The organism is Mesorhizobium sp. M0778 (genome assembly GCF_040320105.1).
Lineage (GTDB): Bacteria > Pseudomonadota > Alphaproteobacteria > Rhizobiales > Rhizobiaceae > Mesorhizobium.
The window spans coordinates 170,667-225,916 of the sequence record NZ_JAMYPA010000002.1 but is presented as its reverse complement, the minus strand read 5'-3'; the positions used below and the strand labels follow the sequence as shown (position 1 = coordinate 225,916).

The 55,250-nt window shown below is 62.9% G+C and carries 54 protein-coding genes, 2 tRNA genes and 1 pseudogene (2 of these 57 cut by a window edge); 23 read left to right on the top strand and 34 right to left on the bottom strand.

Features of this window, described 5'->3' with window-relative positions; translation table 11 throughout:
• The 3 genes from NKI22_RS04855 to NKI22_RS04845 form a co-directional block, all read left to right on the top strand.
• Positions 1-61 carry the 3' portion of a VOC family protein gene (locus NKI22_RS04855; protein ID WP_352495391.1) on the top strand. The gene continues 329 nt to the left of window position 1, outside the view, so only the last 61 of its 390 coding nucleotides appear in the window; its start codon lies off the left edge, out of view; its stop codon occupies positions 59-61.
• 30 nt (positions 62-91) lie between these two features.
• The gene (gene xth / locus NKI22_RS04850) at positions 92-886 is read left to right on the top strand and encodes an exodeoxyribonuclease III (protein ID WP_023720052.1); all 795 of its coding nucleotides are present in this window, start codon (positions 92-94) and stop codon (positions 884-886) included.
• Positions 887-963: 77 nt separating this feature from the next.
• Positions 964-1,278: a hypothetical protein gene (locus NKI22_RS04845; protein ID WP_023720051.1), complete on the top strand. Its 315-nt coding sequence runs from the start codon at positions 964-966 to the stop codon at positions 1,276-1,278.
• 24 nt (positions 1,279-1,302) lie between these two features.
• Here NKI22_RS04845 and NKI22_RS04840 read toward each other — a convergent pair whose 3' ends face one another.
• The 9 genes from NKI22_RS04840 to NKI22_RS04800 form a co-directional block, all read right to left on the bottom strand.
• Positions 1,303-2,139: a tetratricopeptide repeat protein gene (locus NKI22_RS04840; RefSeq protein ID WP_023678939.1), complete on the bottom strand. Its 837-nt coding sequence runs from the start codon at positions 2,137-2,139 to the stop codon at positions 1,303-1,305.
• Positions 2,126-3,850, bottom strand: coding sequence for a dihydroxy-acid dehydratase (ilvD, locus tag NKI22_RS04835; RefSeq protein WP_352495392.1), 1,725 nt, complete (start codon positions 3,848-3,850; stop codon positions 2,126-2,128). Before ilvD ends, NKI22_RS04840 begins: the two co-directional genes overlap by 14 nt.
• 278 nt (positions 3,851-4,128) lie before the next feature.
• Positions 4,129-5,349 (bottom strand): OmpP1/FadL family transporter, encoded by a 1,221-nt coding sequence (locus tag NKI22_RS04830; RefSeq protein WP_352938411.1) that lies wholly within the window; start codon positions 5,347-5,349, stop codon positions 4,129-4,131.
• Between the two features lie 402 nt (positions 5,350-5,751).
• The gene (locus NKI22_RS04825; protein WP_352938414.1) at positions 5,752-8,535 is read right to left on the bottom strand and encodes a valine--tRNA ligase; all 2,784 of its coding nucleotides are present in this window, start codon (positions 8,533-8,535) and stop codon (positions 5,752-5,754) included.
• A gap of 436 nt (positions 8,536-8,971) precedes the next feature.
• Positions 8,972-9,835: a DUF2497 domain-containing protein gene (locus NKI22_RS04820; protein WP_352938417.1), complete on the bottom strand. Its 864-nt coding sequence runs from the start codon at positions 9,833-9,835 to the stop codon at positions 8,972-8,974.
• Between the two features lie 198 nt (positions 9,836-10,033).
• A complete protein-coding gene (locus NKI22_RS04815; protein ID WP_023720047.1) occupies positions 10,034-11,425 on the bottom strand; it encodes a TolC family outer membrane protein in 1,392 nt (463 codons plus the stop codon).
• A 186-nt stretch (positions 11,426-11,611) separates the two neighbouring features.
• Entirely contained in the window at positions 11,612-12,280 is a 669-nt protein-coding gene (locus NKI22_RS04810) for a protein-L-isoaspartate O-methyltransferase family protein (protein ID WP_352958253.1), read from the bottom strand.
• A gap of 89 nt (positions 12,281-12,369) precedes the next feature.
• Positions 12,370-12,443 (bottom strand) — tRNA-Cys (locus NKI22_RS04805).
• Between the two features lie 479 nt (positions 12,444-12,922).
• Positions 12,923-13,183: a hypothetical protein gene (locus NKI22_RS04800; RefSeq protein ID WP_254818304.1), complete on the bottom strand. Its 261-nt coding sequence runs from the start codon at positions 13,181-13,183 to the stop codon at positions 12,923-12,925.
• A gap of 220 nt (positions 13,184-13,403) precedes the next feature.
• On the opposite strand from NKI22_RS04800, the gene NKI22_RS04795 reads away from it, so the two are divergent.
• A tRNA-Asn gene (locus NKI22_RS04795) sits at positions 13,404-13,478 on the top strand.
• A 333-nt stretch (positions 13,479-13,811) separates the two neighbouring features.
• Positions 13,812-14,453 carry a peroxiredoxin-like family protein gene (locus tag NKI22_RS04790; protein WP_023720043.1) on the top strand — a complete coding sequence of 214 codons (642 nt, stop codon included), beginning with the start codon at positions 13,812-13,814 and terminating at the stop codon, positions 14,451-14,453.
• A gap of 1,651 nt (positions 14,454-16,104) precedes the next feature.
• On the opposite strand, the gene NKI22_RS04785 is transcribed toward NKI22_RS04790, so the two are convergent.
• The 5 genes and pseudogenes from NKI22_RS04785 to NKI22_RS04765 form a co-directional block, all read right to left on the bottom strand.
• On the bottom strand, positions 16,105-16,395 hold the full coding sequence (locus NKI22_RS04785; RefSeq protein ID WP_023720041.1) for a DUF982 domain-containing protein: 291 nt from the start codon (positions 16,393-16,395) through the stop codon (positions 16,105-16,107).
• Positions 16,396-16,604: 209 nt separating this feature from the next.
• Complete coding sequence (locus tag NKI22_RS04780) at positions 16,605-16,859, bottom strand: DUF982 domain-containing protein (RefSeq protein WP_023720040.1); 255 nt, start codon at positions 16,857-16,859, stop codon at positions 16,605-16,607.
• Between the two features lie 49 nt (positions 16,860-16,908).
• The gene (locus NKI22_RS04775; protein ID WP_280940424.1) at positions 16,909-17,040 is read right to left on the bottom strand and encodes a hypothetical protein; all 132 of its coding nucleotides are present in this window, start codon (positions 17,038-17,040) and stop codon (positions 16,909-16,911) included.
• A 927-nt stretch (positions 17,041-17,967) separates the two neighbouring features.
• Positions 17,968-18,242 (bottom strand): annotated as a pseudogene (locus NKI22_RS04770) (AtaL-like protein); the annotation flags it as partial.
• Positions 18,243-18,277: 35 nt separating this feature from the next.
• Positions 18,278-19,141 carry an SDR family oxidoreductase gene (locus NKI22_RS04765; protein WP_352814597.1) on the bottom strand — a complete coding sequence of 288 codons (864 nt, stop codon included), beginning with the start codon at positions 19,139-19,141 and terminating at the stop codon, positions 18,278-18,280.
• Positions 19,142-19,244: 103 nt separating this feature from the next.
• Between NKI22_RS04765 and NKI22_RS04760 the strand changes: the two genes are divergently transcribed.
• On the top strand, positions 19,245-20,135 hold the full coding sequence (locus NKI22_RS04760) for a LysR family transcriptional regulator (protein WP_023720038.1): 891 nt from the start codon (positions 19,245-19,247) through the stop codon (positions 20,133-20,135).
• A gap of 595 nt (positions 20,136-20,730) precedes the next feature.
• Here NKI22_RS04760 and NKI22_RS04755 read toward each other — a convergent pair.
• On the bottom strand, positions 20,731-21,156 hold the full coding sequence (locus NKI22_RS04755; protein WP_023720037.1) for a hypothetical protein: 426 nt from the start codon (positions 21,154-21,156) through the stop codon (positions 20,731-20,733).
• Between the two features lie 371 nt (positions 21,157-21,527).
• On the opposite strand from NKI22_RS04755, the gene NKI22_RS04750 reads away from it, so the two are divergent.
• From NKI22_RS04750 to NKI22_RS04735, 4 genes are all read left to right on the top strand, one after another.
• On the top strand, positions 21,528-21,782 hold the full coding sequence (locus tag NKI22_RS04750; RefSeq protein WP_023720036.1) for a hypothetical protein: 255 nt from the start codon (positions 21,528-21,530) through the stop codon (positions 21,780-21,782).
• Positions 21,783-22,067: 285 nt separating this feature from the next.
• Positions 22,068-22,553, top strand: coding sequence for a (2Fe-2S)-binding protein (locus NKI22_RS04745; RefSeq protein ID WP_031194306.1), 486 nt, complete (start codon positions 22,068-22,070; stop codon positions 22,551-22,553).
• The gene (locus tag NKI22_RS04740) at positions 22,550-23,539 is read left to right on the top strand and encodes an FAD binding domain-containing protein (protein ID WP_352958251.1); all 990 of its coding nucleotides are present in this window, start codon (positions 22,550-22,552) and stop codon (positions 23,537-23,539) included. The genes NKI22_RS04745 and NKI22_RS04740 overlap by 4 nt, the downstream gene beginning before the upstream one ends.
• The gene (locus NKI22_RS04735) at positions 23,536-25,758 is read left to right on the top strand and encodes a xanthine dehydrogenase family protein molybdopterin-binding subunit (RefSeq protein WP_352814600.1); all 2,223 of its coding nucleotides are present in this window, start codon (positions 23,536-23,538) and stop codon (positions 25,756-25,758) included. Before NKI22_RS04740 ends, NKI22_RS04735 begins: the two co-directional genes overlap by 4 nt.
• Positions 25,759-25,871: 113 nt before the next feature.
• Here NKI22_RS04735 and NKI22_RS04730 read toward each other — a convergent pair whose 3' ends face one another.
• The gene (locus NKI22_RS04730; RefSeq protein WP_352814602.1) at positions 25,872-27,059 is read right to left on the bottom strand and encodes an amidohydrolase; all 1,188 of its coding nucleotides are present in this window, start codon (positions 27,057-27,059) and stop codon (positions 25,872-25,874) included.
• 90 nt (positions 27,060-27,149) lie between these two features.
• Between NKI22_RS04730 and NKI22_RS04725 the strand changes: the two genes are divergently transcribed.
• On the top strand, positions 27,150-27,980 hold the full coding sequence (locus tag NKI22_RS04725; RefSeq protein WP_352484227.1) for an AraC family transcriptional regulator: 831 nt from the start codon (positions 27,150-27,152) through the stop codon (positions 27,978-27,980).
• 70 nt (positions 27,981-28,050) lie between these two features.
• Positions 28,051-28,482, top strand: coding sequence for a cupin domain-containing protein (locus tag NKI22_RS04720; RefSeq protein WP_023720030.1), 432 nt, complete (start codon positions 28,051-28,053; stop codon positions 28,480-28,482).
• 55 nt (positions 28,483-28,537) lie between these two features.
• On the opposite strand, the gene NKI22_RS04715 is transcribed toward NKI22_RS04720, so the two are convergent.
• The 4 genes from NKI22_RS04715 to NKI22_RS04700 all read right to left on the bottom strand — a co-directional run bounded on the left by NKI22_RS04715 (position 28,538) and on the right by NKI22_RS04700 (position 31,211).
• The gene (locus NKI22_RS04715) at positions 28,538-28,984 is read right to left on the bottom strand and encodes a nuclear transport factor 2 family protein (protein WP_023720029.1); all 447 of its coding nucleotides are present in this window, start codon (positions 28,982-28,984) and stop codon (positions 28,538-28,540) included.
• Positions 28,985-29,113: 129 nt separating this feature from the next.
• Positions 29,114-29,668 carry a nuclear transport factor 2 family protein gene (locus NKI22_RS04710; RefSeq protein WP_352643195.1) on the bottom strand — a complete coding sequence of 185 codons (555 nt, stop codon included), beginning with the start codon at positions 29,666-29,668 and terminating at the stop codon, positions 29,114-29,116.
• Entirely contained in the window at positions 29,665-30,648 is a 984-nt protein-coding gene (locus NKI22_RS04705; RefSeq protein WP_023720027.1) for an alpha/beta hydrolase, read from the bottom strand. Before NKI22_RS04705 ends, NKI22_RS04710 begins: the two co-directional genes overlap by 4 nt.
• A 59-nt stretch (positions 30,649-30,707) precedes the next feature.
• Positions 30,708-31,211, bottom strand: a complete 504-nt coding sequence (locus NKI22_RS04700; protein ID WP_023720026.1) for a nuclear transport factor 2 family protein — start codon at positions 31,209-31,211, stop codon at positions 30,708-30,710.
• Between the two features lie 127 nt (positions 31,212-31,338).
• Between NKI22_RS04700 and NKI22_RS04695 the strand changes: the two genes are divergently transcribed.
• Complete coding sequence (locus NKI22_RS04695) at positions 31,339-32,247, top strand: LysR family transcriptional regulator (RefSeq protein ID WP_352484223.1); 909 nt, start codon at positions 31,339-31,341, stop codon at positions 32,245-32,247.
• A 27-nt stretch (positions 32,248-32,274) separates the two neighbouring features.
• Here NKI22_RS04695 and NKI22_RS04690 read toward each other — a convergent pair whose 3' ends face one another.
• Together NKI22_RS04690 and NKI22_RS04685 are read right to left on the bottom strand one after the other, a co-directional pair.
• Entirely contained in the window at positions 32,275-32,730 is a 456-nt protein-coding gene (locus NKI22_RS04690; RefSeq protein ID WP_023720025.1) for a carboxymuconolactone decarboxylase family protein, read from the bottom strand.
• 119 nt (positions 32,731-32,849) lie between these two features.
• On the bottom strand, positions 32,850-33,293 hold the full coding sequence (locus NKI22_RS04685; RefSeq protein ID WP_023720024.1) for an SRPBCC family protein: 444 nt from the start codon (positions 33,291-33,293) through the stop codon (positions 32,850-32,852).
• A 226-nt stretch (positions 33,294-33,519) separates the two neighbouring features.
• Between NKI22_RS04685 and NKI22_RS04680 the strand changes: the two genes are divergently transcribed.
• Together NKI22_RS04680 and NKI22_RS04675 are read left to right on the top strand one after the other, a co-directional pair.
• Positions 33,520-34,284: a copper homeostasis protein CutC gene (locus tag NKI22_RS04680; protein ID WP_023720023.1), complete on the top strand. Its 765-nt coding sequence runs from the start codon at positions 33,520-33,522 to the stop codon at positions 34,282-34,284.
• A 23-nt stretch (positions 34,285-34,307) separates the two neighbouring features.
• On the top strand, positions 34,308-34,805 hold the full coding sequence (locus tag NKI22_RS04675) for a GNAT family N-acetyltransferase (protein WP_023720022.1): 498 nt from the start codon (positions 34,308-34,310) through the stop codon (positions 34,803-34,805).
• 17 nt (positions 34,806-34,822) lie between these two features.
• On the opposite strand, the gene NKI22_RS04670 is transcribed toward NKI22_RS04675, so the two are convergent.
• Positions 34,823-35,845 (bottom strand): acyltransferase family protein, encoded by a 1,023-nt coding sequence (locus tag NKI22_RS04670; RefSeq protein ID WP_023720021.1) that lies wholly within the window; start codon positions 35,843-35,845, stop codon positions 34,823-34,825.
• Between the two features lie 479 nt (positions 35,846-36,324).
• Between NKI22_RS04670 and NKI22_RS04660 the strand changes: the two genes are divergently transcribed.
• The 4 genes from NKI22_RS04660 (at position 36,325) to NKI22_RS04645 (ending at position 39,945) form a co-directional block, all read left to right on the top strand.
• The gene (locus NKI22_RS04660; RefSeq protein ID WP_352484221.1) at positions 36,325-37,311 is read left to right on the top strand and encodes a methyltransferase; all 987 of its coding nucleotides are present in this window, start codon (positions 36,325-36,327) and stop codon (positions 37,309-37,311) included.
• Between the two features lie 193 nt (positions 37,312-37,504).
• On the top strand, positions 37,505-38,215 hold the full coding sequence (locus tag NKI22_RS04655) for a fumarylacetoacetate hydrolase family protein (protein ID WP_023720019.1): 711 nt from the start codon (positions 37,505-37,507) through the stop codon (positions 38,213-38,215).
• 4 nt (positions 38,216-38,219) lie between these two features.
• Positions 38,220-38,870, top strand: a complete 651-nt coding sequence (maiA, locus tag NKI22_RS04650; protein ID WP_352484220.1) for a maleylacetoacetate isomerase — start codon at positions 38,220-38,222, stop codon at positions 38,868-38,870.
• A gap of 34 nt (positions 38,871-38,904) precedes the next feature.
• Positions 38,905-39,945 (top strand): zinc-dependent alcohol dehydrogenase family protein, encoded by a 1,041-nt coding sequence (locus NKI22_RS04645; protein WP_023720018.1) that lies wholly within the window; start codon positions 38,905-38,907, stop codon positions 39,943-39,945.
• 20 nt (positions 39,946-39,965) lie between these two features.
• Here the strand turns inward: NKI22_RS04645 and NKI22_RS04640 are convergent, their stop codons facing one another.
• The gene (locus NKI22_RS04640) at positions 39,966-40,859 is read right to left on the bottom strand and encodes a LysR family transcriptional regulator (RefSeq protein WP_352495984.1); all 894 of its coding nucleotides are present in this window, start codon (positions 40,857-40,859) and stop codon (positions 39,966-39,968) included.
• 208 nt (positions 40,860-41,067) lie between these two features.
• Between NKI22_RS04640 and NKI22_RS04635 the strand changes: the two genes are divergently transcribed.
• A complete protein-coding gene (locus tag NKI22_RS04635) occupies positions 41,068-42,483 on the top strand; it encodes an MFS transporter (RefSeq protein WP_031194301.1) in 1,416 nt (471 codons plus the stop codon).
• On the opposite strand, the gene NKI22_RS04630 is transcribed toward NKI22_RS04635, so the two are convergent.
• Both NKI22_RS04630 and NKI22_RS04625 read right to left on the bottom strand, forming a co-directional pair.
• A complete protein-coding gene (locus tag NKI22_RS04630; RefSeq protein WP_023720016.1) occupies positions 42,452-43,309 on the bottom strand; it encodes an alpha/beta fold hydrolase in 858 nt (285 codons plus the stop codon). The genes NKI22_RS04635 and NKI22_RS04630 overlap by 32 nt on opposite strands.
• A gap of 181 nt (positions 43,310-43,490) precedes the next feature.
• Entirely contained in the window at positions 43,491-44,384 is an 894-nt protein-coding gene (locus NKI22_RS04625; protein WP_352643872.1) for a DMT family transporter, read from the bottom strand.
• Between the two features lie 104 nt (positions 44,385-44,488).
• Here NKI22_RS04625 and NKI22_RS04620 point away from each other — a divergent pair, with 104 nt between their 5' ends.
• Positions 44,489-45,892: an aminotransferase-like domain-containing protein gene (locus NKI22_RS04620; protein WP_352484216.1), complete on the top strand. Its 1,404-nt coding sequence runs from the start codon at positions 44,489-44,491 to the stop codon at positions 45,890-45,892.
• A 245-nt stretch (positions 45,893-46,137) separates the two neighbouring features.
• On the opposite strand, the gene NKI22_RS04615 is transcribed toward NKI22_RS04620, so the two are convergent.
• The 3 genes from NKI22_RS04615 to NKI22_RS04605 form a co-directional block, all read right to left on the bottom strand.
• A complete protein-coding gene (locus NKI22_RS04615) occupies positions 46,138-46,635 on the bottom strand; it encodes a MaoC family dehydratase (protein WP_023720013.1) in 498 nt (165 codons plus the stop codon).
• Between the two features lie 138 nt (positions 46,636-46,773).
• Positions 46,774-47,202, bottom strand: coding sequence for a phasin family protein (locus NKI22_RS04610; RefSeq protein ID WP_023720012.1), 429 nt, complete (start codon positions 47,200-47,202; stop codon positions 46,774-46,776).
• Positions 47,203-47,286: 84 nt separating this feature from the next.
• Positions 47,287-48,591, bottom strand: coding sequence for a DUF445 domain-containing protein (locus NKI22_RS04605; RefSeq protein WP_023720011.1), 1,305 nt, complete (start codon positions 48,589-48,591; stop codon positions 47,287-47,289).
• A gap of 191 nt (positions 48,592-48,782) precedes the next feature.
• On the opposite strand from NKI22_RS04605, the gene rirA reads away from it, so the two are divergent.
• A complete protein-coding gene (rirA, locus tag NKI22_RS04600; protein WP_023720010.1) occupies positions 48,783-49,244 on the top strand; it encodes an iron-responsive transcriptional regulator RirA in 462 nt (153 codons plus the stop codon).
• 13 nt (positions 49,245-49,257) lie between these two features.
• Here rirA and NKI22_RS04595 read toward each other — a convergent pair whose 3' ends face one another.
• From NKI22_RS04595 to hemP, 5 genes are read right to left on the bottom strand one after another with little or no spacing between them, the layout of a single operon-like run.
• Positions 49,258-50,046: a heme ABC transporter ATP-binding protein gene (locus NKI22_RS04595; RefSeq protein WP_023720009.1), complete on the bottom strand. Its 789-nt coding sequence runs from the start codon at positions 50,044-50,046 to the stop codon at positions 49,258-49,260.
• A gap of 10 nt (positions 50,047-50,056) precedes the next feature.
• A complete protein-coding gene (locus NKI22_RS04590) occupies positions 50,057-51,160 on the bottom strand; it encodes a FecCD family ABC transporter permease (protein WP_023720008.1) in 1,104 nt (367 codons plus the stop codon).
• A gap of 5 nt (positions 51,161-51,165) precedes the next feature.
• Complete coding sequence (locus NKI22_RS04585) at positions 51,166-52,068, bottom strand: heme/hemin ABC transporter substrate-binding protein (RefSeq protein ID WP_023720007.1); 903 nt, start codon at positions 52,066-52,068, stop codon at positions 51,166-51,168.
• Between the two features lie 11 nt (positions 52,069-52,079).
• On the bottom strand, positions 52,080-53,141 hold the full coding sequence (locus tag NKI22_RS04580; RefSeq protein WP_352814605.1) for a hemin-degrading factor: 1,062 nt from the start codon (positions 53,139-53,141) through the stop codon (positions 52,080-52,082).
• A 9-nt stretch (positions 53,142-53,150) separates the two neighbouring features.
• Positions 53,151-53,357, bottom strand: a complete 207-nt coding sequence (gene hemP / locus NKI22_RS04575; protein ID WP_023720005.1) for a hemin uptake protein HemP — start codon at positions 53,355-53,357, stop codon at positions 53,151-53,153.
• 201 nt (positions 53,358-53,558) lie between these two features.
• On the opposite strand from hemP, the gene NKI22_RS04570 reads away from it, so the two are divergent.
• Positions 53,559-55,250, top strand: the 5' portion of a protein-coding gene (locus NKI22_RS04570; RefSeq protein WP_502897681.1) for a TonB-dependent hemoglobin/transferrin/lactoferrin family receptor. The gene runs 522 nt beyond the window's last position; only the first 1,692 of its 2,214 coding nucleotides appear in the window; it begins with the start codon at positions 53,559-53,561; its stop codon lies beyond the right edge, outside the window.

Sequence of the window (55,250 nt, the reverse complement as noted above, 5' to 3'; positions counted from 1 at the left end):
CCTAAAGGACCCGGCAGGCAATACGATCGGCCTTGTCGAACGTCACCCGCCGGATCGCTAGTCTCCGGACCACCAGCCTATCGAGGACGTCATGAAAATCGTCACCTGGAACATCAACGGCGTCCGCGCCCGCATCGGCAATTTGACCCATTGGCTGACGGAAAGCGCGCCCGACATCGCCTGCCTGCAGGAGATCAAGACGGTCGACGAGCAATTTCCTCGCGCCGAGATCGAGGCGCTCGGCTACAATGTCGAGACCTACGGCCAAAAAGGCTTCAACGGCGTCGCCATCCTGTCGAAGCTGCGTTTCGACGAGGTCAATCGCGGCTTGCCGGGCGACGATGCCGACGAGCAGGCGCGTTTCATCGAAGGCGTGTTCTCGACCGACAAGGGCGCCTTGCGGGTTGCCTCTATCTATCTGCCGAACGGCAACCCAATCGACGACGAGAAGAAGTTCTCCTACAAGCTTTCCTGGATGACGCGGCTGGAGCGCTGGGCCGAGGAGCGGCTTGCACTGGAAGAGCCGCTGGTCCTGGCCGGCGACTACAATGTCATTCCTGAGCCGGCCGATGCGAAATATCCGGAAAACTGGCTAAGCGACGCGCTGTTCCAGCCCGCAACGCGGCAGGCGTTCCGGCGGCTGAAGAATCTCGGCTTCACCGAAGCCGTGCGTGCCGTCACCGACGCCCCCGACGTCTTTACGTTCTGGGACTATCAGGCCGGCGCCTGGCAGAAGAACAACGGCATCCGCATCGACCACCTGCTTCTGTCGCCCGAAGCCGCCAATTGGTTTTCCTCGGCTTCGATCGAAAAACAGGTGCGCGCCTGGGAAAAACCCTCCGACCATGTGCCGGTGGCGATCGATCTGGCGCTGCGGCCGGCCTGATCGGAGCTGCTGTCCGGCGGCACATTGAGAAGTTGACCTCTTATCGCCACAAATCGCGCGCTTGATGAGAAATCATCATGGTGGCTGGGGTTCCCATGACTATCCGACTTGCACTTTGCACGTGTGCCGCGGCGCTCGCTTTTGGCGCGATGCCGGCCGTTGCCGCTCCGCTATGCCTTGCCAATGGCAAATCGTTCCAGATCGGTCAAATGGCCTGCCTGACACTTGCCGGACAAAGCCACCTCGCCCGCTGCGAGATGGTGCTCAACAACACGTCCTGGACAAAGCAGCGGGACGGCTGCCCGGAGAACACACTGGCCCCGCATCTGCAAGGCACGCCGATATCAACACCGGCGCCCGGCGGCGTGCCGGCGAAACCGACCGAGAACTGATTTAAATCGACCAATCCCGCCGGCCTACTGGTCGCCGCCACCCTTGGTCAGGATGTCGTCGGCCAGCGAAATCGCGGTGCGACGGTCGGCTTCGCCGGCGGCGGCAAACGCTTCTTCCTGCATGCCGCGGATCCATGGCTGGTCGGCGGGTGAGGCTCGTTCGAGTGCCGCGGTCATCATCGCCAGCCCGCGGACGATCTTGCCGCTTTGGAAAAGCAGGTTGCCGAGCGTCGCCTGCGCGCCCGCATGGCCCTTTTCGGCCGCCAGCTGGAACCAGCGTCCGGCCTGCTTGACGCTGGCCTTGACGCCGCCCTCGCCCTTGAGGAACATCTGGCCCATCTCGAACTGGGCGTTCGGATTGCGGTAGTTGGCGGCGGCACGCATGTAATATTCCTGGGCCGCCACCTCGTTCTCCTCGACGGGGCTGCCGGGAATGCCTTTCCTCAGATAGTCGCCAAGCGCCACCAGCGCGTCCGAAACATAGCTTTCCTCGGGCGAACCGGGCTCGACGTCCTGGTCGACGATCTCGCTGAAGAACTTGAATGCCGCGTAGTCGTCTCGCGCCACGCCATCGCCTTCGGCATACATGCGCGCAAGCTTCCAGGTGGCGCCGATCTGGCCGTTCTCGGCGGCATATTTGTAGGCTTCCGCGGCCTGCTCCTTATGGCCGTTCTTGTAAGCGGAAAAGCCGAACTGGAACACCGCCCACGGGCTCGACTGCGGCTTCACGCCGGTCTTGTCGTCGAACACCTTGTCGTCGAAGGCCATGGCCTGGCCGACGGCGCCTAAGGTCGCGCCAAACGTGGCGAGCGCAACCAGTGCCGAAAGGACAGACGACCTCAACAACTCAGATGTCCGCATAGCAGTGTGTTTCTTTGGCACCGCCCGGATGGGTGACCGCGCCGTCGCGGGCAGATCCGACCGTCTGTGCGTATTTCCAGATCGCGCCCGACTGATAGTCGGTCGTGCGCGCCTTCCATGCTTTTGCCCTCGCCGCCAGTTCGGCTTTGGACAATGCAACCTCGATCGTGCCGTTCACCGCATCGATCGAGATCAAGTCGCCGTCTTTCAGAAGCCCGATCGGGCCACCGACGGCCGCTTCCGGCCCGACATGGCCGATGCAGAAACCGCGCGTCGCGCCAGAAAAACGCCCGTCGGTGATGAGCGCCACCTTGCCGCCCATGCCCTGGCCGTAGAGAGCCGCCGTCGTCGACAGCATTTCGCGCATGCCCGGGCCGCCGCGCGGACCCTCGTAACGGATGACGAGAACCTCGCCTTCGCTATAGTTACGGCGCGTAACCGCCTCGAAACATTCCTCTTCCGAATCGAAGCAGCGCGCCGGACCCGAGAATTTGAGTTCCGCCATGCCTGCGACCTTCACGATCGCGCCTTCGGGGGCAAGGTTACCCTTCAAGCCCACGACCCCGCCGGTCTGGGTAATCGGCTTGTTGGCGGGACGGACCACATCCTGGCTGTCATTCCAGGAAACATGTTCCATATTTTCGGCCAAAGTGCGGCCGGTCACCGTCAGGCAATCGCCATGAAGATAGCCATGGTCGAGCAGCGTCTTCATCAAGAGCGGAATGCCGCCGGCCTCGAACATGTCCTTGGCGACGTATTTGCCGCCCGGCTTGAGGTCGGCGATGTAGGGTGTCTTTTCGAATATCCTGGCCACGTCGAAAAGGTCGAACTTTATCCCGGCTTCGTGCGCGATCGCCGGCAGATGCAGCGCCGCGTTGGTCGAGCCGCCGGTGGCCGAGACCACGGTCGCGGCATTTTCCAACGCTTTCATAGTAACGATGCCGCGAGGGCGGATGTTCCTTGCGATCAACTCCATGATCTTTTCGCCGGAAGCGAAATTGAAGCGGTCGCGCATCTCGTAGGGTGCCGGCGCGCCGCAGGAATAGGGCAGCGCCAGGCCGATCGCCTCAGCGACGGTGGCCATGGTGTTGGCGGTGAACTGGGCGCCGCAGGAGCCGGCCGACGGACACGCGGCTTGCTCGATTTCTAGCAGTTCGGCGTCGCCGATGGTGCCGACCGAATGCTGGCCGACCGCCTCGAATACGTCCTGCACGGTGATCTGCCGGCCACGGTAGCTGCCGGGCAGGATCGAGCCGCCATAGATGAAGATCGACGGCACGTTGAGGCGCACCATAGCCATCATCATGCCGGGCAGCGACTTGTCGCAACCGGCCAGGCCGACCAGCGCATCGTAGCAATGGCCGCGCATGGTAAGCTCGACTGAATCGGCGATGACCTCGCGTGACACCAGCGACGACTTCATGCCCTGGTGGCCCATGGCGATGCCGTCGGTGACGGTGATGGTGCAGAATTCGCGCGGCGTGCCTTTGGCGGCCGCCACGCCCTTCTTGACCACTTGCGCCTGGCGCATCAGTGAGATGTTGCAAGGTGCGGCCTCGTTCCAGCAGCTGGCGACACCAACCAGCGGCTGCGCGATCTCGGCCGCCGACAGCCCCATCGCATAGAGGTAGGAGCGATGCGGCGCCCGCTCGGGACCAACGGTCACGTGACGGCTTGGCAGCTTGGCCTTGGAGATCGCTCTGGCGTCCATACTCGTCCTTGCCGCGGGCGGTGCGGCCTGTCTCTTCGCCTAGCCTTTTGGCGCGTGTCCCGAGACAAGTTCGAGGTGCGCCGGGTTTATGGCGGGAAATGGGCAATGTTCCCAGGCGGCCGGGTGGCGCGAGGGTTGTTCAGAAACTGTTGCCGAAACGTCACAATTATCGGAGCGAACATCATGGGGGCAATTGTTGCGCTGGCCGAATGACGGATGACGCACCGAACGAAACGACCGGGCAGTGCCCGGCCGTTTTGTCGTTTAAAAATTTGTAGTTAGAACTTGATCTTGACGGAAGCCGAACCGGCGAGAAGCAGGTCGTTGCCGTAGGTATAGGTGACGGCATTTGCCACGTCGCCGACACCGCTGAAAGTCGATGACCCGCTCGTCAGCACACCGATCGAGCCGCCGAGCCTGACCTCGACCTGGTCGTTCGGCGAATAGGAGACGCCGCTGGCCACGGCCCAGGTATCCGACTGATAGCCGGAGGTCGTCGAGGTGCCGCGATCCCAGGTCAGCGAAACCACGCCCGACAATTGGTCGGTGAACTTGTGACCGATACCGCCCGTGATCGTCCAGCCGTCGCGATAAAGCAGGTCGAATGAAACGGGCGAGGGAGCACCGGTTACCGGACTGCGCACGCCATTGATGGCAATGACGCCAAGCTTGCTCCACTCCTGCCAGCGGATGGAACCAAAGGCCAGCCAGCCAGGAGCTATACCGCTCTGCAGCTTGAATTCCAGAGCCTGAGGTATCTCGGCCGACGCCGAGACTGGGTACACGCCGGTAGAGCCAGGAACCAGATCCGCTGGAAAGGCGCCCCTGAAGCCGGTCGTGTCGACCGTTCCCGACAGCCCGTCATATTTATAGCTGGAAGAGTACATCAGGCTGGCGCGCAGAGCGATCTCGGGGATCTCATAGGCTGCGCCCGCACGCCAACCCCATGCCTCGTCGGACAGCTTGAAGACGCCGAGGCCGGTATTGCCGAAGGCGAGCAGTGTCTGGCGGGACAGAAACGCGTCGACCTGCTGGTAGGAGACACCGCCAATGAATCGTATGGCGCCCTTGCCGACGTTCACCTTGTAAGAGCAGGTGAGACCGAAATCGTCTGTGTCGACGGAGTATTTGACCGCTGTCGGCGAATAGGCGTTGTTCATGCCGAAATTTGCGTCCGCACCATACGGTCTGGTATAGGTGGCAAGACAGTCTACGGGCTCAAAGATGTTGGCCTTGATGCCGACATGCGGCACCGCATAGTCGCCACCAACATCCACCGCCGACGTCGACAGCCCCGAGCCGTCCAGACGCTGCACATTTTTGAGCGTGCGTTGGGGCGAAACATAGGTGACGCCTGCATCGAACGAATATGGCGCCGCGTCGAACAGCTGGTCGATGTTGACGCCGCCCCGGTCAAAGCCTCCGGAGTGCGCCGTCCCGGCCAAAGCCAGCGAAAAGGCCGCTGCGCCCAGCAGCGCTTTCAGACGCGAATAACACATGAATCTCCTCCCCGAATGTCATTCCATCAAGCTAGAACCAATTCAGGTTAATGGCGCAACAACGAATTCGCCGTGCGTACATGTACACCCTGGCCGAACGCATTTCCGACAAGGTGTCGGCCTTCTCGACAAGGCGGGAAAATGGCTGGCTCGGTACAAATCAATGAGAAAAATCGGGAAAATCGCCTAAATCACGACAAAACTGGGCATTTCGCGTGCGCAGCCACCCATTGTTACATTATGGCAACAATGGGGCAAAAACATTCAGTTTGCCTCAAGATTTACGCTGCGGAATGCCTGTTTTCGTGGCAGGAAGCCCATCTGGAAAGCAGATTCGTGACCCGGCGAATCTGCTCGATCAGCCGGCCCAATTTGCTCTATCAGCCGGCCCAATTTGTTCGATCAGCCGGCATCGCGCACCCGCGTCAATGCCACCGAAAGCTTCTCTTGCGCCTCGCGATATTCGGCGAGTTTTTCGCGCTCGGCCTCCACCACCTCGTCCGGTGCGTTGGCGACGAATTTCTCGTTGGACAGCTTCTTGTAAAGCCGCGCAATTTCCTCGGTCACCTTGGCAAGTTCCTTCTGCAGGCGCGCTGCCTCGGCTGTAACGTCGATCAGGCTGCCGAGCGGCAGGCAGATGGTCGCCTCGTTGACGACGATCTGGGCGGAGCCCTTGGGCGCCGCATCGACCAGCGAGATGTCGCCGACCCGCGCCAGCCGCTTGATGGCCGATGCCTGGCGCTCAAGCCTTTGGTGGGTCGTTTCATTGGCACCGATCACCATCAGGGGCGCGATCGCTGCCGGCGGCACGTTCATTTCCGAACGCACCGAGCGGATGCCGGAGACGAGATCGACCAGCCAGTTGATATCGGCGGCGGCCTCCTCGTCCTCGAAGTCGGGCGACGGCCAAGCCGCATGACAAAGCAGCGACGGCCGTTGCCTGCCTTCGCCGGCGGTTTCAGCCCACAGTTCCTCGGTCATGAACGGCATCATCGGATGCAGCAGCTTATAGATCTCGTCGAGCACGAAGGCGACGCAGGCCCTGCTCTCGGCCTTGGCGGCTTCGTCGGTGCCCATGAATACCGGCTTCAGCAGTTCCAGGTACCAGTCGCAGAACTGGTTCCAGACGAAGCGGTAGGCAGCACCCGCCGCCTCGTTGAAGCGGTACGAGGTGATGCCGTCGGTTATGTCGCGCGCGGCTCGCGTCAGCTCCGTCAGGATCCAGCGGTTGACCGCCAGCTTGGCGTCCTGCAGCCAGAAATCGTCGTCGCGCGCCACTTCGTTCATCTCGGCGAAGCGCGTCGCGTTCCACAGCTTGGTGCCGAAATTGCGATAGCCGGCAATGCGGGCCGGATCGAGCTTAACGTCGCGCCCTTGCGCTGCCATTACCGTCAAGGTGAAGCGCAGCGCATCGGCGCCATATTCGTCGATGAGGTCGAGCGGATCGATGACGTTGCCTTTCGACTTCGACATCTTCTGTCCATTCTTGTCGCGAACCAGCGCATGCACATAAACGGTATGAAACGGCTCCTGGTCCATGAAATGCAGGCCCATCATCATCATGCGGGCGACCCAGAAGAAGATGATGTCGAAACCGGTGACCAGCACGTCGGTCGGGTAATAGGTCTTCAGCTCCGGCGTCTGGTCCGGCCAGCCGAGCGTCGAGAACGGCCACAGCGCCGACGAGAACCATGTGTCGAGCACGTCCTCGTCGCGGGTCAGGATCTCGCCAGGCTGGAAATTCTCGAGTTTGTCCTCGACCCAGGCCTTCCACGGCCCTTCCAGCGCCAGATAATATTCGACGGCGGCACCGAGCGCTTCTTCCTCGGTCTTTTCGACAAAGACATGCCCGTCCGGCCCGTACCAGGCAGGGATCTGGTGGCCCCACCAGAGCTGGCGCGAAATGCACCAGGGCTGGATGTTCTCCATCCAGTCGAAATAGGTCTTTTCCCAGTTTTTGGGCACGAAATTGGTACGGCTCTCGCGCACCGAGGCGATCGCCGGCTTGGCCAGTTCCGCCGCATTGACATACCATTGGTCGGTCAGAAACGGCTCGATAGGCACGCCGCCACGGTCGCCGTGCGGCACGGCGTGGCGATGCGGCTCGACCTTTTCAAGAAAGCCGCCCGCCTCCATCAACTCGACGATCTTCTTGCGCGCATCGAAACGATCCAGGCCATCGAGGCCGTCCCAGACGGCCTGGCGCTCCGGCGTCACTTCCAGTCCGGCCAGAAAGTCCTCATTGTCCTTGAGGCTCACCGCCGCATTGACGGTGAGGATGTTGACCGCCGGCAGCCGGTGGCGCTTGCCGACCTCGAAATCGTTGAAGTCATGCGCCGGCGTGATCTTGACCGCACCGCTGCCTTTTTCGGGATCGGAATACTCGTCCGCCACCACCGGGATCTTGCGGCCGACGATCGGCAGGATGAGGTTCTTGCCGACGAGATGCCGGAAACGCTCGTCGTCGGGGTGGACTGCGACAGCCGTATCGCCCAGCATCGTCTCGGGGCGGGTCGTCGCAACGGTGATGAAGGTTTTCGGATTTTCCGGATCGAACGTCTTGCCTTCGACCGGATAGCGGAAGTGCCAGAGGTTGCCGTTGACTTCCTGCTGCTCGACCTCGAGATCCGAGATGGCGGTCAACAGCTTCGGGTCCCAGTTCACAAGGCGCTTGTCCTTGTAGATCAGCCCTTCCTTGTAGAGCGTCACGAACACTTCGAGCACTGCCTTCGACAGGCCCTCGTCCATGGTGAAGCGCTCGCGGCTCCAGTCGGCCGAGGCCCCGAGCCGCTTCAGCTGGTTGAGGATGGCGCCACCGGACTCGGCCTTCCACTCCCACACCTTGTCGATGAACTCATCGCGCGTCAGGTCGCGACGGTGGATCTGCTTTTCCATCAGCTGGCGCTCGACCACCATCTGGGTGGCGATGCCGGCATGATCCATGCCCGGCTGCCACAAGACGTTCTTGCCGCGCATGCGCTCGAAGCGCACCAGAATGTCCTGCAGCGTGTTGTTGAGCGCATGGCCCATATGCAGCGAGCCGGTGACGTTCGGCGGCGGGATGACGATGGTGAAGGCTTCAGCCCCCTCCTCGGCGCCGGCACCGGCCCGAAACGCGTCGGCCTCTTCCCAAATCCTGGCAATCTTCGGCTCGACGGCTTTGGCGTCGTAGGTCTTTTCGAGCATGGGAAAACGGTCCGCGCTGTCCGGAATTTGTGGTCCGGTGTAAATCGGAAGGTTGTTGCCAAGTCAACCGCAAGGGCGGCATGGCCGATAGATAGCGCCGGGATGGTTAGGTGCAACTCGCGGAAGTGACGTTGCAAGGCAATCGCTTCAGGTTTGCGCTGCCCCTCATTGCCGTGCCCGTCCTCCGCAGCAGCTGCGCTGAAGCTGCGGAGGGTGGACCGGGCATTTCTCGCCGTGTAGTGACGGGGAGAAAGACGCCTGCACTCCTGTACTGAAGCTTTCGCCAATCACGAACGTTGCGGAAAACGCGGCGGGGTTGCGGTCAGCCCCTTCTGCCCGTCACTATACGGGGAGGGTGCCGGCAGGCGGATGACGGGCAGCGCCGACTTCGACGATTTGCCGGTCGAGCGCCGCCCATCGGCGGCTCTCCGAATTGCTACTGCGCGCCGCGCGCGACGCGCTCGATTTCCTCGCGCACCAGCCGCTCGACCAGCGTCGGCAGGTTGTTGTCCAGCCAGTCCTGCAGCATCGGCCGCAGCATCTCCTCGGCCATCTCGTCGAAGGTCTTCTTGCTGCGGCTGGCAAATGCGTCTGAAAGCTCGCCGAAGGCGGCGGCAACCTGCCGCCCCGTATGTTCCGAAAGGATCGCCGGCCGAGAGTACGGCGCCTCGCTGGCCGCCGAACTCGCCAATCCCATTTTCGAAGGTCCCGGGCCGATTTTCGAAGGTTCCAGGCCGCTTTCCGAAGACTGCGACCCATTTTCAGAAGGCTCCGGCGCAGGTCCAGCAGTCGCCTCGTCTTCGAAAACCTCGGCTTTTGGCCCGGCGTCCGGCGTCCGGGGTGGCTCGGCCCGGTCCGGGTTGGCCATCGCGTCGCCGACCGCTGCGATCTCGCGCCGCCAATCGGCAATGATGGTGTCCGTCGTCTCGGCAGCCTTGGCCGTCGCAGGCCGATCCGGCTTTGCGGGCGGTTCGGGAGCGGTGTTCACCTCAGCCAGAGTGACCGGCGCTTTTGCCGGGCCGGGACGCACTTCCGTATACGCATTGACGGGCGCGGATGATGGCTGCACCTCGGCCCGCGTGGCCGGCTTGGCGATCTCCAGTCCGCCGCGCAGTTCGGAACGGAACGCATCGCCCTCCGCTGCCCGTCCGGCTGCCGGCGCCGGTTGCAGATCCTGGCGCAGCTCGTCCGCGTCGCCCGGCTGCTTGCGGCCGGTATCGCTGTCCTCGATGATCCTTCTGATGGAAGCCAGTATCTCTTCCATGGAAGGTTCGCGCTGTACGCTGCTTGCCGTCGCCATCGTCACATCCGCCGCCCTTGTGACTCGTTCTCAGATTTCCTGTCCGGCAATGCCGGATTCGAATCATGGCGACAGCGTAACCGACGGAACGCCCTGCGAGAATCCCCAATCTGGCGACATCTCGGATTTCAACAGATTAGGGTCGGGAGTGGAAGCCCGCGCGTCGTTCGAGCGCGGGCTGAAACCACGGCCTGGCGATCAGCGGCCGTCCGGCGTGCGCAGGCCGATCCACTTGTCTTTGACGGCGTTGTAATGCTCTTCCGGCCTGTACTTCGTCACATTGAGCGCAAGGCGGTCTGCCGACAAATGGCCAACCGCAGAGAGGATGGCATAGCTTGCCACCACCACGTCGCGTTCGGCACTGGCAAGATTGATCTTGGCAGTGATGACGGTCGCCTGCGCATTGAGAACGTCGAGCGTGGTACGCTGGCCGACATTGCGCTCCTCGATGACGCCGTTCAAGGCAAGCTGCGCGGCGGCGACCACCTGCCGGTTGGCCGTGACGCTTTGCTGCGCGGCGGTATATTGCGTCCATGCCGATGTCACGGCCTGGCGCACCTGGTCGCGACTCACGTCGACTTCGATCCGCGCCTGGCTGAGCGATTCCTTGTTCTGGCGCACGGTCGCCGAGGTCCGTCCGCCGGAATAGATCGGCACGGTCAGTGTCGCGCCGATGTTCGCCGACGTCCTTGTACCATCCTGCGATGCCCCAAGGACGCCCGGAACCGTGTTGCGATAGTCGCCGGAAACGCCGGCGCTAGCCGAAAGCTGCGGCAGCAGCGCGCCTTCGGCCGATTTAACCGAAAACGCCGCCGCGTCGACCAGATGCTCGGTGGCGAGGATGGCCGGATGTTCGGCCGATGCGATCGCAATCGCTGCATCGAGACTCGACGGCAACAGCTTTGACAGCGGCGAAGCCGGCCTGAGCCTGCCCGGCTCGTCGCCGACGATCTGGCGATAGGTCGCAGCACTTGCCAGCGCTGTCGCGCGGGCGGCGCTCAACTGCGCCACCGCGGAGGCGCGCGAAGCATCGGCTTGCGCGACGTCGGTGCGCGTGCCTTCGCCGACCTCGAAGCGCGAACGCGCCGCACGCGCCTGCTCGGTCAGGAATTGCAGATTCTGTTCGGTCAGCACCGCGATCTGGCGGTCGCGGATGACGTCCATATAGGCACTTGCCGCGTTGAACAGGGTGTTTTCTTCGGTGTTGCGCAGGCTCTCGACCGAGGCGCTGACCCGCGCTTCAGCGGCCGCGACATTGTTCCTGGTCTGAAAGCCGTCGAACAGGGTTTGATTGATCTGGACGCCAAAGTTGCCGGTAGTTATGCGTGCGGTTCGACTGGTACCATTGACGTGGGTGCTGGTGTAGTCGATGTCCGCGGAACCGGTGATGGTCGGGCGCCAGCCGGACTTGGCGATTGCAACGCCCTCGTCGGTGACGCGGACGCCGGCGCGTGTCGAATTGAGCGAGGAATTGTTTTGGTAGGCCTTTGAAAGGGCCCCGATGATCGTTTCGGCCGAGGCGACCATTGGAGAAAGCGCGGTCGCCGAAACGAGGACAGCGGTAAAAAGCAACTTGCGTACAGACGGCACGTTATATTCCCTCATTCGTTTTGCACGGGAACTGCGCCACGCTGGCTTCTCCTCTGATCAGCCGGCGCCGCGTTTTTTATCGTTCCCCCGCTGAAAGCCCCCAAGAAACACCCGGTTATGCAGATCAGCAACGATTGTTCAAACGCAAGCGATCATGACAACGCCTTCGCTGCAAGGCAAAATCACTCAGAATTCGAAGGCGGGAATGCGTTCAAATCCAGGTAGTGGCTTAATTGCCGCATTAAATGCGCGTCTTCCCGTTACAACCCCTCCAGTCTTAAAAAAAAGCCGGGCTACGCCCGAATTGCCCTGCCCCTCCACGGCGACGAGTCGGCCGCCTTCGGCAAGCTGGTCGAACAGCGCCGCCGGCACCTCCCCGACGCTGCCGCCGAACAGAATCACGTCGTAAGGCGCCTTGGCAACATGGCCTTGCGGCAGCGGCCCCTGGACCACCGTGACATTGCCGCAACCCAGCGCGGCAAGCGTCGAAGTGGCGGTTTCGGCCAGCGCCGGATCGCTTTCCAGCGCAACCACGGACCTTGCCAGCCGCGACAGGATCGCCGCCGCATAGCCGGTGCCGCAGCCGACATCGAGTGCCGAAGCGCTTGGGCCGATATCGGCCAGCTGCATCAGCTTGGCCAATGGCGACGGTTCCATCAGATAGCGCGGGCCGTCGGCCGTATCGGCAATACGGATGTCCTCATCGATATAGGCGAGATCGCGCTGGCCGGCGCCGACAAAGGCCTCGCGCGGCACGACAAGCATCGCCTCGAGCAACGGCGCGCTGGTCACGTCGGTGGTGCGGATCTGGCCGTCGACCATCTTCACCCGGCGTTCGGCAAAATCAGCGCTCATGTTCCAACCATCCGCTTGCCGCGCGAAGGCCGCGGCTGTTTCGACCGGAACTGAAGCCCCCTGGCGCTGACGCGCGGGGGCTCGGGCATTGGAGGCCTCGCCCGGAATCGAACCGGGGTGCAAGGATTTGCAGTCCTCTGCGTAACCACTCCGCCACGAGGCCTCATTGCTCCCGGCGTTCCACCCGGCTCCAATAGGTTGCGGCGAAAATGCCGTCAAGCGGCCACCATGCATTCCCAACGGTTCTTCCGACATCGAGGCGCTGCTTATCAACGCAATACCATACTAGCAACAACATATTAGCTTATCGTTAAGCACGATTCTCGGCGAGAGGAACCCGATACCGGCGGCCACGTTGGGCAGATAGGAGGGTCCGCCATGCGTCGAGCAGCTACGGAAGATGGCACTCCGCGCGGATTGTCGCAGTCTGCAGAGCTTGTGCGCTATGCCATCGACCGCCTCAGCATAGAAGGCGCAAACAGCCTGCCGCCGCGCGACCCTGCGCGGCTCGCATCGGCTACCGCCGTCCTCAAGGAGCTTTGCGAACGCCTGGAAAGCTGCTTCGACCAACCTCGGTGATGTCAAGACGGATCATGCCGCTCTCAAACAATTGCCTGTTGCCGGCCTGTCAGCAGGGCAACCTCAATCCGGCCGACGCCGTCGCTCCCACCAGACGACGAAGCGGCGCCGGTGACGACGCACCAATGCGAATTCGTAGGAGAGCACCAGCAATCCGATCGGCACCATCCAGAAACCCAGGATCGGCAGGAAGCCGAGAATGCCGCCGATGATCAGCACGACGCCGATCGCAATCCTGAGGCCGCGCGAGCGCGGCATGGTGAACTGGCGGCCGAAGACCGAGATTTTCCGGGCTGGTGGCTGGTCGTCGCTCATTGCCGTCATGTGAAATGTCGATCCGTTTGCATCAGTAGCACCATCAGCCGGAGAAAGCCGCAACGGCCTTTTCCGTTCCCTGACAGGCGAGAGACAGCTCATATGAGGGCGCTCGCCGGCCATTGCCAGAAAGCCCTGCGCCAAAAAGCACCGAAAAAATGCGAAATGCTTCTTTGCAAAGCCGAAACGGGTTTGCTATAGGCTGCCCCACTCACATGAGAGCCTCTGTTCCCCGGTAGCTCAGTGGTAGAGCAACCGGCTGTTAACCGGTTGGTCGCTGGTTCGAATCCGGCCCGGGGAGCCATCGCCTTTTCTACGCCAAGTCGCGATTTTGCACGCCGGCGTGCGATTTTTCCCTACGCTTCGATCTCGTGTCAGAGCATCGAGGACAGATGAAATCAAGCGCAGAATAGCGGCCTCGCCCGCCCCGCCTATTCTTCGCAAGCCGATCGCAGGACTGGCGACGCAGATGCTTTTTCGTGTTATGATGGGCTTGCAACGCGCGTAATCTCGACCTCGGCAATATGGCAGAGGTCGAAAGCTATTGCCTTGGCACAGGAAGCTTTCGCCCCCAGCACTTGATCGCCTCCGCTGGGTGTGCTGCTTTCCCTGACTGATCGCGGCGAGGAGGTTGTCCATGTCTACGAGTAGTGTTGACCGCCCGCTGCAGCCGGGCGACAGCGCACCGAATGTTGTGCTCAATGCGATCTCACGCGAAGGCAAGATCGCGCTCGATGATTTTCGAGGCCGTAGCCCGTTGTTGATCGGTTTGTTCCGAGGCCTGCACTGTCCGTTCTGCCGGCGCCATGTCGCGGCGATGGCGCAACTTAAGCCGGCCCTGCGGGAGAAAGGCGTCGAATGCCTGGCTGTGGTCAATACGCCGGTCGAGCGGGCGCGGCTCTATTTCCGTTACCACCCGGCACCCGATCTTCTCGCCGCATCCGACCCGGAGCGAGCCTCGCACCGTGCTTTCGGCTTGCGCGAGGTCGGGATGGACACGGTCATGGCGATACCGTTCCATCTTCCGGGCGAGTTGCCCGAGCCTATGGACGTCATGGCAATGAATGAATTTCTTAACAAGAAGGAAGGTTATGAGATTACGGAAGTCGATCAGCAGGCGATGGCTTCCAGCCAGGCGCAGCTTGTCGGTCAGTTCCTAATCGACCGGGCGGGCATCGTACGCTGGAACTTCACTGAAGTTCTGGAGGATGGCCTCAACACCTTCAGAGCGCCGAATCCCGAGGAATTGATGTCGGCAGCTTCCCAAGTTGCACATTAAGAGGCTGCGGAAATGGGCTGCTAAAAACTCGCTCGACGGCCACCGTCCTGTGGTGATTCTTTGGATTTAACAATCGTCGAAATGCTCAGCGCCGGAGGCTAAGGTCTGCCCGTGGGCTTCGTAGCGATTTTTCGATTCAACGGTCTGCGGACCGCCCCGACGCTAGAGTGAGCAAGCCGCATAGACGGGGCAACGTCCGCTCCTTGCCGCAATCACGTTGTTCCGACAGGCGCGCATAAGGTAATTATGCCGCCTCCCCGTCTGCTGCTCACTAGACTCCATAGCGAACCTTGATTAGCGGCCCCTCCCTCGCACATCCGGGTTAGATAACAGGGGGAACGCCGATGTCTGTGAGATCGTGTGTGCGCACAACGCCCTCCTTCGCGAGTGCGACTGCCCGTTGCCTCAAAGATGGTTTTGGCCCACCGGTTGATCGGAGGCGCTCGGCGCGCTCCCGGTCACGCTCGCGAGTCTTGATGGCGGGCTGCGGCGCAGTTTTGAGAGGAATCGGCAGCTCATAGTTCGCGGTTTCGTCCGGCCCGGGGAGCCAGTATTTTCAAGGCTCCGGCGTTTTCATTGTTTTGGCTGACACCACGGTTTTGACAACGCCAAGACCATGGTCACTGCGTCTGGGATTCCCTATCGTGGAAGAATGTGATTGCTGAGCGACGATTCCGCTCGCCACTCCACGAACTGTGTCAGTCGTCACCACTGCTGAGGGCCGGCTATGTAATGGGTAAGCGCCGCCGACTGCATTCCCTTCCCTCCTCGTTGACGAAAAGTGTTCGTTCGAATGATGCTTTTCCGTTGCCCTAAGCGCAAGGTTTTGACCAGCCAGCACAGGGCCTCCTCTTAAGCTCGCTGGTCGTCAAGGCCCAGCGGCCTCTAGCTGCCGTCCCCCCCGCAACCAAGCCGCTGGGCCGCCTCGCCAACGGCGAAGCTTGCAGGCCGATGTATATTAGCAACATCTTGACTAGGCGCCGTCCGCTCCAGACTCAAGCGTCTGGCGCGGGGCACTGGTTGCGATCACGGCCACGATACGTAGGCGGGTCACTGAGGACCGGGCAAGCGTCTCGATTCCGAGCTACGGCTTCCCGCATTCCATCGTGGACAGCACGTCCAAGATCAAGAGAGGTCAGCAGATCGAGCTTGCCAGCGAGATCACACGCATAGAGGAGGAAGGCGGCACTCACAATCGACATGGGACCGCTGTCAAGCCTGACGCCGAGGGGTATTAACCGACGTTCCTTTTAAATTTGAAATGCCTTACCCGAGGCCCGCCCTGGAACGGTAGGTCAGGGCGCTGATCTTCCTCGTCCGGCTCAGCCTGCATCGCGGGCCTTCATGAAAAGCTCCAGCAAGTCGGCGCCAATGCCGAGGGTTGCCATGAGGCTGAACTTAGAGCGGCTAGGGAGTTTCGTCGTCTCTGGCCTTACCAATCGCCTCAAGTAATGAAGCTAGGGTTGGGGTCAGCTCTGTTTCGACTGGCCCAAACAGCTTGTGTACATGACGACGATTGTCTTCGGTTCCGATCAACTCCCGAACGGCGTCTGCAAGGGACTTATGCCCAGCTTTGTCGCGCTTTGTCATGTCGACCGAGCTTCCCCGCCTGTCGCGCAACTCGGAGATCAGGGAATGGTTGCATTAGGGATCAGGAATGTTTGGGTACTGGGCTCGGGTAACTGGCACATTCGGCCCTAATCAGACGAGCGCAGCACCCCTCCTCCTCGGCAGCAGCCAAGAATGCCTTTCGTGCCTCCTCAGGTTCCATCTCGTCGGAAATGCAGGCGATGCAGACGCGCACCGCTTGGTTCCATTTGGGGCCACGCTTGGTCCACTTCATCAGCTCCTGTCCGGCTGCCTCGACGTTGTTCACGTTCCGGGTCATACCGGCACGGTCAGTCGTCACAGGAACCGGAGGGGAGAACCAATGGGTTGCCATAAGGGGAACTTAGAGCGGCACAAGCCTGCCGACCAACCCAGGTTGTAGGGAACGATGTAGGCCCTCGCGGGGTTAGAACTTGCAGCGGTCGAGTCTTCGTGGATGCAGCCGCTGAGGGGGGTCCGTCGCCTGTCCCTCACCGGCGGCGGGCTCCTTTCTGGAAGGCGGTGTTGGTCAGAGACACATAGAACCTTATACCGCAAAACAATTTAGCTATTTGTCGTTGGGGGAATTAACGTCCCCTCCTCCATCGCGGCAGCCAGGAATGCTTTGCGGGCCTCCTCGGGTTCCATCTCGTCGAATATCACGGCCATGCAAACGCGCACCGCGAGGTCCCAGCAAGGGCCACGCTTGGTCCACTTCATCAGCTCCTCGCCGGCTGTCTCGGCGTTGTTGACGTTGCGAATGATCCCGGTACGCTGTGTCTTGACGGGGACCGGAGGGTTGAACCAGTGGGGGGCCATACGTCACTCTTTGTCGGCCCTATCAAGTTCCTCCAGCAAATACCTTTGCTCAGCCGGCAGTTCCCCTTTCTACAGGCAGATTTAGCAGGTTGCGAAGGTAATTGCGGATTACCTCTGAAGTGATCCACCGCCGCACAACTTCGGCAATAACCTTCTGTTTGGCTTTATCGATTTCAGCCATGTTCGGGCCTGCATGCTTAAAAGGACCGAACTGCACCGCGAGCGGATTTGTTCCTGCTAATTACGAAGATCAAGCAGGACCGCGCGCCCCCTCTCGCGGGGCCACAATGAGCAAAATTCCTGGAATGCTGGGGGGGAACGTTAGGCGGATTAGTGAGGCGCGTGGCTGAGAGCTACTCCCGGCCGTCGAAACACACGAACAGGCCAGTGGCGGAAGCTACCTCAAGGATAGCCTCAGTTAGCTCTTCGTCAGATGCCCGCAGATTAGGCGCAGTCACGCGGACTCGTTCTATTGCAGCCTTGATCGAGACAATGTCTCCGCGAGCCGCCCCGTTCAGGAGTGCAGCAATAGCCTGATGTAGAATTGGACTGACACTTTGAACGACACTCATCCGACCATCCCCGAGGGGCACGCCGAAGAGACGACAGTACTCTCTCCCTGACCGACATCAACAGGATGTAAGAACCGTACAATGCTCGGGCCGTAACCGTCAGGAATGTTTGGTAGAAATTTCTGAGCGGGGGATCGGATAACCCGCTCGCGCGAAGACCCCATGCCCCCTTCCGCAGCGTCGACCTTCCGTTCCCGCAACGAACACCCTACTTTCGACTTTGGCGGGATGGACCAGGCCCATGCGAGGCTCGTCGCTACTCGGCTCGCCGTCAGACCAAACAGTGCCCCTCCATTCAATCTTGCGGTTCTTGTCAAGCACAACGAACGTTGACGTTAGACAATGCTTCGGCCACCACCTTGTCAGGCACAACGCTTGAACTGGACAAAGCCGTGAAGCAGTACGTCATCTACACCCGCGTTTTGACGGACTGGCTTTGCGTTTCGTCCGTGCTTATAAAGCAGCTCGCTCACCAGCTGGTTGCAATTGCCGTTGGCGCAACTGATGTGAATGACCCGACCACTAGCTATGAAGGCGATTTCCGCGCCTTCGCGCGGACCGGTCGCCTGGAAGAAGGTGACCTTGCTTCCTGCTCAAGCGTCACGATCTCGCGCAGATCAGTACCGGCGATCATAGCTTCGCGCACGAAGTGGGTCGCGCTCTCCTCCACGTCGCAACGGGTGCAGAGGCCTGCGGGCAGGAACAGGCGGGCGTCGCGCGCCTTGAGTTCCAGGCCCTGCCATATCTGCGCACGGGTCAGCTTGGTCTCGCCTCGGGGATTCACCGGAACGGTAGCGGTCGAGTAAATCATGATATGTCTCCTGGACAGAACGTCGGTGATGGGGCTCAGACGGCAATTGCGGCCGCATAGTCGCGATAGGAGCGCAACGGCCGGCCCAGCAGCGCGGTCAGCCGATCGACATCGCCGGCATCGGGGACCATGCCGTCCGTGAGGAAGCGCTCCGCCATCAGGCGCATGTCGAGGGCCATCCAGCTCGGCATGAACTGCCGCAGGTTCTGCTCGAAGCCGGCGGTGTCGTCGCCGGGATACGCGATATGTCGACCGAGGACGTCCGTCCAGATCGCTGCGACGTCCGTGCCAGTCAGCGTGTCGGGGCCGACCAGGTTGATGCGATTGAGCGGGAGCGGCGCGGCGGCCTGCTCACGGCGGAGGAGTTCGATCGCGGCGATCTCGCCCAGGTCCCGCGCGTCGATCATGGCGATGCCCTTGGCTCCGATCGGCATCGGATAGATGCCGTAGCCGATCACCACGTCCTTGATCGTGATGTCGTTGTCCATGAAGTAGGCGGGCCGCAGGATGGTGGCGTTGAGCCCCATCTGCTCGATCATCCGCTCGACGCCGAACTTGCCCGCAAAATGCGGCACGTTGACGTAGAGGTCGCTGTGGATCACCGACAGGTAGACGATCCGCTCGATGCCGGCCTCGCGGGCAACGGCCAGCGCTACCAGCGCCTGGGTGTATTCGTCGGCCACCACCGCGTTCAGCAGGAAAAGGGTGGAGACGCCGGAGAAGGCCTTGCGTAGGGAATCGACATCGAGCAGGTCGCCCTGCACGACATCTACGCCAGCGGCGAAATTGGCCTTGGAGGGATCGCGAACCAAAGCGCGCACATGGGCGCCACGCTTCACGAGCTGTTCGAGTACGTTGCGGCCGACATTGCCGGTCGCGCCGGTAACGAGAATGGTCATGGGGTTACTCCTGAGTTGAGCCGGATGGCTGCTCAGAAATTAGTGATCCACATTTGTGTCGGTAGGCGTTATATTTGGACACGCCGTCTCATTGGTGGAACATATGGATCTACTTGCCCTTGCCGATTTCAATCTGGTCGCCCGCCACGGGGGCTTCGGTAAGGCCGCCCGCGCTGCCGGGCGCCCGAAGGCAACCTTGTCCCGACGCGTGGCGGAGCTGGAGGCCAGTCTGGATCTACGGCTGTTCGAGCGTGGCGCCCGCGCGTTGAAGCTGACGGAAGAAGGACGTGCGCTTTTCGAGCGCACGGGCCGGTTGCTTTCCGAGCTCGAAGAGACAGCGGCCGCGATCGCCTCAGGCGGCGAAAGGCCGCGAGGCAGGTTGCGGATCAGCGCCCCAGTGCTGTTCTCACAGACCGCGATGGGGAAGATCGCTGCCGGCTTCGCCCTGAAATACCCGGAGGTAAGGCTCGAGGTCACGACCGAAGACCGCGCCGTCGACATGATCGAAGAGGGATTTGACCTGGTGATCCGGGTCAATCCGGATCCGGATGAGAGCCTCGTTGGGCGAGCCTTTCTGCGTGATCGACTGGTGGTCGTGGCAAGTCCTCACCTCGCCCGGCCGGCGGACGGTCTGGCGACCCCGGCCGTCATGCGTTCGACAGCCGATCGAGGGGCTTGGGACGTGAAGACGCCCACTGGCCGGTCAACAATCGCGATCGAGCCGGTCCTTGCGCTGTCGTCACTCATCATGGTCCGGGATGCGGTACGAGCGGGCGTCGGCGCGGCGCGCCTACCTGTGTCGCTGGTGAGCCATGATCTGGCGGACGGAACACTGGTACATTGGGGGGATCTCGATCGACCCGACATCGCCCTGTGGACGCTCTATCCCTCTCGGCGGCTGCTGAGCGCCCGCGTCTCCGCATTCCTCGACCATCTGAAACAGGCCTTTCCCATGGGGACGCCTGACGAGCTGGCCGCCTATATCGGCAAATGACGCGCAGGGAGCTGGTTAACCCAGCTGAGGCCTTATGCGAGGCACAAGGAAAGCAGTTGCCGTGCTTTCTAGGTGGGTGCGTTATCCGAAATATCTTCCGCGAACGCGACATTTTTTAACGGCAACCGGCTCCGCGAACTGTGCCATCGTCACCACTGCTGACGGCCGGCTATGTGTAGGTATTGAGAGCGCCACCGACCGCATTCCCTTCCCTCCTCGTGGACGAAAAGTGTTCGTTCGAATGATGCTTGCGATATTGATAAGGTCAGGCTGGTCGAGAAGTACAGGCCGCCGAAGCGCAAGAAGCCGCTGCGTTGACATGCTGAATTAGCGGACAACAAACAGGTGAATTCAGAGATTCCCGGTGTTGATCTAGACTCCAGGAATGGAAAAGACGTTTGACGATCTTGCCAGCGCGATAAGGCCCCCGCGCAGACGTTTGGGGAGCCATCCGCGTCTTGGCCATCGATCTGGCCGGGAAGCTTCTAATGGGGCCTGCCATCGGCGTTGGCACTGGAATGGCGCTGGCCGGTTAGATCGCTAACCGCAAGATTCCACCCGGGCGCGGATTGCGCCCACGATCGCCAACTTGGCTTTATTCAGCCTTGAGGTTAATCACCCGCATCACGGCGACCACTGTCCCGTTGTTCGTAGCAGCCTCCTTCGTGCTACCCTTGCCGCAGCTCCATACATCGCCTTCCTTGGCTGTGAACTGCATATCCCCGGCCGTGACCTGCAGCTCGCCTTCAGTGACCGTGCAGACCATGTCGTCGGCCATGACATCCCCCAGCGGGCTAGATCCCTTTGGCTGATACACGACGTCTTCCATCGCGATTTTCTTGTACCCCTTGATATGGGAGTCTCGTGTTCCCAGTTCGACGAGCCGAACGCCGGGAAAAATCTCTTTGCCATCAGTCGGACCGTAGGTCTTGGCCGCTGCCGGAGTCGGCAATGCAACCAATAGCGGGGTCGACAACGAGGTGGCACCAAGGGCGAGAGCATTACGTCGATTCATCTTCATAACATTATCCTCCCTGAGTTAGTCCGCCCACAACTGGGCGAACCGGATATTTTACGCGCCCGTGCAGCCAAATAGTCAAAACACAATTGAGCAGGCCCATGCTCCGCCCAGGAAGCTGGTTAACCCAGCTGAGGCCCGCAGCGGGCCAATGTATCGAAAGCGCACTGTCACCGTAATTCTGCGTTCGAAGGGAAACCATCGCTCGATTTCACTCAAATGAAGGAAGACGCTTTACCTGAAAGAGGCTGATAACGCGCCAGAGCCAATCGGCTCGGTGATAATGCGCTTCGGCCAAGATGCCGACCTGAGCTTCGGCCCCAGCGTCGGTAGATCGACCGCGGCTTAGGCCGGCGCTTGGGGGAGGAAATTCGATGAGATTGGCCATCGTGTGCGCGGCAATTGTGATTGCCGGATCCACCGCCGCCGTTGCGCACGAGAAAAAGGTGGTAGCCAGAAAAGGGACAACGCAACTCTGTGCCGATTTGTCAGGCACGATCAAGAAAAAGAAGAAGACAGAGGTGGATTACCGTTCAACCGGAACTGTCTCCGGCGCAATCCCCAAAGACAAGTTTGAGCCGCGCCTAGGCTACGAAACGGTTAACCCTGGCATCATATCAATCTTTTAGCTCGTTGATTGCGTGTTTCGCTAACTTGAATGCAGCACAGGTGGCCAGCAGGATACACAGGCGGCCACGAAGGCGAGCGCCGGTATTGAACTACGGTGACGGTGCACTTTTTGCGGCGTGGCATTCTCAGCCCATCCCGTGCGGGGTCCCAAACGTTTTTCGCCTTCCGTGACCGGCAGTGCCTTTCCCCCGAAATCGACCGCCCTATTTCGCCTCGACAGGTGGGCGGCTGATTGCTGGACGAGTCCCTGCGACTAGGACGGCATGTGCTTCGAGGTACCCCCAATGGACTTCCACGATCGGCACCTACTGCGGTTGCGGGTGAACGGCGAGGACCACAGCCTTTCCGATCTCGATCCCCGCGTCACGCTGCTCGACCTGTTGCGCGAGCGGCTTCATCTGACCGGAACGAAAAAGGGATGCAATTTCGGCGAGTGCGGCGCCTGCACCGTGCATCTCGACGGACGGCGTGTGAATGCCTGCATGATACTGGCCGTGTCCGCCGAGGGACGCGAGGTCACGACGATCGAGGGCCTGGCGGACGGCGATGCGCTTCATCCCGTGCAGCAGGCGTTCATCGATCATGATGGTTTCCAGTGCGGATTCTGCACGCCCGGGCAGGTGATGTCGGCGGCGGCGCTGATCGAGGAGGGACATACCGGCTCCGACGCCGAGATCCGCGAATGGATGAGCGGCAATCTGTGCCGCTGCTCGGCCTATCCGCAAATCGTCGAGGCGGTGCGCGCAGCGGCTGGGAGGGCGAGCCAATGACCCCATTCGTCTATGCGCGCGCCGATAGCCTGGGCGAAACGATCGCGGCCGGAGCGGCGCCGGACAGCGCTTTTCTCGCCGGCGGCACCGAATTGCTCAACTGGCTGCGCCTTGGCATTGCCGGGCCGGCGCGGATCATCGATATCTCCCGCCTCGACGGGCTGGATCAGATCGAGGCACTGCCCGGCGGCGGCTTGAGGATCGGCGCGCTGACGCATCTCAACGACGTCGCGCAGCACGAGTTGGTCATGCGCGACTATCCGGTGTTGAGCCAGGCGATCCTCAACGCGGCGTCGCCGCAACTGAGAAACCTCGCAACGATAGGCGGCAATCTGCTGCAGAAGACGCGCTGTGCCTATTTCCGTGCCGAAGAGCAGTTGCCGTGCAACAAACGTCGGCTCGGCTCCGGTTGCTCGGCATTGCATGGCATCAACGACAATCACGCGATATTCGGCTGGACCGAGGATTGCATCGCCACCCAGCCATCCGACCCGGCGGTGGCACTGGCAGCACTTGATGCAGTCATCGTCACCGCGCACCGCAGCGGCGGCCGGCGCATTCCGGCAGCCGAATTCCACCTGCTTCCCGACACGCGGCCCGAGGCAGACAATGTGTTGCAGCAAGGCGAACTGATCACGGCAATCGAGCTGCCGGCACCGGCGCCGCGATCGGCTTACCTCAAGGTGCGCGAGCGCGAATCCTACGAATATGCCATCGTCTCCGCCGCCGTAGTGCTGGAGATGGACGGCCAAACCATCCGTCGGGCTGCCGTGGCGCTGGGGTCCGTCGCGCTGCGGCCCTGGCGGCTGAGCGCCGCCGAGGAGCAGCTCGCCGGTGCCGAAATCGGCGATCGCGAGGCATTGAGCACCGCTATCGAGCAATCCTTCGCCGAAGCGCGTCCCTTGTCGCAGAACGCCTACAAGATCGAACTGGCCAAGACCGCCGCTTTGCGGGCGATCGAAAGAGCAGCGAGGGTGCCGTCATGATGATCAGCCAGCCTGTTGCCCGCCCTGACGGCGGCGTCAAGGTTACCGGCCGCGCCCGCTATGCGGCCGACTATTTTGCCCCCGACCTGCTCTATGCAGTGCTGGTGACCGCGCCCGTTCCCGCCGGCCGCGTGACGTCGATCATGGTCGACGACGCGCTCGCCGAGGAAGGCGTCGTGCGCGTGCTCACGCATGAGGACATGCCCAAATTCGGCCGGTTCGCATCGCCAAGGGCCGAGCCGGATACGCAGACGCAGCAAGCCGAAGGTCCGCCGGCGGCGCAGAGCTTCATGCCCATGCAGAGCGACGAGATACGTCACGAGGGCCAACCGCTCGCCATTGTGCTGGGCGAGACGCTGGAGGCGGCGGAGGCCGGCGCCCGCCGCGTCGCGTTGCGCTACGAGTTCGCCGAGCCGGAATTGCCGGCACCCCCCGAATGGACCGCAATCGACAAGGCTGCGGTCGTGCCGAGGGAGAGCGGCTTTCTGTTCCTGGAGCCGACGTTTACGAAGGGCGAGGTCGACCGCGGGCTTAGCAACGCAGCCGCCATGGTCGAAGCCGTCTACCTGCAGCCGTCGCGCCATCACAACGCCATGGAGCCCTCGGCGACGCTCGCCGAGTGGAACGACGGAGAGCTGACGCTGCACGACGCCACGCAGCACGTCTACGGTGTCCGCCAGGTGGTTGCCGCCCGCATGACTGTCCCGGCGGAGAAGGTCCGCGTGATTTCCCGCCATACCGGCGGCGGCTTCGGCGGCAAGGGCTGGATCTGGCCGCATCAGGTGCTGGCCGCCGCCGCGGCGCGCATCATGCAGCGCCCGGTCAGGCTGGCGCTCAGCCGCGCCAATGCCTATTCCTGTCTCGGCTATCAGCCGCGCATGGCACAGAAGATCGCGCTGGCGGCGGACAAGTCGGGCAAGCTGACCGCCGTGCAACAGGACGTGGTCAACCTGACCACCGTCACCGACGATTTCGTCGAGTTCGCCACCGAAGCCTCGAAGGGTCTCTACGCCACGCCGGCCATGCGTCTCAGCCAGCGCGTCGAGCGCGCGAACGTCGCCATGCCGACGGCGCTGCGCGCGCCGGTCGAGGGTCCCGGCACCTGGGCCCTCGAAAGCGCGATGGACGAGCTCGCCCACCGCCTCGGCATCGATCCGCTCGACCTGCGTCTGATCAACCATGCGGACACGGATCCGGCCACCGGCCAGCCCTGGTCGTCGAAGAAGCTGCGCGAGGCCTATGAGGAAGGCGCCCGCCTGTTCGGCTGGCGCGAGCGCCCGCGCAAGCCGCAACGCGATGGCGATTGGCTGATCGGCTACGGCATGGCGACCTGTAGCATGGGCTGTTTCCGCCACCCGACGCCTGCAGCCGAGGTCAGGTTGCACAGGGACAGCACGGTGCTCATCCGCGCCGGCACCCAGGATATAGGGACCGGAACACTCACCATCTTTCCGCAGATCGCAGCCGATGTCCTGGGCCTGCCGATGGAGAGGATCGAGTTGGAAATGGGCGATACACAGCTGCCGGAGGCGGGTCCGACCTATGGCTCATCGTCGACCATGGGGGTGGGCGCGGCGGTGCTCGCAGCCGCCGAAGATGCACGTTCGCAGCTTGCCCGTCTTGCCAATCTGCCGCCCGACGAGGTCGAGATGCAAGACGGCCATATTCGCCGCAAAGGCGCTGCCGGCGGTCAGACGATCGCCGACGTGATGAGTCATACCGACATCGGCGAGATCATCGGCTCCGGCTCGTTCGATCCGGCGCAGCATGGCAAAGGCCTCGCCATGCGCACTTTCGGCGCGATTTTCATGGAGGTCGGCGTCGATCCGGGGCTCGGCCTGCTCAGGCTTCGTCGCGCCGTCGGCAGCTACAGCGCCGGCCGCATCGTCAATCCCCGCACCGCACGCAGCCAGATGACGGGCGGCATCATCTGGGGCTGGGGCATGGCGGCGATGGAGCAGAGCAGGCACGAACCGGTGCTCGGGCGGTTCCTGTCGAAGAACCTTTCAGGGGTTGCCATTCCGGTCAACGCCGACATTCCCGGCGACATCATTATCCACTTCGTCGACGAGGTGGACGAGCATGCCAGCCCGATTGGCGGCAAGGGCATCGGCGAGCTCGGCGCCACCGGCGTTGCCGCAGCGGTTGCCAATGCCGTCTTCGACGCTACAGGCAAGCGGATCCGGGAGCTGCCGATCACGCCGGAAAAACTGCTGTAGAAGGACTAGGCCCGCTATTGCCCTGCGATAGCGGGTCTCTGACGTAGTCGATTATCTCCTCTGCAAAGCTTGCCGAGACTTGGGAAATACCTGCCGCCCCCAGACCGACGTCTTCATTTCAGCTCAGATACTTTGCCGGCAAGCGTCTGCTCGACGAGGTTGACGTAGTAGCGCATCACCGTCGGCACGATCTCGTCGTTGAAGACGTAGCGGTCGCCGTGCAGGCCTTCGCCCGGGCCGACCTCGCCGGCACCGATCCACGCATAGCAGCCGCTCGCCTCACGGATCATGAAAGCGAAATCCTCGCAGCCGAGACTGGGACTGAACTCGGTCATGACATTCTCCCGGCCGACGACGGATGCCGCCGCCTCGACGGCGCGGGCCGTCGCGTCCGCGGTGTTGATCAGTGGCGGATAGCCCTTCCGGTAGTCGAACCTTGCCTTGAGCGAATGCGCGGCGGCGATGCCTTGTGCGATCTCGCCGATCAGCCTCTCGCAATGGTCGGAAAGACCGGGCTCGGAGAAGCGGCAGGTGCCTTGCAGCCAGACCTTGCCCGGCACGATGTTGCCGACATTGCCGCCATGGATCTGCGTGATGCTGACGACAAGCGCGCTCTGCGGGTCGACCGTGCGGCTGACGATGCGCTGGACGGCTTGCACGAAGGCGCCCGCTGCCAGGATCGGGTCATCGCCGAGCTGCGGCATCGCGGCATGCGCGCCAAGACCCTCGAAAGTCAGCTCGAAATTGTCGACGGCCGCCATCTGCGCACCAGCACGGGCCGCGATCGTCCCCAGCCTGACGCCCGGCCAGTTGTGGACCGCATAGACCGCCTCGACCGGAAAGCGCCTGAACAGGCCGTCCTCGATCATGCGCATGCTGCCGCCTTCGTTTTCCTCGGCCGGCTGGAAGATGAAAGTGACGGTGCCGTCGAAGGTGCGCGACTCGCTGAGCAATTTGGCAGCGCCGAGCAGCATGGCGGTGTGGCCGTCATGGCCGCAGGCATGCATCACGCCCTCTCTCCTCGAAGCATAGAGCAAGCCGGTTTTCTCCAGCACCGGAAGCGCGTCGAGCTCGGCGCGAAGGCCGATGGCGCGTGTGCCGCCACCGCTGCGCAGGACACCGACGACCCCGGTGCCGCCGATCCCTTCATGCACCTCGTCGAGGCCGAAGGAGCGCAGTTTCTCTGCAACGAAACGCGCCGTTTCGTATTCATTGAATCCGAGCTCCGGATTGGCATGGATATGGTGCCGCCAGCCTATGACCTCTGGTGTCAGCGCGGCGATGGGGTCATTATGCAACATGATACCTCCTCTCACACCGGCAATGGGCGGCGTGGCTTGATCCTGCTGCCATAGAAGGCCCGACGAAAAGCGTCTTGAACCGGATTGACTATGGCAAAGACAAACCAAGCGGCGGAGACCGGGAAATACTGGCGCCATCCGTGCTTCCCCGACCTTGGCCTGTTCGAAGCGCGCTTCACCCGGCACCGCTACGACTTGCACACACACCCGACCTATGTGATCGCCCTGATCACCTCCGGCTGCGAGCGGATTCGCATCGGCCGTCAAAGCGTTCTCGCCCCGGCAGGCGCCATTGCCGTCGTCAATCCAGAGGAGTGGCATGACGGCGAACGCGGGGCGGACGAAGGCTGGGCCTACCGGACGTTTTATCCCTCGGTGCCGCTGATGACCGCACTTGCCCGCGAACTCGGCTGGCACGGCGCTCCGGTGTTTTCGCGCGCGACTATCGAAGACAACAATCTCGCCGCAGCGTTGACGGCCGCACACCAGGGCTCGACATCCCCAGACACAATGACGGCCGAGACGTCCCTGCTCGTGGCGCTGCGACGGCTGATCGTTCGGCATGGCGACTCGAGCGGACAGGCCGAGGAGGTCGAAAGCTCCGGATCGCAGCGGAGGTTTTCGCTCTATCGCGACCTTGTCGAAAGCGAGCTCGGCTCGCAGCTCGACCTCAAGCGGCTTGCCGGTGCGGGTGGCGTGACCCGGTTCCAGGTCATCCGCGACTTCAACAAGGCGATCGGCCTGACGCCGGTGGCCTATATCCGCGACCGGCGATTGCGCCGGGCGAGCGCGCTGATCGAACAGGGATTTGGCCTCGCCGACGCCGCTATCGCGGCAGGTTTCGCCGACCAGAGCCATCTCTCCCGTACGTTCCGGGCCATGCATGGCATGACGCCGGGCATGTTTAGAAGAGCTGGATAAGGCGCTCCTCAACAGACAAGCTTGCGCGCCAATGCGTGCTGCGCAATGCTGACGCAGCTCGGGGGGAATCATGCGAATAATCTTGGCGCCGACGCTGCTGCTCGCGGCTGCACTGTTTGCAAACAACGCCCAGGCGCTGGACGCCAGCGGGACGCCGGTTGTCGTGACCCCGCTTGCCTCTCGCACCGAGACTGCGTCCGGCCAGCCGATCACGCTGCCGCAGAAGAACGTGCAGGTCCTGGTCTCGGCCTATCAGATCGCGCCGGGCGCCACTTTGCCGGTCCACAAGCATCCGTTTCCGCGCTATGCCTATGTCGAGGCCGGCACGCTTCAGGTCACCAACGTCGAAACCGGCAAGAGCAACACCTATAAATCAGGTGATTTCATCATCGAGATGATCGGGCAGTGGCATCAGGCCACCAATGTCGGCGCCGATCCGGTCAAGCTGCTGGTCATCGACCAGGTCGAAGAAGGCACCAAGAACACCGTGTTGCGCCAGTAGCTGCCACGTCTGAAAACAGCGTCCGTGGCGGATCCAGCACAGCGCGTAACAGACGTCAGAACGTGAACCCCTCCGGCAAATTGTGATTCCAATAGCCTTCCTCGACAAGTTCACTTATGCGCCAGCCCTCGGACGTGCGTATGACGCGGTCGCGATACCAGAGCCCTTGGAAGAAGACCTGCCTTTTGCCTTCGCCGAGGTCGACCACCATCGGGCATGAACAATGCACGCGCGCGCTGGCCTCATCCCCTCGGAGATCAAGAAGGATTGTTGAAATGGCGTGCTGCGAGATCAATATCTTCGATAGGGCGCCTTTCATATAAGCAACATGCTCATCCACACCGCTCCTGATTCCACCTGTTACAGTGTCGTCAAGCACGGCGTCGGGCGTGAATATTTTCCGATAGGCTTCCCAGTCGCGATCGTCCACAGCGTAGCAATAGCGAGCAAGCAGCTGTTCGATCTCAAGCCGATCGGAAACCTCCTGCAGTGAAAGGGTCATGTCCTGTCTCCGCGGTTGGCGGCACTAATGCCGCATGCGCCAAGCCTGCCCCGACATTCGATCAATATTCACGTTGCCGTTGCTCCGAGCAACCTCGCCGCGCGACTGGGCATGCGCAAATCCGAACACTCATTTGGCCTCCGCCTTCACCCGGTCGGCAGCGGCGGTCAAAAGGGCGCGATCTCCCTCTTCGTACAAGCGGCGGATGGAGATTGCCTTGACGCGCCAACCTTCCGACGTCCGCACCAGCCGGTGTAGATAGCTGCCGCCGACCGTCCAGAACCGGGAACCGATCCAGTGGGTCGCGCGGACATGGCTGCGTGCAACCGCATGCTTATCCGCGCCTTCGACAATGACGTTGGTGATGAGGTGCTGGGTGGCGTCGAAGCCCGGCAGCAGCGCTTGCCATTGGGCGATCAGGGAGTCGCGGCCGCTGGTCGTGACCTCGCCGCCGAAGAGGCTGGTATAGTCGGTCGTGACACGGGCCGCGAAATAGGATTTGACCCGGTTCCATTCACGCAGATCGGCATAGAGGCCGATCCCGGCAACTGCCTCGGCGATCACGATCCTGTCTTCGACCGTCAGCGCATCTCCCGGAGCGCTCGAGGCGGGCGCCGAGATGGCGGAAATCATCGCGGCTGAAACCGCCGAGGCCAAGACATACCGGCGGGTGACGAGGCTCATTGTCCCGCCTCCCCTGCACCGCCCAGCGTTGCGCGGAAGTGCGCGGCGACGGCATCGCTCGCCGCCTTCACCGGCGCGGCACGATCGTAGAAATCGAACTGGGTGACATTGTCTAGCCACATCTCCTGCCTGGAACTGGTCAGCCGCGCGTAGAACTTGTGCGCGCCCTGCGGAATGGCAGCCGCCTCGCTATGCACCATCAGAAAAGGCTGGTGCAGGCGCGGAGCAGCCTGGATTGCATCGAACCTCAACCAGCCGCGCCAGAAGGCGGGATCGGCCTCGTTGCGCCAGGCCGGGAGCATGCCGCGATCGGGTTCGGTGTAGTAAGGCACCTTGAACATGACCGCGCGCTCGTCGGTCAAGCTAGCAGCGGGCAGGAATGCCTGTTTGCCGGTGCGGCGATATTCCGCCTCGGCCGCATCGCTCGCGGCCTCGAGCCTGGCGACACCGTCCCCGCCGCCATAGGTCTGCTCGACCCCTTCGGCATCCTGCAACCAGGGCGCAACGAGGGCGACCGACTTGATCGCGACGTTTTCGGCCGCAGCGGTGACCATGTAGCCGGAGCTGGCGCAAATGCCGAGCCCGCCGATGCGGTCCTGATCGGTCTCGGGCCGGGTCGCGAGATAGGCGACCGCCGCTTCGATGTCGGCGATCTTGGCGTTAGGATCCTCGTACTGGCGGCGCACGCCGCCGCTTTCGCCCCAGCCGCGAAAATCGAAGGTCAAGGCGATGAAACCGCGGTCGGCCATCTCGCGGGCATAGCGGGCCGGCATCTGTTCCTTTACCGTCATCCAGGCGCCGGTCACGACCAGCGCGGGCCGAAGTTTCGCCGCGTCCAGATCCTCCGGCAGATAGAGCTCGCCGACGATCTGCTCACCGTTCGAGGCGAAAGCGACGCGCTCGATGCGCGGTGCGGCGAAGGCATTGGAGGCGGCGAGCGCCACGGCGGTTGCTGCAGCAAGTGTCAGGGTTTTAAGCATCGCAAGTCTCCTTTGGCTTGGAGTGAGAAGCGCGGCGCGTTGCAAGAAAGACCGCCGTCTCAGCGCTCGCCAGCCAGTCGGCCGGGCAATGGCTTCAGCGGGTAATGCGCCCAGTAAAAGGCGTCCGACTGATACATGTCGGTCAAAAAATTCTGTGCCTCGGCGATCTTGCCGCCCTTGATGCGGAACATCAGCGCATAGAGCTGGTCGATCTCGGGACCTGAGCCGACATTCGACCAGCCGCGATGGACATCGACGACGAGGTCGCCCTGCGCCTGGAAGAAGATCGGCTCGGCCTTGAACTTGCCATCGGCCAGGCCGCGGAAAAAGGCGACCACCTCGTCCGGCCCGCGCTTGTCGCCGGCGAGCGGATGATGACCGGGAATGCGCCACACGATGTCGGGCGCGAGGAAGGGCCGCACGGCCTCAGGATTGCCGGTCGCGTAAGCTGCGTAGTAGTCCTTGATGAGCTGGATGTTGCTGTCCTCCAGCGGCCCGGCATTCGCCGGGGCGGCAGACACCGCCAGAAGAGCGCCGGCGGCGAGTGAAGCGAGCCTGGTCATCGGTCCTGTCTCCTTGCCCGTTCGGGCCCTCGCAACAGCGAGGCCCGTTCGTCGAGCCCAACATGACGCCTTTTGTTCACCGGAAAAACCAGTAGAGTTCGACAGGGCTATTTGGAAAAACCTTACAATGCGCCTCGACCAATTCAGCGGCATCGTCGCCTTCGTAAAAGTTGCGGAGGCCAGGAGCTTCACCCGCGCCGCCGCCGAGCTCGGCGTCGCTCCGGCCTCGTTGAGCGAGGCGGTCAAAGGACTTGAGGAGCGCCTGGGGGTGCGGCTGCTCAACCGCACGACCCGCAGCGTTGGCTTGACCGAAGCTGGCGCCCAATACCTCGACCATGTGCGCCCGGCAGCCGAAGACATCTGGGCGGCTGGTGCGGCGCTGCGCGAGACCCGCGATCGTCCTGCCGGCACGCTGCGCCTCAGCCTGCCCTGGATCGCCGCCCCGCTGCTGATCGAGCCACTGATGCGGCCGTTCATGGATGCTTATCCAGAAGTGCGGCTCAATCTGATCTTCGACGACAGCTTCGTCGACATCGCCGCCGAGGGGTTCGATGCCGGCCTGCGCATCGGCGAGCTTCTCGAGAAAGATATGATCGGCGCGCGCCTGGGCGGGCCCCTGCAGATGGTCGTGGTGGGCAGCCCGGACTATCTGGCGCGCAACGGCACGCCGAAGCGGCCGGCCGACCTCGCCGCCCATCGCTGCATCGCATTCGCCCTCACCCGCACCCGCGCGATCTCGCCCTGGGAGTTCACCGTGGATGAACGCGAAGTCGCTTTCACACCGGACGCATGTCTGGTCGTGAACACGCTTCCGCTGTGCATTACTGCTGCCGCGCAAGGGCTTGGCCTCGCCTTCGCGGTCGAGGGGCTCGCCGCGCCGCTTCTTGCCTCAGGCGCGCTGGTCAAGGTGCTGGAGCCTTTCTGTCCCGCTTACGAGCCGCTCCACCTCTATTATCCCAGCCGCCGCCTGGTACCGCCGAAGCTGCGGGCCTTCATCGACTTCGTGCGCGCGAATTCTCACAAGCTGCGGATCTGATGTGGCTTTGCGAGAACCCGGCCCCGTTCAGCCCCAGGCGCCGACCATCTGTCTGGTGGTTGCGTTGAGACGGTTGAACGCATTGATCAGGGCAATCTGGACGACCAGTGCGGCAAGCGCCTTTTCGTCATAGTGCCGGGCGGCTTCATCCCAGACCGCATCCGGCACCGGGTCTGGCCGGTCGGCTAACCGGGTCGCCGCCTCGGTCAGCGCCAGCGCGGCGCGCTCGGCGTCGGTGAAGTAAGGTGTTTCCCGCCAGGCCGACACGGTGAAGACGCGCTCATCCTTTTCACCGGCCTTCTTCAATTCGCGTGCATGCATATCGATACAGACACTGCATCCGTTGATCTGGCTGGCGCGCAAATGGACGAGCTTGCGCGTCACATAGGACAGATCGGCCGTTTCCGTCGACTTGTCCAGCGCGAGCAGCGCCTGCAGAGCGCCAGGAATGAGCATCACCGGGTTTTTCAATCGTGCTTGCATAGTGGTCTCCTTCGGGCGTGTTTTCTCAAGCCCGGACGACGAACATCCGGGGTCTCGATATTTCTTGGTTCTGTCAGTTCGCCGGCCGCCGCGTTGCGGCAAGGCGAGCGCCGGGATATTCAGCTTTGCCAGGCAGTCACCCGCTCAAGCCGCTCGAGAATGCGCGGCCAACCGCTTCCCATGCCGATGTAGCCGCGCTCGTCCTCGGACCGGAACCCGGAATGCTCCATGCGCACCCGCGTCGCTTTACCTTCGGGCGTCAACGACCATGTCACCACGGTCTTCAGACCGCTGTCGGATTCGGTGCCGTCGCCCCAGCTGTAGGCGAGCAGGCGTGGCGGCTCGATCTTCAGCACCTCGCAGTTCGTCACGCCGGACCAGCCAGGCACCGGCGTCGCGCGAAAGGTAAAGCGATGGCCTTGCTCAGGCGCAAAGTCGTTCTCCATCAGCCATTCGGCAACCAGATGCGGCACGGTCAGTGCGCGCCATATCTTTTCAGCCGCATGCGGGATCAGACGCTCGACGACAATGGATTTGGTTTCGATTGTGGTTGCTTCAGTCATGACTTGGGACCCGTTGTTTGCGGTTTGGCTGGGCTATTCAACAACGCGCTCTCCATGAGAACCAATAACCCATCAGCTATGAGTTACGTATAACGCTTAAGTTATGAATGTGTCAAGCGGCGGAATGGCAGGCGCGCCCGCAAGCACATTGAGCCCACACTTCCGGCTTTCAAGGCACCGTGCCCGATGCTACCGCTGGCCAGCTGAAATCATCAACGGATCGCCCATGACCGAGACCGAACGCCCTCGCCTGCCGCTGATCGAGATCTGCGTCGAAGGCATAGACGGCCTGCTGGCCGCGCAAGCCGCCGGTGCCGACCGTGTCGAGCTCTGTGCCAGCCTGGTCGAGGGCGGCATCACGCCGAGCTTCGGCACCGTGCGCACGGCGCTTGAATTAGCGACGATCCCGTTCCACGTCATCGTGCGGCCGCGTGGCGGCGATTTTCTCTATAGCGAGGCCGAATATCGTTCGATGCTCGCCGATGTCCGAGCGCTTGCCGAGCTTGGCGTCGCCGGTGTCGTTATCGGCTGCCTCGCTGCCGACGGCACGATCGATGAGCAGCGCATGAGCGAACTGGCGCAGGCAGCGGGGAGCTTGAACGTCACCTGCCACCGCGCCTTCGACATGACCCGCGACCCGACCGAGGCACTGGAATCGCTGATCCGCTGCAAGGTCGGCCGTGTGCTGACCAGCGGCCAGCGCGACACGGCGCTGGAGGGCGCGGACCTGCTCGCCGATCTGGTCAGGCAGGCTGGCGACCGCATCATCATCCTCGGCTGCGGCGGGCTTGACCCGCAGAACATTGCCGAGGTGCGGAGGAAAACCGGGGTGAGCGAAATGCACTTCGCCGCGCTCAAGGACGTGCCGAGCGCCATGCGCTATCGCAACCCGAAAGTCGGTATGGGCGGCACCGACCTCGACCGCGAATACCGCAACACCGTGACCGACGAGGTACTGGTGGCGGCGACCATCGCCGCTGCCCGGGCATGATCCTGGAAGACAGAAGAAAGAAAATGATTGAAACGCGATTGCCGATCGAGCTGGTTTTGCCGCGGGATGAGCCCGCAATCCTCGCGCTCAACAACGAGCACGCTGCGGAATTATCATGGCTCGAACCTGAGCGCCTTTCCTTCCTGCTTGGCGAAGCGTTTTACGCGCGCCGTATCGGTGCACTCGAAGCCTTCATCATGACCTTCGACCAGGACGCAAGCTACGACAGCCCGAATTTCCTGTGGTTTCGCGAGCGCTATCCGCGCTTCGTCTATGTCGATCGCGTCGTGGTCGGCGCCAATGCGCGCGGCCGGGGTCATGCCCGCCGGCTGTACGAGGATCTGTTCGAGCAGGCGTCACGCGCCGGCCAGGCGATCGTCACTTGCGAGGTCAATGCCGAGCCACCCAATCCGGCTTCGGACGCCTTCCACGCGGCACTCGGCTTCATGGAAGTGGGCGACGCGGTAATCCACGGCGGCAAGAAAGCCGTGCGGTATTATCTAAGACGGATCGCCGGCTGAACGGCAGCCGCCTCGCCCTACCAATTGCGGTTCAGCCAGGAGCGGGTCGGCTTTTCGACGATGTAGTAGCTGCACAGAGCGCAAGCGAACGCCGCCGCCAACATCAGCCACGGCGAACTGCCTTGTATGTCGACGAATTGATAAAAGGGCTGCTGCCAAAGATAGAGCGAATACGACCACAGCCCCAGCATCGTCATCGGCCGGGAGGATAGAAACCCGGTCAGGTACCAACTGCTGAAGTCGAGCGAGTTGACGGCGAGGGCCAACAGCGGCACCGCGACCAGATAGTGGATCGGGGTTGGCACGGCAGCCATGAACACTAGAACCGCCACGACAGCGGCCGCCAGGGCGACATGTGGGCCCTTGAGCAGCGCCGGCAGCCTGTCGTCGGCCTTGAGCAGGCATATCACCGCTGACAGCAGGATCGAGGCGATGTGCACGTCGGTGCGCCAATAGGTGGACTCGTAGCCTATTCCGAGCACCCAGTAGGAGATGGCGCCGTTTGCCATGGCCAGCACCGACAATGCGCCGAGCAGCACGATGACCCGGGACTGCCCCGAGACGACGACGCCGATCAGCGCCAGGATGACATAGGCGTGCTCTTCGACGCAGAGCGACCAGATATGGTCGAGCGCGCCGGCGCGGGTGACGAGAATTCCGGCGTAGTTGTAAGTGAACGTCAGCGCCGTCAGCGCCGCCTTCCACTTGAAGGCGATGAATGTGCCGGACAAGGCAACCACCGCGGCGACGACGAAAACCATCAGTGCCGGGTAGATGCGGGAGAACCGGCGCTTGAAGAATTTCTTCAGCGGATAGTGTTCGACGAACAGGATCTCGGCCATCAGCCGGCCGCTGAGCACGAAGAAGAATTCGACGCCCAGGACGCCGAGATTGATGCCGGGAACGGGGAAGAAATGGCCGATCAGCACCAGCGCGATCGACAGGCCACGCCAGCCGTCGAGATAGGCAAGCCTGGTTCTTGCCGAGCTATCGGCGACAGGCCTGGACACGACAAGACGCGCCGCGGAGATGTCCGTCATGCCGGTCCCTTCTGCGAAAGGCGGGCTGGAGGCCGCATTCCTCCAGCTATATTGCAGCGCACCAGAACTTTGTGCAAGTGCGAGATAACGACACGCCCGAAGTACGGGACGGACAGAAAAGGGCCGTTAAGGCCCCTTCCCCAAAACCGAAGGTCGGTGGTCTCAGGCGTTGGCGGCAGCCACGAGACTGGCGCGGTAGTCGGCCGACCATTCATGTCGCTCATCAAATTATCCGCCGCGACTTTAACGCCGGCCAGTGCCGAGGCCACGAAGCTTCCGGCGAGCGCCGCCTCGATCTCCTTCGAACGGAAGAGGCCATTGTCGCCGGCGCCGGTGGAAGGCCTTGTGTTTCTCCTTCGATAAAGAGAGGGTCTGTCACCAAACTGGTGGACGGACATGCCGAACGGAAGTGTCACATATGCGGTGTAACCAGCAAGTTGAGCTCAAAGTCGGTTCTGGATCGCGGAAGGGAATGTGGCATGGTGGATTCTGATCGGATCGACAACCTGATCGCAGCGGTGCCCCCCGCCTTGGCGCTTCGCGCCGGGCTGGACCTCGGCATCTTCACCCGGCTCGGCGGCAGCGCGGTGACTGCCGACAGCCTTGGGGCCGCGCTCAAAGTCGAGCCCGATCGTCTGTCGCGGCTCCTCTACGCGCTCGCCAGCATCGGTCTCCTCGAAGTCAAGGATGGTCAATTTCGCAATGGAGCCGAAGCGTCGGCCTTCCTCGACGCGTCCAAACCGACCTACCGCGGCGGCGATCATGCGCTCCTGCGCGAGCTCTGGGGAGCCGACCTGCTGACCGCAGAGTCGCTGCGACAGAACCGGCCGGCTGCGCTGCACGACTTTTCCGAAGCGGGGCCCGAGGCCGCGGCGGCCTTCAGCCGCCTGCTCGCACCGGGCGGGGTGATTTTCGGCCGACATCTGGCCCGGGAGATGGACCTCTCTGCGATCGGTTCGGTGATCGACATCGGCGGGGGCTCCGGGACCATTCTCGTCGGACTTCGCGAGCGGCGGCCGCAGATTGCGGCGACGCTGATGGAACTCCCAACGGTGGCAGCGGTCGCGCCAGATATCCTGTCAGAATACGGTGCCGACGACGTGGTTGTCGAAGAGGGGGACATAACTGTCGCACCATCGATCGGTCGGCACGACCTGGCGATCCTGAAGGCCGTCGTCCAGGTCCTTCCGCCGGACCAGGCGCGCAGTTCGATCCTGAACGCGGCGCGTTGCCTCACACCCGGAGGCGAGATCGCAATTGCGGGGTGGGGTGTCGTCGATGACGACCGCCTCGGCCCGCCTGAGGGTGTCTTTCTGAATCTCACCTTCTTGAACCTCTATCGCCACGGCGAATCGTACACTGAAGGTCAGTATCGCGCATGGATGACCGAGGCTGGATTCCGGGATATCTCCAGGTCGCGCCTGACGGACGGCTCCACGTTGTTTCGTGCGCGCCTCACGGGCTGATCGTGGCTGAGTGGTTGGTTTCGGACGCAAGGCTCTCCGAGCCCGCCCGCCAGGGCACGGACGAGGACACGAGCGACTAAATTCAGGCCGCGCCGCGCGGCGGGGCGTAGCTCTTCTGAAATGCAATGCCTTGCCCGGTGATCCAAATCGGCCGAATGTGCCGGCGACAGATTCACTGAAGCAGAGACAGTGCATGACAGACTTCGCCCTCCCCCTGCCCGCAACCCCGTCGGTGGCCGTCGCCGGCTCGCCGCAGCGTTTTGCGGTGCGTCGCATCTTCTGCGTCGGCCGCAACTACGCCGCCCATGCCCGCGAGCTCGGCAATGATGAGCGCGACCCGCCCTTCTTCTTCACCAAGCCAGGCGACGCAGTGGTCGATGCGGCGGTCGGTTCGGGCACGATCATCCCCTACCCGCCGCTGACCCAAAACCTGCATCACGAAATCGAGCTAGTCGTCGCGATCGGCGGAGCCGGCTTCCGCATCCGGCGCGAGCGGGCGCTGAACCATGTCTGGGGCTACGGCGTCGGTGTCGACCTGACCCGCCGCGACCTTCAGGACGAGGCGAAGAAGGCGGCACGACCGTGGGACTGGTCGAAAGCCTTCGACCGTTCGGCGCCCTGCGGCCCGCTGGTTCCGGCACAAACATCCGGCCATCCCGAAAAGGGCCGTATCTGGCTCGCCGTCAACGGCAAGATCAGGCAGGACGGCGACCTCGCCGAACTGATCTGGCCGGTTCCCGACATCGTCTCGATTTGCAGCGAGGCGGTAGAACTTAAGCCCGGCGACCTGATCTTCACCGGCACGCCGGCCGGCGTCGGCGCGGTCGGGCCGGGCGAAAAGATCACCGGCGGCGTCGACGGCATCGGCGAAATCGAGCTGACCATCGGCCAACCGGGCCCGTGATCCGATGAGCGACATCGTCCTTCACAATTACTACCGCTCCTCGACGTCTTACCGGGTGCGGATCGCGCTGGAGATGAAGGGCCTCGCCTACGAATACGTGCCGCATCATCTGCGCCACGGCGAGCATCTCGAACCCGCCTATCTCGCGGTCAATCCGCAAGGTCTGGTGCCGGCTCTGATCCTGGGCGACGGCACGCTGCTGACGCAATCACTGGCGATCATCGAATATCTCGACGAGACCACGCCCGAGCCGCCATTGCTGCCCAAGGATGCGCCTGGCCGCGCCCGCGTCAGGATGCTGGCGCAGATGATCGCCTGCGACATCCATCCGGTGAACAATCTGCGCGTGCTGACCTCGTTGCGCACGCTGTTCGGCGCCGGCGACCAGGACGTCGCCAACTGGTTCCGGCATTGGGTGAACGAAGGTTTCCAGCCGCTTGAAAAGATTCTGGCTTCCTCGCCCGAGACAAAGACCTTTTGCCATGGCGACACGCCGGGGCTAGCCGATATCTGCCTGGTCGCACAGGTCACCAGCAATGCCCGTTTCGGCGTCGATATGACGCCCTACCCGACGATCGCGCGCATCAACGCCGCCTGCATGGCGCTGCCGGCGTTCCAGAAGGCGGCGCCGGAGAACCAGATCGATGCCGAGTAGACCGCAAATTGCATGAAGTGATGAGGAACTGCCGATGAAAGCCGTCGTCTTCGAAAAATTCGGCGAGGCGCCGACGATCCAGACCGTGCCGGATCCGACGCCTTCGCCGGAAGGCGTCGTCATCAAGGTCGAGGCGACTGGCCTTTGCCGCAGCGATTGGCATGGCTGGATGGGCCACGACGACGGCATCCGCCTGCCGCATGTGCCGGGCCACGAGCTGGCAGGCGTCGTGGTCTCCACAGGCAGCCAGGTGACCCGCTGGAAGACCGGCGAGCGCGTCACCGTGCCGTTCGCCGTCGGCTGCGGCCGCTGCTCCGAATGCACCTCGGGCAACCACCAGGTCTGCGAGCACCAGTTCCAGCCCGGCTTCACCGCTTGGGGCTCGTTCGCCGAATATGTCGCCATCGACCACGCCGACACCAATCTCGTGCGCTTGCCCGACGAGATGGAATTCGCCACCGCCGCCAGCCTCGGCTGCCGCTTCGTCACCTCGTTCCGCGCCATCGTCGACCAGGGCCGGGTGACGCCCGGCGAATGGGTGGCCGTGCATGGCTGCGGCGGCGTCGGCCTGTCGGCGATCATGATCGCCAGCGCCATGGGCGCCAATGTCGTTGCCATCGACCTGACCGACGAGAAGCTGGACTTCGCCAAAACGATCGGCGCGGTGGCGACGATCAACGCGGCAAAGACGCCGAACGTGGTCAAGGCAGTCAAGCAGATCACCAATGGCGGCGCGCATATGTCGATGGACGCGCTCGGCCATCCGACGACGTCGTTCAACTCGATCGCGAACCTGCGCCGGCGCGGCCGCCATGTGCAGGTCGGCCTGATGCTCGGCGAGCATGCCAGGCCGCAGATACCGATGGACAAGGTGATCGCCTTCGAGCTCGAGATCCGCGGCAGCCACGGCATGCAGGCTTTCCGCTATCAGGCGATGATGGAGATGATCCGCACCGGCAAGCTTAAGCCCGAACTGCTGGTCGGCAAGAAGATCAGCCTCGAGGAAGCGCCGGCCGCATTGATGGCTATGGGCGGCTTCGAAGGCATCGGCATCGGCGTGGTGACCCGATTCTAGATCAGCGACCCGACTCTGGATTAGCGGAGAAAGGCGCAGACTTCCCGCACGCAGGCGCGTAACCAGCGTTGCGCCGGATCGGCGTCGAGCCGCGGATGCCAGAGCATCGAGATCGTGACCTCGGCAACGTCGACCGGCAACGGAAAGCTGAACATGCCCGTGCGCGCGCCTAGCGTGTGCCGCTCGGGGACGCTGGCGATCAAATCGGAGGCGCGCGCCATGGCGAGCGTGGCCGAGAAGCTGGAAACCATGCACACAATCGTCCGCTGGAGACCCAGCAGTTTCAAGGCCTCGTCGATCGGGCCTTTTTCGCGACCACGCCGCGAAACGCTGATGTGGCGGCCGGCCGCATAGCGGGCCGGCGTCACCGGACCCTCGCTCAGCTCATGGCCCATTCGCACCGCACCGATGAAGCGGTCGCGAAACAGCGCCTGAATACGCATTTCAGGGCTCGTTTCACCGGCAACCCCGATTTCGAGATCAATCCCTGCGTCACGCAGCGACATGTCGTTCTTGTCGGATTTCGGCGCAAAACGCAGCTGCACGCCAGACGCATCCGCTTCGATACGGGCGACGAGACGCGGCGCGAACTCCTCGACGAAGCTTTCATTGGCGCGCAGCGTAAAAACGCTGTCGAGGCATGAGAGGTCGAGCAAGGTGGCCGGGCGCAGGAGCGCTTCAGCTTCCTGCACGACGCGGCCTGCCTGCTGCTGCAATTCCTGCGCGCGCGGTGTCGCAACCAGGCCACGGCCGGCCCGGACCAGCAATGGATCGCCTGTCGCTTGGCGCAGCCGCGCCAGCGTCCGGCTCATCGCCGACGGACTGAGGTGCAGCCGCGCGGCAGCACGGGCGACGCTGCCCTCGCTCAGCAGCACATCGAGGGCGACAAGCAGATTGAGATCGGGTGACGACATGGAAGGACCATAACACAGCTCAGCGGTGACGTGGCGTTTCATGCACGAATAAGATGCAAATACTGCGCCTTCCGCCACATCAAGCAGAGGAATAGCTTCCGACAGCTCCGATTTTGGGGGCTTGCCGGCAGAGGAGTTCACCGTGGCATCGACCGCTGAAAAGACTTGGTCTGAAAAGAGCTGGGCTGAAAAGGCCGGGGCTGAAAAGATCGGGAATGAAACGGCCCCGGTGAGCGTCCGCTCGGCCCGATGGGCGTTGGCCAGCCTGTCGCTTTCAACGCTGCTGTCGTCGCTCGCCACCAGCATCGCCAGCGTCGGGCTGCCATCGCTGATGCAGGCATTCGGCGCATCGTTCCAGCTCGTGCAATGGGTCGTTCTTGCCTATCTGCTCGCCATCACCACCTTGATCGTCAGCGCCGGGCGACTCGCCGATATATTCGGCCGCCGCCCGCTATTGCTCGGCGGCATTGGCCTGTTCACCTTCGCATCGGTGCTTTGCGGGCTCGCGCCGACGCTCTGGCTGCTGATTGCCGCAAGGGCGGCACAGGGGCTCGGCGCGGCCGTCATGATGGCTCTGACGCTGACCTTTATCGCCGACACGGTTCCCCGGGAAAAAACCGGCAGCGCCATGGGCCTGCTCGGCGCCATGTCCGCGATCGGCACCACGCTTGGCCCCTCGCTTGGCGGACTGCTGATCGCCGGTCTCGGCTGGCGAGCGATCTTCCTCATCAATCTGCCGTTGGGGGCGCTGGCCTTCGCGCTCGCCCGTCGCGTCCTGCCGGCTGGAAAAAAGTCAGCGGAACCGGATCGCCGCGGTTTCGACGGCATCGGCACGGCTTTGCTCGCGCTGACGCTAGCCGCCTATGCGCTCGCCATGACCCTTGGGCGCGGCAGTTTTGGTTCTCTCAATGTCGGCTTGCTGATTGCCGCTGCCGTGGGTGGCCTGCTGTTCGTCATTGCGCAGACAAGCGCCGAGAACCCTTTGATCCAGCCTGCGAGGTTCCGCGATAGCGCCTTGAACGCAAGCCTCGCCATGAGCCTGGTCGTCGCCACCGTGATGATGGCGACGCTGGTGGTCGCGCCATTCTATCTGTCGCGCGCGCTTGGGCTGGACGCAGCCATGGTCGGGCTGGTTCTGTCGGCCGGCCCTCTGGTTACGGCCTTGGCGGCGCTGCCGGCCGGACGCCTGGTCGATCGTTTCGGGGCGCACCGGATGATGATCGTCGGCCTGCTCGATCTCGCCATTGGTATCTTCATTCTGTCGCAGGCGGAATTCGGTATTGCCGGCTATGTCGTGCCAATCATCATCGTCTGCACCGGCTACAGCCTGTTTCAGACCGCCAACAATTCAGCCGTGATGACCGGCGTCGCGTCCGACCAGCGCGGCGTCGTCTCCGGCCTGCTCAATCTGTCGCGCAATCTCGGCCTGATCACCGGTGCGTCGGTGATGGGCGCGGTGTTTGCCTTCGCATCGGCTGGCGGAGGCGAAGGCACCGGTCGGCAGGTATTGGCATCTGCGGCAGCCGCACGCGGCATGCAGGTCACTTTCCAGGTCGCGACGGCCCTGGTGGTGGCGGCTTTGATCATTGCGATTATTTCTGGTCGCCGCGGCCAGCGCGCTTAGCTGAGCCGCCAGCGACGAACTCCAGCATCAGTTCAGCAGCCCTGAGCGCATGCGTCTCCAGAAGGAAATGGCCTGCGTCGAAGACGTGGGCCTCCATCCGGGGAAGATCCATAAGCCACGATTGAACCTCTGCAATGTCGAAGAAGGCATCGTGGCGACCCCAAAGAAGCATCGCTCGGGGTTGACGCTTCGCCAGATAATCAGCCACCGCCGCGAACCGGTCGACATATCGGCCGTAGTCGGCAATGAGCGCCTTCTGCAGATCAAGTCGTCCCGGCAGGCACATGACCCGCCAGTCTTCAATCCAACCACCTGGATCGATCTGCGCCGCGATCTCGGCTGGCAGGCCGGCGACGTACTGGTCGCGGGTTCCCTCGAGGGTGAGATGGGCGGTGGCGGCCTGCTCATTCGCCGCATTCGGCTCAGCCCAGAAGTCCAATGTGTCTGCCCATTGCGAACCAAAGCCGGAGCGGTGGGCATTGGCATTCTGGACGACAAGGCCTTCGACGAGTTCCGGGGCGCGCATGGCGAGATGAAGCGCTACCGGGGCTCCGAAATCATGCAAATAGAGAAACCTGCGGCCAACGTTGAGACGCGAGAGCAGCTCTTCAATCGCGCTGGCCAGCATGTCGAACGACGGCTCGGGCGGCAGATCGGATGCGCCGAAGCCCGGCAGGTCCGGCGCCACGACATAGACGCTGCCGGAGAGCGGCGCGATCACGTCGCGAAACGTCCGCGACGAGCTAGGAAAGCCGTGCAGCAGCACGAGCGCGGGTTCGGAAGCATCACCAGCCGTCCGGACGGCCACCTCGCCACCCGAGGACAAGCGTATCTTCTGGATCCCAGGCACCAAAATTGCCCCTTTTTCTCCACGCCGCGCAAGGCCCACTTCGCGCCTTGCGCCACGCTGGCCGATTCGGCGCCTCGGAGACGCCGTTCCGCCAGGTCGGCAGCTCTTGGTATCAACTGGACGCGATTGTATCGAGTTCAAGACTGCGCCGGCGCACCTATCTCGCATATCTCTTGGCGCCGACGACGCAAAGCACGACGGCGGCGGTGACGGCGATCATGGCGGGACTGACCTGCTCATGCAGCAGCGCTGCCGCCAGCCCAAGGCCGAAGAAAGGCTGCAGCAGTTGCAGCTGCCCGACCGCGGCGATGCCGCCTTGCGCCAGGCCGCGATACCAGAACACGAAACCGATCAGCATGCTGAACAGCGACACATACGCCAAACCTATCCACGCGCCCCTGCCGGCACTTTCGAGCGACGGCGGCATGGTGATGAACGTCAGCGCCAGCATGACCGGCAGCGACAGCACCAGCGCCCACGAGATCACCTGCCAGCCGCCGAGCTTGCGCGACAGCGCCGCTCCCTCGGCATAGCCCAATCCGCACACGATGATGGCGGCCAGCATCAAGATGTCGCCGAGCGGCGAGACCGAGAGGCCATGCGTCACTGCAAAACCGGCAACAAGGGCGCTGCCGAGACACGAGAACAGCCAGAACGCCGGTTTCGGGCGATCACCGCCTCGAACCACGCCGAAGATCGCGGTCGCCAACGGCAACAGGCCGACGAAAATGATCGAGTGAGCCGAATTGATGTGCTTGAGCGCCAGCGCTGTCAGCAGGGGAAAGCCGACCACGACGCCAAGCGCGACGATCGCCAGCGAGAACAGATCTTGCCGCTCCGGTCGCTTCTGGCGAAAAACGAGCAGCAGCGCGAGGCCGAGAATGCCCGCCGAAGCCGCACGGGCGACCGTCACGAACACCGGATCGAAATCCATCACCGCCACGCGCGTCGCCGGAAGCGAACCGCTGAAGATCAGCACGCCTATGAACCCGTTGACCCAGCCGCTCGCCGCCCAGCTACTCGCCGCCCCACCACTCACCGCCTTGTCCATCGATGCCCCGCTCGTTTCGCCCTCTATCGGGCCGGGCGTATGGCTCCGCCAGAGACAATGAGGTACAGTTCGACAAAACCGTCATGGTAGGCTGAGCAGTACGGATGGACGAGCAGACGACAACAGATGAGGGCAGCCGGACGCTTGTCGAAACCGTCATGGCGACGATCAGGCACAGGATCGCCGCGCGCAGCCTGACACCGGGAATGCGGCTGCCTTCGATCCGGGCTTTCGCCAAGGCCATGCAGGTTTCCAAATCCACCGTGGTCGAAGCCTATGAGCGTCTTGCGGCGGAAGGCATGATCCGCTCGCGGCCGGGCTCGGGTTTCTATGCCGCCGGATCGCTGGCTCCGCTGTCACTGGCCGAGATCGGCCCCAGGCTTGACCGTGCTGTCGACCCGCTGTGGGTCTCGCGCCAATCGCTGGAAGCTGGCGACAATGTGCTCAAACCCGGTTGCGGCTGGTTGCCGGCCGCATGGATGCCCGAGGCCGGATTGCGCCGCGCACTGCGGACCATGGCCCGCGCCGACGATGCCGCGCTGACCGATTACGGCACGCCGCTCGGCTTGCCGGCGCTGCGCCATCTGCTGGCGCGGCGCATGGCCGAGCACGGTATCGAAGCCTCCCCGGACCAGATCATGCTGACGGAATCGGGCACCCAGGCGATCGACCTGCTGTGTAGGTTTCTGCTCGAACCGGGTGACACCGTGTTGGTCGACGATCCCTGCTATTTCAACTTCCATGCCCTGTTGCGCGCCCATCGGGCCAAGGTGATCAGCGTTCCCTACACACGCTCGGGGCCGGACATCGAGCTGTTCGCGCAAGCGCTGAACGAGCACCGGCCGCGCCTCTACATCACCAATTCCGCGCTCCACAATCCGACCGGCGCGATATTGTCGCCCGTCGCCGCCCATCGGCTGCTGAAGCTCGCCGACCAGTCGGGGCTGACGATTATCGAGGACGATATCTTCGCCGATTTCGAACATACGCCCGCGCCCCGGCTGGCGGCCTTCGACGGTCTCAGCCGGGTCATCCATATCGGAAGCTTCTCCAAGACGCTTTCGGCATCGGTGCGCTGCGGCTTCATCGCCGCTCCTCGCGACTGGATGGAAGGATTGACCGATCTCAAGATCGCCACGTCCTTTGGCAGCGGGCGGCTTGCATCCGAACTGGTGCTGACGCTGCTGAAGGACGGCCTCTATCGCAAGCACGTCGATCTGCTGCGCGCGCGGCTCTCGCGCGCCGTGGAAGAAACCAGCGCCCGCCTGAAGGCCATCGGCATCGTGCCATGGATAGATCAGCCGGCCGGCATGTTTTTGTGGTGCAGGCTGCCGGAGGGGATAGATGCCGCGGATGTCGCCCGTCACGCTTTGTCGGCCAACGTCGTGCTTGCGCCCGGCAATGCGTTCAGCCTGTCTCGGTCGGCCAGCCGTTTCATGCGCTTCAACGTCGCCCAGTCCGGAGACGACCGGATTTTCAGGGCGCTTGAACAGGCGATGTCGCGCTGATTTGCACCGCCGCACGCCTGTCTGAGCCCGTGTCCTCGGAGACTGTTTCGAAATTCGCTCTGGCGAGTCATATGGTGGTGGTTTCGAGAACCGGAGCGCAGCGGACATTTAGGTCCGTGAGCACCGGCCTACGCCGGCCGTAGCCTTAACTGCCACGACCGCTGATCGGTGCTTCGGCCGGCGAAGGCCGGAAGCGCAGAAAACGCGATCAGATGGCCGCCAGAGTAGAGTTTCCAAACGGTCTCTCAGGTGCCGGCCCGCTTGCGGCGTGCGTAAAGCATGACGAGCGTCTCGGCGGTCAGCGCCGGCCTCTGCTCGCCTTCGATCTCGACCGTATTGGAAGCCTTCATCAGATATTGCCCCGGGCCTTTGTCTTCCATCGACAACAGCGTGGTGCGCAGCCTGATTCGCGAGCCGACCCTGACTGGCGCCACGAAACGCACTTTGTCGAAACCGTAGTTGAAAGCGGCCTGCGTGTTTTCGGGTACGATGCCCATCTCAAGCGCCAGCGCGCCGATGATCGACAGGGTCAGATAGCCATGCGCGATCGTGGTGCGAAACGGGCTTTGCCGCTTCGCCCGCTCGGGATCGACATGGATCCATTGATGATCGCCCGTGCATTCGGCAAACTGGTCGATGCGGTGCTGATCGACCAGCGTCCAGTCCGAGACGCCTAATTCCTGCCCGGCCATCGCCCTGAGTTGCTCGAAGGTCGGCGGCGTCGTGGGCCGTATCTGCGTCATTCCTGCTTTCCCGATCGCTTGCCTGTTCCGGACCACGACGGGCCGCCCCTGTCAATTCGTCAGTGCGATTCCAGCCCATAATCTTCGGCCGCGAACCGCCAGTCTTCGCCGCCGGCAAGCGTGCTGCTGGGGAACAGCTTATTTCTTGTCGTGGCCGGCGCGGATCTCCTCCATCGCCTCCTTGATGCGGCTGCGCAGGATTTCGATGGATTCGGTGCCGGACGCCCTCGCCAGTTCGGCCATCTCGCCGGCATTCTTCAGCGCGGTCTCGAAGGATCTCCTGGCGAACGCCGCCTGCTTCTGCATCATTTCCTGGGGATTGCCGGGCGCCCTGTAGTTTTGTGCCATGTCGGTGATTTCGCGCAGCGTGTCCTGTAGCATCTCGCGTTGCCTGGACAACAGCGCCGACGCTCCGGCGGCACTCGCCCTGGCCGACTTCTCCAGCGCTTCCAGGTTCTTGGCGTGGTGGGCGAGGATCGCTTCGACATCGACATTCGGCAGCTTCAGGTCGCGGCCGAACTTGCCGAACATGTCGATAAAGGACTCGGAATCCGGTCGTTTTGCCATGCTGGTACTCTCCCCCTGTTGCCGTGAACGCCGCCACTGCACGGAAGATAGTGCAGCGAAGCTCAGCGGTCCATTCGGACGAGGTCAGCCGACGAGAAACAGCCGTTCGGCGGTGTAGAGCACGAGCCCGGCAAGGCCACCGATGATCATGCCGTTGAAGCGGATATATTGCAGGTCCTTGCCGATGTTCATCTCGATCAGCCTTGTCAGTTGCGCGAGGTCCCAGCGCTTGACCTGGTCGGCGATGAATTTGGACACGCCGCTCTTCTGGCTTTCGACGAAGGATGCCAGCGCCACGATGAACCCCTGGTTCATGTCGGCCCTGATCTGCGCGTCGTCGGCAAGATGGCGGCCGACCTCGACGAACATGGTGGCGAGATGGTCGCGGATCATCGAATTCGGCGCCTTGGCGTCCTGCTCGATGAACAGCCGCAGGCTCTCCCACATGTCGCCGGCCAGAGCGCTGAGTTCCGGCCGGGCGAGGAAATCTCGCTTCAGCTTTTCGGCGCGCCTGGCATATTGTTTGGATGTCCTCAGCCGCTCGACGAAAGTCGCGACGAAAAGGTCGAATTCGGCGCGCATTGGATGGTGCGGATCGGCGCGCACTTCATCGAGCAGCGAGCCGGCCGACGCAACGATCTTCTTCAACAGATAGGCGTCGGCGCGAAACAGGTTGAACAGCGACGGCAGTTCCTCGCGGATCTTCTCGCGCATCGTCGCCAGCGCCTGCTCGTCGCTCAAGAAGCGGCCGACCACCTTGGTGAACTCGTCGAATAGTTTCTGGTGGCGGCGATCGTCAGTCAGCGCCGACAGCAACTCGGCGGCGAGCGGCGCCAGCGGCACCTTTTCGATCTGCTCCAGCATACGGCTGGTGACGAAGCCGCGCAGTCCGGATTGCTCGACCGCCGCCAGCGTCTGCGGCACCAGCCGGCCGACAAAACGCGACAGGTCGGCGGCGCGGTTCGGGTCGGCCAGCCAGTCCGCGACCAGCGCGGAAAAATCGACTTCGGCGAGCTTTTCGCGCACCGGCTCCGGCGCCAGGAAATTGACCTCGATGAAGCGGCCGAGATTGTCGGCGATTCGGTTCTGGTTCTCCGGGATGATAGCCGTATGCGGGATCGGCAGGCCGAGTGGCCGCCGAAACAGCGCTACCACCGCATACCAGTCGGCCAGCCCGCCGATCGTCGCCGCCTCGGCGAAAGCGGCAACAAAGCCCAACCACGCATGCCGGCTCTCGAACGATTTCGCCGCCGCAAAGATCAGCACGCAAAACGCAAGTGCTGCGGTGGCAGCGAACTTGGTGCGCCTGAGCGCCGAAAGCTTGGCATCGGCGTCGGTGTCGAACCGGGCGAACGCGACGGATGCAAGAACCGGGGCTGGTCGTGACATGGTGGGCCGCTCCTGATCGATCATGCGAACTTATCTAATGTCGCTTCCCACAGAAAGCGCGCCGCTGATCCCGGTGCGCGCAATCGCGCATGCAAACTTGACGCCTGAATTCATCTATTATGCAGCGCCAGTCTGGAATTGTTCCAAACTATAGGCCATATTGACCCCAACCACTGCTATGTGAGGACACAATGCGGCTTACCCGTCAGACCAACTACGCCATGCGCATTCTGATGTATTGCGCCGCCAATACCGAACGGCTGAGCCGCATCCCCGAGATCGCCGCCGCCTATTCGGTATCGGAACTTTTCCTGTTCAAGATCCTGCAGCCACTGGTCGAAAACGGCTTGATCGAAACGGTGCGCGGCAGGAATGGCGGCGTCAGGCTCGGTCGCGCGGCCGAAACGATCAGCCTGTTCGATGTCGTGCGGGTGACGGAGGAAAGCTTTGCCATGGCCGAGTGCTTCGAGAACGACGCCGCCGAATGCCCGCTGGTCGACAGCTGCGCCTTGAATTCGGCATTGCGCGAAGCGCTCAACGCCTTCTTCGCCGTGCTGTCGCGCTACACGATCGCCGATCTGGTGGCGGCGCGCCCGAATGTGCGACACCTGCTCGGCATCGACATGCTGGTGCAACGGGCGCCGGCCGCCTGATTTTTCTGATTGCCTAAGCTGCCGATTGCGGCAAAACGAACGGCATGTTTCCTGCAGGCAACACGCCGACCTTCAGCCGGCAATCGAAGACCTTTTCGATCAGCTCATCGCTGAGTACCTGTTGCGGCGAACCTGTAGCGGCGAGCCTGCCGCGATGCATGACGAAAATCCGGTCGGCATACATCGCCGTCAAATTGAGGTCGTGCAGGATGGCGACCACGCCGCCGCCCCGTCTGGCGAAATCACGCGCGATGTCCATGATGATCAGCTGGTGTTTGATGTCGAGGCTGGACACCGGCTCATCGAGGAACAAATAGCGCGGCTTGCCGTCGAGCACCGGCGCCCAGACCTGGCAGAGTACGCGGGCAAGCTGCACGCGCTGCTGCTCGCCGCCGGACAATTCCTGGTAGAAGCGGCCGGCAAAACCGTCGAGGTCGACGCGCGCCAGCGCGCGTTCGGGCAGGCGCTGGTCCTCGCCGGGCAGCGCGCCGGAGCGCCCGCCGACCAGGCCCAGCCTGACGATCTCACGCACAGTGAACGGGAAGGACAGCGTCGTCGCCTGCGGCAGCACCGCGCGCACCGTCGCCGCCTCGACCGGCTTCATCGCCGATAGATTGCGGCCGTTGATGGTGACCTCTCCCGAATAGCCAAGATCGCCGGACAGTGCTCTGAGGAAGGTCGTCTTGCCCGAACCGTTGGGGCCGACAATGGCCGCGATTTCGCCCGGCCGCGCCTCGAAATCGACATTGGCGACAATGCGCTTGCCGCCGATCGCCACCGAGACATCGCGCGCTTCAATCATAGGCAAACTTTCACAGGTCGATGACGCCGCGCTTGCGCAGCAGGATCCACAGGAAGAACGGGGCACCGGCGACCGCGGTGACGATCCCAATCGGCAATTCGGCCGGGGCAACGATGGTGCGGGCAACGGCGTCGGCCAACAGCAGCAGCGCGGCGCCGAGCAGCGCCGATGCCGGCAGCAGGTAACGGTTGTCGGGGCCGATCAGCAGGCGCAGCAAATGCGGCACGACGATGCCGACAAAACCGATGCCGCCGCTGACGGCGACCGACGCGCCGACCGCTGCCGAGACGCCGACGATCGCGGTGTATTTCAGCCGCTGCACCGGAATGCCGAGATGGCCGGCCGTCGCCTCGCCAAGCGCCAGCGCGTTGAGGCCGCGCGCCAGGAACGGCATTGCCGCCAGCGCCAGCACGATGATCGGCCCGACGGAGCCGATTTTTTGCCAGGTTGCGCCGCCCAGCGAGCCGAGCTGCCAAAAGGTCAGGTCGCGCAATTGCCGGTCGTCGGCCATGAAGATCAGGATGCCGGTCAGCGCCATGGCAAGCGCCGCCAGCGCGATGCCGGCGAGCAGCATGGTGGCGACCGAGGTCCGGCCTTGCCGTGTCGCGACCTGATAGAGCAGCAATGTCGTCGCCAGCCCGCCGCAGAACGCAGCCAGCGGCAGAGCCAGCGTGCCGAGCGCCGAGGTCAGCGGCGCCAGCATCGTCGAGCCAAGCACGATGACGGCGACCGCACCGAGGCTCGATCCGGCCGAAACGCCGATCAGGCCGGGGTCGGCCAGCGGATTGCGGAACAAACCCTGCATGACGGCACCGGAGACGGCAAGCGATGCGCCGACCAGTACGCCCAGAATGACGCGCGGCAGACGGATGTCATGGATGATCACATGGTCGCGGGCGCTCAATGCCGCGTCGCCGGGCAACGCGCCGAACAGCCAGTCGTGCATGACACCGATGGCCGAGGCATCGGATGCGCCGGAGGTCAGCGACAACAGCACGGCGATAGCCAGCCCGACGCAGAGCAGCACGATGACGAGGCGGGCGCGCCGCGAACGGTCACCCTCGGCTGCCGTCGCCATGATGCCCGCCGCATCAGCGATCGACTGATCGGCCATCGCGCTCAATCCGTGACCTGGCCGCCATAGAGCGAGACGGCGAGATCGTGGATAGCGTCGGCCGTGCGCGGGCCGAAGCCGAGCAGATAGCCGCCGTCCATGCGGATCAGCTTGCGGGCCGCCGGCGTCGAAGCCACGACAGGGTTCGAAAACAATTCGTCATCCGCGGTGGCCGGTCCGGCATTGTTCATCATCAGGATCACGTCCGGCCTGGCGGTGATGACTGCCTCGTCCGACAATTGCTTGTAGCCGGCAAAGCCGTCGATGGCGTTGATGCCGCCCGCAAGCTTGATGATGCCGTCGGCTGCGGTGTCGCTGCCGGCGGCAAGCAGCTTGCCGCCCTGCATCGACAGCACGAACAGGATGCGCTTGCGCTCCTTGATCGAGGCGGTCTGCTTTTCGGCTGCCTTCAGCTTGGCGTCAATCTCGGCTGCCAGCGCATCGGCCTTGGCGTCGACGCCGAGCGCCTTGCCAACGATGTGGATCTTTTCGAGAATGCCTTGATTATCATAGCGCTCGGGCACCTCGATGAACGGGATTCTTGATTTCTTCAAGACGTCGACGGCTTCCTTCGGTCCGCTGCCGTGCAGGGCCAATATGCCCGACGGATTGACCGACAGCACACCCTCCGGCGACAGCTGGCGCATGTAGCCGACATCGGGCAGTTCCGCCGCCGCTTGCGGATAGCGGCTGGTCGAATCGCGCGCGACAAGGCGATGCTGTTCGCCGAGCGCGTAGACGATCTCGGTGATCGAGCCGCCGATGGCCACGATCCTCGAGCGGTCGGCAAAAGTCGCGATGCCTTCGGCGGCCTGAGCGGGCATCAGCGCGGCGAACGCCAGGAAAACAGCGGCCGCAGGACCAAGCGCCGACCTGGAGACCGATGGCAGCCTGGAGAAAAGAACCATCGTCGTTTTCCTCAGGCTGCGGTCGGGCTTGGGATACGCGGCATGTTTTCGGCCAGAAAGCGCCAGTCTTCGCGCTCGCTTTCGCCCTCATGCCGCTTACCGAAGAACTGGATGATCATCTTGCCGTCGGTGCCATAGACTTCGAGCGACGTGACATGGCCGTCCTTGGTCGGCTTACGCACGGCCCAGACCTCATCGATGTGGTCGGTCCGCAGGTGCAGATGGAAGGTCTCGTCGAGCACATTGAGCCATGGTCCCATCGGCTTGATCGAGGCGACGGGGCCGGAATGGATCTGGATGCAGCCGCGATTGCCGACAAAGCACATGATCGGCATGGCGCCAGCGGCGGCGTGGTTGAACATGGCGCTCACCGCATCGTTATCGACCAGCCAGGCATAATCCTGGCCGACCAAGCGCACCGCCTGCCGGCGGCTGAGCTTCAGTGTCTTCAGCATGCCGAAGAACTGATGCACGTCGGTTAGTTGGCTCCAGCGGTCGCGCAGATCCTCGACGCTGGCCGAATTGTCCGCAGTCTCGATCTCGTCGTCAGCCGCGCCCGCTGAAATCGCCACCGTCGGTTCCTGGTTCGGAGATTCCAGCCCGGCCACCAGCTTCTGATAGGCATAGAGGTTGGATGCGGGTCTGAGATGCACCTTGTGCATCGCCTCGCCTGCGGCGTCGAAGAACTGCAGGCTGCGACGGATGTCGGCGCCGTCGCGCTTTTCCACCGCAAAGCCGTGCGCCCAGACTTTCGGGAAGATGCGCAGGTCGATGTTTTCGCCGAGCACCATGGCATTGTGATTGCCGGTGACGACCTTGTCGTAGACGCCGATCTTCTCGTGCACCGCGCTTTCGTTGCGGGTCAGCGCCATCACCTCACCGACAGCTTCGAGACCAGTCAAAAGGTCGTTGACACGCGGCTCGACCCGCACGACCCCGTCGCCGCAATGCGCGGCGACCAGTTCGGCCTCCGAAATACCGAGTTGGGCGGCGAGGTCGCGCTCGCGCATTTTCGGATTGTCTACCCGTGCCCGTCGGATCTCGTGCGGGGCGGGTTTTACGCGCTGGTCCATTTCCACCACCTACTTGTTGAGGATGAGCTTGCCCTGCCGGGTGATCTTCAGCCGATACAGCGCACCGTGATGTTCGATGCCGATCTCGTGCTCGCCCTGGAACAGCGTGTTGCTGGACAGCGTTCTCACGGCCGATTGGACCCGTTCGAAACGGACGGAATTTTCGTCGGAACGGCGGACGCGATAGCGAAAGTCGCTGGGATTGTGCGTGTTCATGGGTTCGCTCCCTGTTCTGTGCCGGGCATCTGGCTCGGCGCCTGCGTGAAATGCCGATTCAATTCTTGACTCGAATGGTCATGTTATCTAGCAGTGCAATACCGGAGTAAATGAGTCAACATTTAAGACGCCGGACGCGATGAAAAATGCCAGCGAGCCCCAAGCCAGCCAGCATCGAACATGGATTCTTGGAGTTGCAGCATGGGGTTGGCGAATTGGGGACGGCCGGCGGGCAGCGGCCTGGCACACTGTTTTATGACAAGCAAAATGGCCGCGTTGCTGGCCGGCGCCGCGGCGATCCCGCTGCTCGCCGCACCGGCCGGCGCCCAGCAGGCTGCCCAACCGGCAGCCGACCAGCAGCAGACTGACCCGTCTCAACCGCCAGAACAGGCAAAGCCCGCCCCGGCCGGTGCCACGCTGCTCGACAAGATCCTGATCCTCAGCCGCACCGGCGAGACGGCGATCGAGTCGCTTGCTTCAGCCAGCCATGTCGACGAGGAACAGCTAGAGCGCCGCATGGCGACGACGCCCAACGACATGCTGTTCGGTGTGCCGGGTGTCGCCGTCCAGGCCGACGCAAGGCGTGTCAGCTCCAGCATGAACATCCGCGGCCTGCAGGACTTCGGCCGCGTCTCCGTCATCGTCGACGGTGCCCGCCAGAATTTCCAGCGCTCGGATCACGGCACGCAATCGACCTTCTACATCGATCCCGAATTGATCAAATCCGTCAACGTGATCCGCGGTCCGGTCGCCAATACCTACGGCTCCGGGGCGATCGGCGGCGTCGTCTTTTTCGATACCAAGGATGCTCAGGATTTCCTCAAGCCCGACGAGACCTGGGCGGCATCCGCGACCGGGCGTTACGAAACCAACGGTGAAGGCTGGACCACCAGCGCCACCGGCGCCTACCGGATCAACGAGAATTGGGACGTGCTCGGCAACATCGTCTACCGCGACTATGACGACTACAAGCATGGCGGCGGCGACACCGTAGCAGGCACCGGCTTCGATGTCTTGAGCGGCCTCCTCAAGACGACCATCCGCCTCAGCGAAAACAGCGAGTTGAAGCTCGGCTGGATCGGCTCGAACGACGGATGGACCGAGACCAGCGGCAGCGCGCCGGTGAACGACGCCGACCTGAAGGCGAATACCTTCACGGCCCGCTACAACATCACCGACGAAGACAAGAGCTGGCTCGATCTCCACATCAACGCCTCTTACAACAAGACCAAGCTCGATCTGACGACCCTTGTGGCGCAAAACCGGTTTGATCCGGTCACCGGTCTGCCCGTGGTTTTGCCGGCGGGTTCGAAATCGACGTTCGACATCGGCACCTCCGGCATCGACATCTGGAACACGTCGAGATTCGAGACCGTTGGGATCGCGCATGAGCTGACCTATGGCGGCGACTGGGTTGGCGACGATGTCGAGACAGGCGGCACGGCGGGCGGCGACAGTTTCTACACGCCCTCGGGCGATAGAACCGTCTCCGGCGCATACGTCCAGGACAAGCTCACCTGGGACTGGCTCGAGGTCATCGCCGGGCTGCGTTACGACAGCTACAAGCTAGACAGCGATGTCGGCGAAACCTCTGGCGACCGGCTGTCGCCACGCATCACAGTGGGCATTTCGCCCTTCGAAAGCGCCAGCCTTTCCGGCCTGCAATTCTACGGCACTTACGCAGAAGGCTACCGTTCCCCTTCGCTATCGGAGACCCTGATCAGCGGCAATCATCCGGCAGGCGTCAGCTTCCCGTTCCTCCCCAATCCCAATCTCAAGCCCGAAACCGGCAAGACCGTGGAGTTTGGCGTCAACTACAGCACCAACGGCGTCATCGAGGCCGACGACGCGCTGCGGCTGAAGGCGGCCTATTTCAACAACAATGTCGACGAT

What these genes read in the sequence shown, in the direction of transcription:
- NKI22_RS04820 (WP_352938417.1), bottom strand. Translation starts at nt 9,835, where the DNA reads ATGGCGACGGCAAGCAGCGTACAGCGCGAACCTTCCATGGAAGAGATA.
- NKI22_RS04700 (WP_023720026.1), bottom strand. Translation starts at nt 31,211, where the DNA reads ATGACCAGGCTCGCTTCACTCGCCGCCGGCGCTCTTCTGGCGGTGTCT.
- NKI22_RS04725 (WP_352484227.1), top strand. Translation starts at nt 27,150, where the DNA reads ATGGCAAAGACAAACCAAGCGGCGGAGACCGGGAAATACTGGCGCCAT.
- NKI22_RS04750 (WP_023720036.1), top strand. Translation starts at nt 21,528, where the DNA reads ATGAGATTGGCCATCGTGTGCGCGGCAATTGTGATTGCCGGATCCACC.
- NKI22_RS04755 (WP_023720037.1), bottom strand. Translation starts at nt 21,156, where the DNA reads ATGAAGATGAATCGACGTAATGCTCTCGCCCTTGGTGCCACCTCGTTG.
- NKI22_RS04840 (WP_023678939.1), bottom strand. Translation starts at nt 2,139, where the DNA reads ATGCGGACATCTGAGTTGTTGAGGTCGTCTGTCCTTTCGGCACTGGTT.
- rirA (WP_023720010.1), top strand. Translation starts at nt 48,783, where the DNA reads ATGCGGCTTACCCGTCAGACCAACTACGCCATGCGCATTCTGATGTAT.
- NKI22_RS04740 (WP_352958251.1), top strand. Translation starts at nt 22,550, where the DNA reads ATGACCCCATTCGTCTATGCGCGCGCCGATAGCCTGGGCGAAACGATC.
- NKI22_RS04710 (WP_352643195.1), bottom strand. Translation starts at nt 29,668, where the DNA reads ATGAGCCTCGTCACCCGCCGGTATGTCTTGGCCTCGGCGGTTTCAGCC.
- NKI22_RS04610 (WP_023720012.1), bottom strand. Translation starts at nt 47,202, where the DNA reads ATGGCAAAACGACCGGATTCCGAGTCCTTTATCGACATGTTCGGCAAG.
- NKI22_RS04675 (WP_023720022.1), top strand. Translation starts at nt 34,308, where the DNA reads ATGATTGAAACGCGATTGCCGATCGAGCTGGTTTTGCCGCGGGATGAG.
- NKI22_RS04845 (WP_023720051.1), top strand. Translation starts at nt 964, where the DNA reads ATGGTGGCTGGGGTTCCCATGACTATCCGACTTGCACTTTGCACGTGT.
- maiA (WP_352484220.1), top strand. Translation starts at nt 38,220, where the DNA reads ATGAGCGACATCGTCCTTCACAATTACTACCGCTCCTCGACGTCTTAC.
- hemP (WP_023720005.1), bottom strand. Translation starts at nt 53,357, where the DNA reads ATGAACACGCACAATCCCAGCGACTTTCGCTATCGCGTCCGCCGTTCC.
- NKI22_RS04645 (WP_023720018.1), top strand. Translation starts at nt 38,905, where the DNA reads ATGAAAGCCGTCGTCTTCGAAAAATTCGGCGAGGCGCCGACGATCCAG.
- xth (WP_023720052.1), top strand. Translation starts at nt 92, where the DNA reads ATGAAAATCGTCACCTGGAACATCAACGGCGTCCGCGCCCGCATCGGC.
- NKI22_RS04715 (WP_023720029.1), bottom strand. Translation starts at nt 28,984, where the DNA reads ATGACCCTTTCACTGCAGGAGGTTTCCGATCGGCTTGAGATCGAACAG.
- NKI22_RS04580 (WP_352814605.1), bottom strand. Translation starts at nt 53,141, where the DNA reads ATGGACCAGCGCGTAAAACCCGCCCCGCACGAGATCCGACGGGCACGG.
- NKI22_RS04800 (WP_254818304.1), bottom strand. Translation starts at nt 13,183, where the DNA reads ATGACGGCAATGAGCGACGACCAGCCACCAGCCCGGAAAATCTCGGTC.
- NKI22_RS04825 (WP_352938414.1), bottom strand. Translation starts at nt 8,535, where the DNA reads ATGCTCGAAAAGACCTACGACGCCAAAGCCGTCGAGCCGAAGATTGCC.
- NKI22_RS04655 (WP_023720019.1), top strand. Translation starts at nt 37,505, where the DNA reads ATGACAGACTTCGCCCTCCCCCTGCCCGCAACCCCGTCGGTGGCCGTC.
- NKI22_RS04745 (WP_031194306.1), top strand. Translation starts at nt 22,068, where the DNA reads ATGGACTTCCACGATCGGCACCTACTGCGGTTGCGGGTGAACGGCGAG.
- NKI22_RS04735 (WP_352814600.1), top strand. Translation starts at nt 23,536, where the DNA reads ATGATGATCAGCCAGCCTGTTGCCCGCCCTGACGGCGGCGTCAAGGTT.
- NKI22_RS04780 (WP_023720040.1), bottom strand. Translation starts at nt 16,859, where the DNA reads ATGGCCCCCCACTGGTTCAACCCTCCGGTCCCCGTCAAGACACAGCGT.
- NKI22_RS04730 (WP_352814602.1), bottom strand. Translation starts at nt 27,059, where the DNA reads ATGTTGCATAATGACCCCATCGCCGCGCTGACACCAGAGGTCATAGGC.
- NKI22_RS04615 (WP_023720013.1), bottom strand. Translation starts at nt 46,635, where the DNA reads ATGACGCAGATACGGCCCACGACGCCGCCGACCTTCGAGCAACTCAGG.
- NKI22_RS04695 (WP_352484223.1), top strand. Translation starts at nt 31,339, where the DNA reads ATGCGCCTCGACCAATTCAGCGGCATCGTCGCCTTCGTAAAAGTTGCG.
- NKI22_RS04685 (WP_023720024.1), bottom strand. Translation starts at nt 33,293, where the DNA reads ATGACTGAAGCAACCACAATCGAAACCAAATCCATTGTCGTCGAGCGT.
- NKI22_RS04705 (WP_023720027.1), bottom strand. Translation starts at nt 30,648, where the DNA reads ATGCTTAAAACCCTGACACTTGCTGCAGCAACCGCCGTGGCGCTCGCC.
- NKI22_RS04585 (WP_023720007.1), bottom strand. Translation starts at nt 52,068, where the DNA reads ATGGTTCTTTTCTCCAGGCTGCCATCGGTCTCCAGGTCGGCGCTTGGT.
- NKI22_RS04670 (WP_023720021.1), bottom strand. Translation starts at nt 35,845, where the DNA reads ATGACGGACATCTCCGCGGCGCGTCTTGTCGTGTCCAGGCCTGTCGCC.
- NKI22_RS04785 (WP_023720041.1), bottom strand. Translation starts at nt 16,395, where the DNA reads ATGGCAACCCATTGGTTCTCCCCTCCGGTTCCTGTGACGACTGACCGT.
- NKI22_RS04720 (WP_023720030.1), top strand. Translation starts at nt 28,051, where the DNA reads ATGCGAATAATCTTGGCGCCGACGCTGCTGCTCGCGGCTGCACTGTTT.
- NKI22_RS04760 (WP_023720038.1), top strand. Translation starts at nt 19,245, where the DNA reads ATGGATCTACTTGCCCTTGCCGATTTCAATCTGGTCGCCCGCCACGGG.
- NKI22_RS04595 (WP_023720009.1), bottom strand. Translation starts at nt 50,046, where the DNA reads ATGATTGAAGCGCGCGATGTCTCGGTGGCGATCGGCGGCAAGCGCATT.
- NKI22_RS04830 (WP_352938411.1), bottom strand. Translation starts at nt 5,349, where the DNA reads ATGTGTTATTCGCGTCTGAAAGCGCTGCTGGGCGCAGCGGCCTTTTCG.
- NKI22_RS04660 (WP_352484221.1), top strand. Translation starts at nt 36,325, where the DNA reads ATGGTGGATTCTGATCGGATCGACAACCTGATCGCAGCGGTGCCCCCC.
- NKI22_RS04775 (WP_280940424.1), bottom strand. Translation starts at nt 17,040, where the DNA reads ATGGCTGAAATCGATAAAGCCAAACAGAAGGTTATTGCCGAAGTTGTG.
- NKI22_RS04810 (WP_352958253.1), bottom strand. Translation starts at nt 12,280, where the DNA reads ATGAGCGCTGATTTTGCCGAACGCCGGGTGAAGATGGTCGACGGCCAG.
- NKI22_RS04625 (WP_352643872.1), bottom strand. Translation starts at nt 44,384, where the DNA reads ATGGACAAGGCGGTGAGTGGTGGGGCGGCGAGTAGCTGGGCGGCGAGC.
- NKI22_RS04620 (WP_352484216.1), top strand. Translation starts at nt 44,489, where the DNA reads ATGGACGAGCAGACGACAACAGATGAGGGCAGCCGGACGCTTGTCGAA.
- NKI22_RS04605 (WP_023720011.1), bottom strand. Translation starts at nt 48,591, where the DNA reads ATGTCACGACCAGCCCCGGTTCTTGCATCCGTCGCGTTCGCCCGGTTC.
- NKI22_RS04790 (WP_023720043.1), top strand. Translation starts at nt 13,812, where the DNA reads ATGTCTACGAGTAGTGTTGACCGCCCGCTGCAGCCGGGCGACAGCGCA.
- NKI22_RS04640 (WP_352495984.1), bottom strand. Translation starts at nt 40,859, where the DNA reads ATGTCGTCACCCGATCTCAATCTGCTTGTCGCCCTCGATGTGCTGCTG.
- NKI22_RS04590 (WP_023720008.1), bottom strand. Translation starts at nt 51,160, where the DNA reads ATGGCCGATCAGTCGATCGCTGATGCGGCGGGCATCATGGCGACGGCA.
- NKI22_RS04690 (WP_023720025.1), bottom strand. Translation starts at nt 32,730, where the DNA reads ATGCAAGCACGATTGAAAAACCCGGTGATGCTCATTCCTGGCGCTCTG.
- ilvD (WP_352495392.1), bottom strand. Translation starts at nt 3,850, where the DNA reads ATGGACGCCAGAGCGATCTCCAAGGCCAAGCTGCCAAGCCGTCACGTG.
- NKI22_RS04680 (WP_023720023.1), top strand. Translation starts at nt 33,520, where the DNA reads ATGACCGAGACCGAACGCCCTCGCCTGCCGCTGATCGAGATCTGCGTC.
- NKI22_RS04765 (WP_352814597.1), bottom strand. Translation starts at nt 19,141, where the DNA reads ATGACCATTCTCGTTACCGGCGCGACCGGCAATGTCGGCCGCAACGTA.